This window comes from Streptomyces sp. NPDC057099, from assembly GCF_042671245.1.
GTDB classification, from domain to species: domain Bacteria; phylum Actinomycetota; class Actinomycetes; order Streptomycetales; family Streptomycetaceae; genus Streptomyces; species Streptomyces purpurascens.
Window position 1 is genome coordinate 1 of the sequence record NZ_JBHUTX010000021.1, and the last position, 57,671, is coordinate 57,671.

Annotated in this window: 49 protein-coding genes and 1 tRNA gene (1 of these 50 running past the window's edge); 30 read left to right on the forward strand and 20 right to left on the reverse strand. The window is 70.6% G+C overall.

Annotated elements, in window-relative coordinates:
- A partial coding sequence (locus ACFT4A_RS24350; RefSeq protein ID WP_382833364.1) for a GntP family permease occupies positions 1 to 1,355 on the reverse strand: 1,355 nt, incomplete at its 3' end.
- A gap of 49 nt (positions 1,356 to 1,404) precedes the next feature.
- Complete coding sequence (locus ACFT4A_RS24355; RefSeq protein ID WP_382833366.1) at positions 1,405 to 1,923, reverse strand: gluconokinase; 519 nt, start codon at positions 1,921 to 1,923, stop codon at positions 1,405 to 1,407.
- Positions 1,924 to 2,060: 137 nt separating this feature from the next.
- On the opposite strand from ACFT4A_RS24355, the gene ACFT4A_RS24360 reads away from it, so the two are divergent.
- Complete coding sequence (locus ACFT4A_RS24360) at positions 2,061 to 2,762, forward strand: FadR/GntR family transcriptional regulator (RefSeq protein ID WP_382833368.1); 702 nt, start codon at positions 2,061 to 2,063, stop codon at positions 2,760 to 2,762.
- A gap of 3 nt (positions 2,763 to 2,765) precedes the next feature.
- Here ACFT4A_RS24360 and ACFT4A_RS24365 read toward each other — a convergent pair whose 3' ends face one another.
- The 4 genes from ACFT4A_RS24365 to ACFT4A_RS24380 all read right to left on the reverse strand — a co-directional run bounded on the left by ACFT4A_RS24365 (position 2,766) and on the right by ACFT4A_RS24380 (position 8,825).
- A complete protein-coding gene (locus tag ACFT4A_RS24365) occupies positions 2,766 to 3,185 on the reverse strand; it encodes a YchJ family protein (RefSeq protein WP_382833370.1) in 420 nt (139 codons plus the stop codon).
- Between the two features lie 4 nt (positions 3,186 to 3,189).
- Positions 3,190 to 4,533, reverse strand: coding sequence for a M1 family metallopeptidase (locus ACFT4A_RS24370; RefSeq protein WP_382833372.1), 1,344 nt, complete (start codon positions 4,531 to 4,533; stop codon positions 3,190 to 3,192).
- Positions 4,534 to 4,601: 68 nt separating this feature from the next.
- The gene (locus ACFT4A_RS24375) at positions 4,602 to 8,468 is read right to left on the reverse strand and encodes a Pls/PosA family non-ribosomal peptide synthetase (RefSeq protein ID WP_382833374.1); all 3,867 of its coding nucleotides are present in this window, start codon (positions 8,466 to 8,468) and stop codon (positions 4,602 to 4,604) included.
- Positions 8,469 to 8,740: 272 nt separating this feature from the next.
- Positions 8,741 to 8,825, reverse strand: a tRNA-Leu gene (locus ACFT4A_RS24380).
- Between the two features lie 196 nt (positions 8,826 to 9,021).
- On the opposite strand from ACFT4A_RS24380, the gene ACFT4A_RS24385 reads away from it, so the two are divergent.
- The 3 genes from ACFT4A_RS24385 to ACFT4A_RS24395 all read left to right on the forward strand — a co-directional run bounded on the left by ACFT4A_RS24385 (position 9,022) and on the right by ACFT4A_RS24395 (position 11,695).
- Complete coding sequence (locus ACFT4A_RS24385; protein WP_215122471.1) at positions 9,022 to 10,347, forward strand: M20/M25/M40 family metallo-hydrolase; 1,326 nt, start codon at positions 9,022 to 9,024, stop codon at positions 10,345 to 10,347.
- A gap of 149 nt (positions 10,348 to 10,496) precedes the next feature.
- Positions 10,497 to 10,730, forward strand: coding sequence for a chaplin ChpH (gene chpH, locus ACFT4A_RS24390; RefSeq protein WP_215122472.1), 234 nt, complete (start codon positions 10,497 to 10,499; stop codon positions 10,728 to 10,730).
- A gap of 131 nt (positions 10,731 to 10,861) precedes the next feature.
- Positions 10,862 to 11,695, forward strand: a complete 834-nt coding sequence (locus ACFT4A_RS24395; RefSeq protein ID WP_382833376.1) for a chaplin — start codon at positions 10,862 to 10,864, stop codon at positions 11,693 to 11,695.
- A 79-nt stretch (positions 11,696 to 11,774) separates the two neighbouring features.
- On the opposite strand, the gene ACFT4A_RS24400 is transcribed toward ACFT4A_RS24395, so the two are convergent.
- Positions 11,775 to 11,963, reverse strand: coding sequence for a DUF5703 family protein (locus ACFT4A_RS24400; protein WP_010045410.1), 189 nt, complete (start codon positions 11,961 to 11,963; stop codon positions 11,775 to 11,777).
- A gap of 47 nt (positions 11,964 to 12,010) precedes the next feature.
- Between ACFT4A_RS24400 and ACFT4A_RS24405 the strand changes: the two genes are divergently transcribed.
- Positions 12,011 to 12,733 carry a hypothetical protein gene (locus ACFT4A_RS24405; RefSeq protein ID WP_382833378.1) on the forward strand — a complete coding sequence of 241 codons (723 nt, stop codon included), beginning with the start codon at positions 12,011 to 12,013 and terminating at the stop codon, positions 12,731 to 12,733.
- A 51-nt stretch (positions 12,734 to 12,784) separates the two neighbouring features.
- Here ACFT4A_RS24405 and ACFT4A_RS24410 read toward each other — a convergent pair whose 3' ends face one another.
- Together ACFT4A_RS24410 and ACFT4A_RS24415 are read right to left on the reverse strand one after the other, a co-directional pair.
- Entirely contained in the window at positions 12,785 to 14,944 is a 2,160-nt protein-coding gene (locus ACFT4A_RS24410) for a helix-hairpin-helix domain-containing protein (RefSeq protein ID WP_382833380.1), read from the reverse strand.
- Positions 14,941 to 15,927, reverse strand: coding sequence for an aldo/keto reductase (locus tag ACFT4A_RS24415; protein ID WP_382833382.1), 987 nt, complete (start codon positions 15,925 to 15,927; stop codon positions 14,941 to 14,943). The genes ACFT4A_RS24410 and ACFT4A_RS24415 overlap by 4 nt, the downstream gene beginning before the upstream one ends.
- A 112-nt stretch (positions 15,928 to 16,039) precedes the next feature.
- Here ACFT4A_RS24415 and ACFT4A_RS24420 point away from each other — a divergent pair, with 112 nt between their 5' ends.
- The gene (locus ACFT4A_RS24420) at positions 16,040 to 17,095 is read left to right on the forward strand and encodes an LLM class F420-dependent oxidoreductase (protein WP_382833383.1); all 1,056 of its coding nucleotides are present in this window, start codon (positions 16,040 to 16,042) and stop codon (positions 17,093 to 17,095) included.
- A gap of 211 nt (positions 17,096 to 17,306) precedes the next feature.
- Complete coding sequence (locus ACFT4A_RS24425; protein ID WP_382833385.1) at positions 17,307 to 18,095, forward strand: ferritin-like domain-containing protein; 789 nt, start codon at positions 17,307 to 17,309, stop codon at positions 18,093 to 18,095.
- An 11-nt stretch (positions 18,096 to 18,106) separates the two neighbouring features.
- On the opposite strand, the gene ACFT4A_RS24430 is transcribed toward ACFT4A_RS24425, so the two are convergent.
- Complete coding sequence (locus ACFT4A_RS24430; RefSeq protein ID WP_382833387.1) at positions 18,107 to 19,102, reverse strand: magnesium and cobalt transport protein CorA; 996 nt, start codon at positions 19,100 to 19,102, stop codon at positions 18,107 to 18,109.
- A gap of 61 nt (positions 19,103 to 19,163) precedes the next feature.
- Between ACFT4A_RS24430 and ACFT4A_RS24435 the strand changes: the two genes are divergently transcribed.
- From ACFT4A_RS24435 to mshC, 4 genes are all read left to right on the forward strand, one after another.
- Positions 19,164 to 19,850: a histidine phosphatase family protein gene (locus ACFT4A_RS24435; RefSeq protein WP_382833388.1), complete on the forward strand. Its 687-nt coding sequence runs from the start codon at positions 19,164 to 19,166 to the stop codon at positions 19,848 to 19,850.
- 78 nt (positions 19,851 to 19,928) lie between these two features.
- Positions 19,929 to 20,519, forward strand: coding sequence for a DUF3090 domain-containing protein (locus ACFT4A_RS24440; RefSeq protein WP_189726597.1), 591 nt, complete (start codon positions 19,929 to 19,931; stop codon positions 20,517 to 20,519).
- Entirely contained in the window at positions 20,483 to 21,313 is an 831-nt protein-coding gene (locus ACFT4A_RS24445) for an SCO1664 family protein (protein WP_382833390.1), read from the forward strand. The genes ACFT4A_RS24440 and ACFT4A_RS24445 overlap by 37 nt, the downstream gene beginning before the upstream one ends.
- 94 nt (positions 21,314 to 21,407) lie before the next feature.
- Complete coding sequence (gene mshC, locus ACFT4A_RS24450; protein WP_382833392.1) at positions 21,408 to 22,637, forward strand: cysteine--1-D-myo-inosityl 2-amino-2-deoxy-alpha-D-glucopyranoside ligase; 1,230 nt, start codon at positions 21,408 to 21,410, stop codon at positions 22,635 to 22,637.
- A 65-nt stretch (positions 22,638 to 22,702) separates the two neighbouring features.
- Here the strand turns inward: mshC and ACFT4A_RS24455 are convergent, their stop codons facing one another.
- From ACFT4A_RS24455 to ACFT4A_RS24480, 6 genes are all read right to left on the reverse strand, one after another.
- Positions 22,703 to 23,725 (reverse strand): PAC2 family protein, encoded by a 1,023-nt coding sequence (locus tag ACFT4A_RS24455; protein ID WP_382833394.1) that lies wholly within the window; start codon positions 23,723 to 23,725, stop codon positions 22,703 to 22,705.
- Positions 23,726 to 23,882: 157 nt separating this feature from the next.
- Positions 23,883 to 24,554, reverse strand: coding sequence for a FadR/GntR family transcriptional regulator (locus ACFT4A_RS24460; protein WP_189726593.1), 672 nt, complete (start codon positions 24,552 to 24,554; stop codon positions 23,883 to 23,885).
- Between the two features lie 121 nt (positions 24,555 to 24,675).
- Positions 24,676 to 26,292, reverse strand: coding sequence for an FAD-dependent oxidoreductase (locus tag ACFT4A_RS24465; RefSeq protein WP_382833396.1), 1,617 nt, complete (start codon positions 26,290 to 26,292; stop codon positions 24,676 to 24,678).
- A gap of 8 nt (positions 26,293 to 26,300) precedes the next feature.
- A complete protein-coding gene (gene glpK, locus ACFT4A_RS24470) occupies positions 26,301 to 27,839 on the reverse strand; it encodes a glycerol kinase GlpK (protein WP_382833398.1) in 1,539 nt (512 codons plus the stop codon).
- Between the two features lie 107 nt (positions 27,840 to 27,946).
- Entirely contained in the window at positions 27,947 to 28,741 is a 795-nt protein-coding gene (locus ACFT4A_RS24475) for an MIP/aquaporin family protein (protein WP_382833400.1), read from the reverse strand.
- Between the two features lie 265 nt (positions 28,742 to 29,006).
- Positions 29,007 to 29,780, reverse strand: a complete 774-nt coding sequence (locus ACFT4A_RS24480; protein ID WP_382833402.1) for an IclR family transcriptional regulator — start codon at positions 29,778 to 29,780, stop codon at positions 29,007 to 29,009.
- Between the two features lie 316 nt (positions 29,781 to 30,096).
- On the opposite strand from ACFT4A_RS24480, the gene metH reads away from it, so the two are divergent.
- From metH to ACFT4A_RS24500, 4 genes are all read left to right on the forward strand, one after another.
- On the forward strand, positions 30,097 to 33,612 hold the full coding sequence (gene metH, locus ACFT4A_RS24485) for a methionine synthase (RefSeq protein WP_382833404.1): 3,516 nt from the start codon (positions 30,097 to 30,099) through the stop codon (positions 33,610 to 33,612).
- A 152-nt stretch (positions 33,613 to 33,764) separates the two neighbouring features.
- On the forward strand, positions 33,765 to 34,466 hold the full coding sequence (locus ACFT4A_RS24490) for an HAD family hydrolase (protein WP_382833406.1): 702 nt from the start codon (positions 33,765 to 33,767) through the stop codon (positions 34,464 to 34,466).
- 409 nt (positions 34,467 to 34,875) lie between these two features.
- On the forward strand, positions 34,876 to 36,480 hold the full coding sequence (locus ACFT4A_RS24495) for an ABC transporter substrate-binding protein (RefSeq protein ID WP_382833407.1): 1,605 nt from the start codon (positions 34,876 to 34,878) through the stop codon (positions 36,478 to 36,480).
- A gap of 108 nt (positions 36,481 to 36,588) precedes the next feature.
- A complete protein-coding gene (locus ACFT4A_RS24500) occupies positions 36,589 to 38,172 on the forward strand; it encodes an ABC transporter substrate-binding protein (protein ID WP_382833409.1) in 1,584 nt (527 codons plus the stop codon).
- Between the two features lie 68 nt (positions 38,173 to 38,240).
- On the opposite strand, the gene ACFT4A_RS24505 is transcribed toward ACFT4A_RS24500, so the two are convergent.
- The gene (locus tag ACFT4A_RS24505; protein ID WP_018570356.1) at positions 38,241 to 38,912 is read right to left on the reverse strand and encodes a response regulator transcription factor; all 672 of its coding nucleotides are present in this window, start codon (positions 38,910 to 38,912) and stop codon (positions 38,241 to 38,243) included.
- 14 nt (positions 38,913 to 38,926) lie between these two features.
- Positions 38,927 to 39,925 (reverse strand): PD-(D/E)XK nuclease family protein, encoded by a 999-nt coding sequence (locus ACFT4A_RS24510; RefSeq protein WP_382833411.1) that lies wholly within the window; start codon positions 39,923 to 39,925, stop codon positions 38,927 to 38,929.
- A 198-nt stretch (positions 39,926 to 40,123) separates the two neighbouring features.
- On the opposite strand from ACFT4A_RS24510, the gene ACFT4A_RS24515 reads away from it, so the two are divergent.
- The 3 genes from ACFT4A_RS24515 to ACFT4A_RS24525 all read left to right on the forward strand — a co-directional run bounded on the left by ACFT4A_RS24515 (position 40,124) and on the right by ACFT4A_RS24525 (position 43,620).
- The gene (locus tag ACFT4A_RS24515) at positions 40,124 to 41,743 is read left to right on the forward strand and encodes a site-2 protease family protein (RefSeq protein WP_382833413.1); all 1,620 of its coding nucleotides are present in this window, start codon (positions 40,124 to 40,126) and stop codon (positions 41,741 to 41,743) included.
- Between the two features lie 40 nt (positions 41,744 to 41,783).
- Positions 41,784 to 42,686: a tRNA (adenine-N1)-methyltransferase gene (locus tag ACFT4A_RS24520; RefSeq protein ID WP_033311897.1), complete on the forward strand. Its 903-nt coding sequence runs from the start codon at positions 41,784 to 41,786 to the stop codon at positions 42,684 to 42,686.
- Positions 42,687 to 43,041: 355 nt separating this feature from the next.
- Positions 43,042 to 43,620: a hypothetical protein gene (locus ACFT4A_RS24525; protein ID WP_382833415.1), complete on the forward strand. Its 579-nt coding sequence runs from the start codon at positions 43,042 to 43,044 to the stop codon at positions 43,618 to 43,620.
- A gap of 59 nt (positions 43,621 to 43,679) precedes the next feature.
- Here ACFT4A_RS24525 and ACFT4A_RS24530 read toward each other — a convergent pair whose 3' ends face one another.
- Positions 43,680 to 43,985 (reverse strand): ferredoxin, encoded by a 306-nt coding sequence (locus tag ACFT4A_RS24530; RefSeq protein WP_215122495.1) that lies wholly within the window; start codon positions 43,983 to 43,985, stop codon positions 43,680 to 43,682.
- Positions 43,986 to 44,231: 246 nt separating this feature from the next.
- On the opposite strand from ACFT4A_RS24530, the gene arc reads away from it, so the two are divergent.
- The 6 genes from arc to prcA all read left to right on the forward strand — a co-directional run bounded on the left by arc (position 44,232) and on the right by prcA (position 50,100).
- Positions 44,232 to 45,998: a proteasome ATPase gene (gene arc / locus ACFT4A_RS24535; RefSeq protein ID WP_215122496.1), complete on the forward strand. Its 1,767-nt coding sequence runs from the start codon at positions 44,232 to 44,234 to the stop codon at positions 45,996 to 45,998.
- Between the two features lie 234 nt (positions 45,999 to 46,232).
- Positions 46,233 to 47,744, forward strand: coding sequence for a depupylase/deamidase Dop (gene dop, locus ACFT4A_RS24540; RefSeq protein ID WP_382833417.1), 1,512 nt, complete (start codon positions 46,233 to 46,235; stop codon positions 47,742 to 47,744).
- Positions 47,745 to 47,922: 178 nt separating this feature from the next.
- Positions 47,923 to 48,141, forward strand: coding sequence for a ubiquitin-like protein Pup (locus ACFT4A_RS24545; RefSeq protein WP_019757212.1), 219 nt, complete (start codon positions 47,923 to 47,925; stop codon positions 48,139 to 48,141).
- Between the two features lie 133 nt (positions 48,142 to 48,274).
- Positions 48,275 to 48,490 carry an endonuclease domain-containing protein gene (locus ACFT4A_RS24550; protein WP_370869170.1) on the forward strand — a complete coding sequence of 72 codons (216 nt, stop codon included), beginning with the start codon at positions 48,275 to 48,277 and terminating at the stop codon, positions 48,488 to 48,490.
- Entirely contained in the window at positions 48,442 to 49,287 is an 846-nt protein-coding gene (gene prcB / locus ACFT4A_RS24555) for a proteasome subunit beta (RefSeq protein ID WP_382833420.1), read from the forward strand. Before ACFT4A_RS24550 ends, prcB begins: the two co-directional genes overlap by 49 nt.
- 60 nt (positions 49,288 to 49,347) lie before the next feature.
- On the forward strand, positions 49,348 to 50,100 hold the full coding sequence (gene prcA, locus ACFT4A_RS24560; protein ID WP_382833421.1) for a proteasome subunit alpha: 753 nt from the start codon (positions 49,348 to 49,350) through the stop codon (positions 50,098 to 50,100).
- A gap of 111 nt (positions 50,101 to 50,211) precedes the next feature.
- Here the strand turns inward: prcA and ACFT4A_RS24565 are convergent, their stop codons facing one another.
- Positions 50,212 to 51,228, reverse strand: a complete 1,017-nt coding sequence (locus ACFT4A_RS24565; protein ID WP_382833423.1) for a LacI family DNA-binding transcriptional regulator — start codon at positions 51,226 to 51,228, stop codon at positions 50,212 to 50,214.
- A gap of 89 nt (positions 51,229 to 51,317) precedes the next feature.
- Here ACFT4A_RS24565 and ACFT4A_RS24570 point away from each other — a divergent pair, with 89 nt between their 5' ends.
- From ACFT4A_RS24570 to ACFT4A_RS24595, 6 genes are all read left to right on the forward strand, one after another.
- Positions 51,318 to 52,577, forward strand: a complete 1,260-nt coding sequence (locus ACFT4A_RS24570) for an MFS transporter (protein ID WP_382833425.1) — start codon at positions 51,318 to 51,320, stop codon at positions 52,575 to 52,577.
- Between the two features lie 9 nt (positions 52,578 to 52,586).
- Positions 52,587 to 53,948, forward strand: a complete 1,362-nt coding sequence (gene pafA, locus ACFT4A_RS24575) for a Pup--protein ligase (protein ID WP_184597419.1) — start codon at positions 52,587 to 52,589, stop codon at positions 53,946 to 53,948.
- A 130-nt stretch (positions 53,949 to 54,078) separates the two neighbouring features.
- Positions 54,079 to 55,086, forward strand: coding sequence for an FKBP-type peptidyl-prolyl cis-trans isomerase (locus ACFT4A_RS24580; protein WP_382833427.1), 1,008 nt, complete (start codon positions 54,079 to 54,081; stop codon positions 55,084 to 55,086).
- A 61-nt stretch (positions 55,087 to 55,147) separates the two neighbouring features.
- Positions 55,148 to 55,519 carry an FKBP-type peptidyl-prolyl cis-trans isomerase gene (locus tag ACFT4A_RS24585; protein WP_189726573.1) on the forward strand — a complete coding sequence of 124 codons (372 nt, stop codon included), beginning with the start codon at positions 55,148 to 55,150 and terminating at the stop codon, positions 55,517 to 55,519.
- A 126-nt stretch (positions 55,520 to 55,645) separates the two neighbouring features.
- Positions 55,646 to 56,623, forward strand: a complete 978-nt coding sequence (locus ACFT4A_RS24590) for a helix-turn-helix transcriptional regulator (protein WP_382833429.1) — start codon at positions 55,646 to 55,648, stop codon at positions 56,621 to 56,623.
- A gap of 18 nt (positions 56,624 to 56,641) precedes the next feature.
- On the forward strand, positions 56,642 to 57,671 hold the 5' portion of the coding sequence (locus ACFT4A_RS24595) for a helix-turn-helix transcriptional regulator (RefSeq protein WP_382833430.1). 59 nt of this gene lie beyond the right edge of the window; only the first 1,030 of its 1,089 coding nucleotides appear in the window; the start codon lies at positions 56,642 to 56,644; its stop codon lies beyond the right edge, outside the window.

Genomic DNA, 57,671 nt, shown 5'->3' on the forward strand with positions numbered 1-57,671 from the left:
ACCGAGATGATCGTCTCCATGACGGACCAGGTCTTGATGTTCTGGCCGACGGTCAGCCCGAAGTACTCCTTCACCATCCAGAACCCGGCGTCGTTCACATGGCTGAAGAAGAGCGAGCCGGCGCCGATGGCCAGGACGAGGAGGGCGGTGTGCGTCGTCGACATGTCGGCCGCGAGCGGGGCGACCAGACCGGCCGCCGAGACCGTCGCCACCGTCGCCGAACCGGTCGCCAGCCGGATCGCCACCGCGATCAGCCAGGCCAGCAGCAGGGCCGGGATCGACCAGTCCTCGGAGATCTCCAGGACCATCTGGCCCACGCCGGTGTCGATCAGCGTCTGCTTGAAGCCGCCGCCCGCGCCGACGATCAGCAGGATGCCCGCGATCGGCATGAGGCTCTTCTCGACGAGCGGCGAGACGCGCTCCTTGGAGAACCCGGCGGGCCGCAGCAGCGTGAAGATGCCGACCAGCACCGAGGCGAGCAGCGCGATCATCGGGGCGCCGATGACGTCGAAGACGCGCTGGACCGGGTTCTCCGGGTCGTCCACGACGATGTCGACCAGCGCCTTGGCGAGCATCAGGATCACCGGCAGCAGCACGGTGAACAGCGTGGCGCCGAAGCCGGGACGCTTCTCCAGGTCCTCGGAGGCGCGCTGCGGGATCATGTTGTCGGGGGCGGGCACGTCCACCCAGCGGGCCGCGTACTTCGAGAACACCGGGCCGGCGATGATCACCGTGGGGATGGCGACCAGGACACCGAGCGCCAGCGTCACGCCGAGGTCGGCCCCGACCGCGTCGATGGCGACCAGCGGACCGGGGTGCGGCGGCACCAGGCCGTGCATCACGGACAGGCCCGCGAGCGCCGGGATGCCGATGCGCATCAGCGAGTAGTTGCCGCGCTTGGCGACCATCAGCACCACCGGGATCAGCAGCACGATGCCGACCTCGAAGAAGAGCGGCAGTCCGATCACGGAGGCGATCAGCACCATCGCCCAGGGCATCGACCGCCCGCCGGCCTTCTCGAGGATGGTGTCGACGATCTGGTCGGCGCCCCCGGAGTCGGCGAGCATCTTGCCGAGGATCGCGCCGAGGGCGATCAGCACGCCGACGCCGGCGACCGTGGTGCCGAGGCCGGCGCTGAAGCTGGTGAGGACCTTGTCCAGCGGCGCCCCGGCGATCGCGCCGAGCGCCAGTGACCCGATGGTCAGCGCCAGGAACGCGTGCAACTTGAACTTGGTGATGAGCAGGACGATGACGGCGATGCCCGCCAGAACGGCGATGCCCAGCTGAGCGTGGCCGGCCGAGGTGATCGGCTCGGGTGCGTCCGCTGCCAGCATCTCGACGCTGAGTCTGGTCACGGGTGAGGTGTCCTTGGGGTGAGGGGAGTCGTAGGAAGGGAGCCAGGGGCTACAGGACGGGCTCGGGGAGATCCTCGAGGGCGCTCGTCGCCCGTTCGGTGATCTCCTCCGGGCTGCCCAGGACGTCCACGCGGACCCCCGCCTCGTCGCTCTCCAGCGGCTGGAGCGTGGCGAACTGGGAGTCGAGCAGCGCCGTGGGCATGAAGTGCCCCTGCCGGTGCGACATCCGGTCCTCGATCAGCGCGCGGTCGCCCGCGAGGTGCACGAAGACCACGCCGGGTGCGGCGGCCCGCAGCCGGTCGCGGTACGACCGCTTCAGTGCCGAGCAGCTGACCACCCCGCCGTGTCCGGCCCGCCCGTGCCCCCACGCGCCGATGGCGTCCAGCCAGGGCCAGCGGTCCTCGTCGGTGAGTGGTGTACCGGCCGACATCTTGGCGATGTTGGCCTGCGGGTGGAAGTCGTCGCCCTCGGCGTACGGAACGCCGAGCCGGGCTGCGAGCAGGGGACCGATGGTGGTCTTTCCGGTGCCCGCGACGCCCATGACCACGACGACGTGGGGGGTGTTCATCGCTGCCTCACTGTCTGCTGTCTTCGTCGACACGTGATGTCGACGCAACTGAAACCCATTAGGTACGACTAATTCAAGAGGCCGTGACAAATAAGTCTGACTTTTTGTCTCCGTGATCTACCCCGTACGCTGAGTGCATGAGCACACCGGGTCGAGGGCTGCACGGCCATGTACTGGACACCCTCGGCCCCGAGATCACGGCGGGCGAGTACCCGCCGGGGAGCGTGCTGCGCACGGACGAACTGGCCCAGCGTTTCGATGTGTCGCGCTCCGTGATGCGCGAGGCGGTCCGCGTCCTGGAGTCCATGCACCTGGTCGAGTCCCGCCGCCGCGTCGGCGTGACGGTCCTCCCCAAGTCGGAGTGGAACGTCTACGACCCCGAGGTCATCCGCTGGCGCCTGGCCGGCGCCGACCGCGCCGGGCAGCTGCGGTCCCTCACGGTGCTGCGCTCGGCGATCGAACCGGTCGCCGCGGGCCTCGCCGCCCGGCACGCCACCGCCGAGCAGTGCGCCGAACTCACCGAGTGCGCCCTCGGCATGGTCGCCAACTCACGCGGTCACAAGCTGGAGGAGTACCTCGTCCACGACGTCGCCTTCCACCGTGCCGTCCTGGCCGCCTCCGGCAACGAGATGTTCGCCCGCCTCGGCGATGTCGTCGCCGAGGTCCTGGCCGGCCGCACCCACCACGACGTCATGTTCGAGGACCCCGACCCGGCCGCCGTCACCCTGCACGTCCAGGTCGCCGAGGCGGTCCGCGCGGGCGACGCGGTCCGCGCGGAGGAACTGACCCGCGAGATCACGGTCGGCGCCCTCCAGGAACTCGACATCCTGGCGCCCTGACGCTCAGTCGAGGATCTCTCCGTCGACGTACACCCAGGCCCCGTCCACCCGCTCGAACCGGCTCCGCTCGTGCAGCGATCCGCCCCGGTACGAGGCCCGGAACGTCACGGTCCCGGTGGTGTGGAACGCGGACCCGTCACTCGTGTCCAGGATCTCCAGCCCGGTCCACCGCATCCCGGGATCGAGGTCCAGCCGCCCGGGCCGCGTCCGCGGATGCCACGTCCGCAGCAGATACCCGGCGTCCCCCTTCACGAAGGCGCTGTACCGCGACCGCATCAACGCCTCGGCGGTCGGGGCCGCGGCGGGTCCCACGGGGGTCCCCCCGGTCGAGGTCGTTCGAGACTGGGGCAGGTAGCGCCCACAGCAGTCGTCGTAGGTCCCGGGGCGGCCACAGGGGCAGGAACGCGTCGTCATGCCGGTCATTGTCCTAGACGATCCCACCCGTGCGGGGCGAGGGCAGCGGCGGCAGCGTCGTCCCGTACAGCCACCTGTCGAACAGCGCGTCCAGCGGCTCGTCCGTGAACCGCCCCACGTGCGCGGTGAAGTTGGCCGTCGTCACGGCCCCGCCCCGGTGCAGGTTCGCCCACCCGCGCAGCATGCGGAAGAACGCGTCGTCGCCCAGGGCGCACCGCACCGCGTGCAGGACGAGCCCGCCCCGCTGGTAGAGACGGTCGTCGAACATCGACTTCCGACCCGGATCGGCCAGCCGGAGGTCCTGGGGCAGCGAGAACAGCAACCGGTGTGCGCCGGCGGCCAGTTGCTGGGCGCCGCGCCCTCCCGAGCGCTCCGACCACAGCCACTCGGCGTACTTCGCGAACCCCTCGTTCAGCCAGATCTGCCGCCAGTCGGCGATGGACACGCTGTTGCCGAACCACTGGTGCGCCAGCTCGTGCGCGATCAGCCGCTCCGAACCCCGCTCCCCGTCCACGTGGTTGGACCCGAACAGCGACAACCCCTGTGCCTCGACGGGGACGTCGAGCTCCTCCTCGGTCACCACGACCGCGTACTCGTCGAACGGGTACGGCCCGAACAGCTCCTGGAACAGCTCCATCATCGCGGGCTGCCGAGCGAAGTCCCGCGCGAACCGGGGGAGCAGGTGCGCCGGAATGTGCCCGTGCTGCGGAACCCCGCCCGGGCCCGGGTCACCCAGCAGCACCGTCTGGTACTTCCCGATCGACAGCCCCACCAGATAGCTGGACGTCGGCGCCGCCTGCTCGTACACCCAGGTGGTCGTGGAGGCCTTCGTCGTGCGGGTGAGCAGCCGTCCACCGGCCACCACCGCGTAGGCCGACGGCGTCGTGACCGAGATCTGGTACGAGGCCTTGTCGGCGGGCCGGTCGTTGCACGGGTACCACGAGGGCGCCCCGACCGGCTGGCTCGCCACCAGCGCCCCGTCCTCCAGCTCCTCCCAGCCGAGGCCGCCCCAGGGGCTGTTCACCGGCCGGGGGTTGCCCGACCAGTGCACCTCGACGGTGAAGGCGGCACCGGCGCGCACCGGCTTCGCGGGGCGGACCCGCAGCTTGCCGCCCCGGTGCGTGTAGTGCGGCGTACGGCCGTCGACCTTCACCCGGCCCACCCGGAAGTCCGCGAGGTTCAGCTGGAACTCGGTGAGCTGGCCGCGGCCCGCGATGGCGTTGATCCGCGCCGTTCCCGCCAGCCGGTTCGGCGCGGGGCGGTAGTCCAGCGTGAGCTCGTACCGGTGCACCCGGTACCGGAGGTCACCGTTGCCCGGGAAGTACGGGTCCTGACCCACTGACTGCTGAACCGCCACTGTTGCGTCTGCTCCCTGCGCTGCGCTCGTACGACGTCCGTCGGCCCCCGGCCCCCGGGGGGTTCCGCCTAGCGACGCCATGCCTCGATCGGGTTGCCCAGCCAGCGCGTGTCGTCGGGCACGGACTCCGCGGCCATCACCAGGGACGCCGGACCCAGCGTGGCGCGGGCCCCGACGGCGCTGCCGGGCAGGATGATTCCGCCCGGGCCCAGAGTGGCGCCCTCACGGAGGACCACAGTATCCGTCCGCAAGATCCGGTCGTGGAAGAGGTGTGTCTGGAGCACACAGCCCCGGTTCACGGACACCGCGTCCTCGAGCGTCACCAGATCCGTCTCCGGCAGCCAGTAGCTCTCCACCCACACACCCCTGCCGATGTGCGCACCGAGTCCGCGCAGCCACGCCGACAGCAGCGGCGTACCCGGCACGGCGCCGGCCAGCCACGGCACGGCCAGCACCTCGACGAAGGTGTCCGCCAGCTCGTTGCGCCACACGAAGGAGCTCCACAAGGGGTGCTCGGCCCGCCGGTGCCGCCCCACGAGCAGCCACTTCGCCGCGATCGAGACGAGCCCCGCCGCACAGCCCGCCCCGAGCAGCACCAGACCGGACAGCAGGGGAGCCCACACCCCGAGCACGCACAGCGCCGCCCCCGTCGCCACCATCAGCGCCGCCGAGCAGAACACCGGCACGATCCGGCAGAGCTCCACCAGCCCGCGCGCCCACAGCAGCCGCGCGGGCGGCTCGTACGTCCGGCTCTGGTCGCCGTCGGACGCGGCCCGCGGCAGCTTCACCGGCGGCAGCCCCAGATACGAGCTGCCCTTCTTGGCCTTCTTCGGCGTCGCCGACAGCACCCCCACCAGGCCACCGTCCGGCACGCTGCGCCCCGGCCCGGTCATCCCCGAGTTGCCGAGGAACGCGCGCCGGCCGATCTCCGCCCGCCCGATCCGCAGCCAGCCGCCGCCGAGCTCGTACGGCGCGGTCAGGGTGTCGTCCGCCAGGAACGCGCCCTCGCCGACCGTGGTCAGACTGGGCAGGGCCAGCACGGTGGACACCTCGGCCCGCCGCCCGATCCGCATCCCGAGCAGCCGCAGCCACACCGGCGTGACCAGCCCCGCGTACAGCGGGAACAGCATGTCCCGCGACCGGTCCATCAGCTGGGTCACGGTCCAGGCCTGCCAGCCCACCCGGCTGTGCGTGGCGTGCGTGCCCTCCCGCAGCCCCACACTCAGCAGCCGTACGGCGACCACGATCAGCAGCGCGTACGCCAGCCCGAACGCGAGCGTCGCCGGCACCAACGCGAGCACGACACCCCGAAGCGTCGCGCCGAGCCCGGCGTCCGGACCGACGAACAGCCCCGCCACCAGCAGCGCGGCAGCCGCCGAGACCACCGGCAACGCGGTCAGCGCGACACCCGTCACGCCGTACATCACCCGCCAGAACGCGCCCCGCCCGGGCCGGTCCTTGGGCCAGTTGCGCTTGGCCCGGCCCAGCTTGCCCGCGGGCGCGCCCGCCCACCGCTGTCCGGTGGGAATCTGCCCGGAGACCGCCGAACCCGGCGCCACCTCGGCCCGCTTGCCCACCCGCGCCCCCGGGAAGAGCAGGCTGCGTGTGCCGACGACGGCGTGCGCGCCCACCTTCACCGTCCCGACCTCCAGCCGGTCACCGTCCAGCCAGTACCCGGACAGGTCCACCTCGGACTCGACGGCCGCGCCCCGGCCCAGCTTGAGCATGCCGGTGACCGGCGGCAGCGAGTGCAGATCCACGTCCTGCCCGACCTTGGCGCCCAGCGCTCGCGCGTACCGTTCCAGCCAGGATCCGGTCAGCGAGGTCGCCCCGCTGAACTCGGCCAGCCGCTCCGCCGTCCACAGCCGCAGATGAACGCTCCCGCCGCGCGGGTACCGGCCCGGCCGCACCCCCCGCAGCAGCAGCCGGGCCCCGCCCGCGGCGAGCGCCAGACGCCCGGGCGGGCTGAAGAGCAGCACGGCACCGGCCGCGACCAGCCACCAGGGCGCGGTCGGCAGCCAGGAGTAGGCGGGCAGCACGTTCCCGAGCGCGGCGAGCACCACGCTCCAGCGCAGCCCGAGCAGCGTGAACAGCGGAACCAGCAGCAGAAGCTGGACGAGCTGGGCACGCCTCGGCACCGGTGCCACCACCCGCTCGGCGTTGTCGTCCTGTGCCGACTCCTCCAGATGCCGGGCCAGCTTCCGCAGGACGGGCCGCTGGTAGATGTCGAAGACGGCGGCGCTCGGGTAGCGCGTACGGAGCCTCGTCGTCAGCTGGGCGGCGGCCAGACTGCCCCCGCCTATCGCGAAGAAGTCGTCGGAGGCCGACGTCACCGGAATGCCGAGGACGTCCGTCCACTGCTCGGCGAGCCAGGCCTCGGTGCCGTACAACGGCTCGGCCGGGCCGCCCGTCTCCAGCCCCTCCAGCGGCCAGGGCAGCGCGTTCCGGTCGACCTTGCCCGACGTACGCGTCGGCAGCTCCTCGACCTGCGCGAGCAACGGCACCAGGGCGGCGGGCAGCTCGGCGCGCAGCCGCTCGACGGCGGCCGCGTGGTCCCAGCCGTCCTGGATGACGACGTAGCCCACGAGGAGCTGATTGCCGCTGCGGGCCGTGCGCACCGCGGCGGCGGCGCCGGCGACCCCCGGCAGCGCCTGAAGCGCCGCGTCCACCTCACCGAGCTCGATACGGCGGCCACCGAGCTTGATCTGCTCATCGGCCCGCCCGAGGAAGACCAGCCCCTCCGGCTCCGCCCGCACCAGGTCACCGCTGCGGTACGCCCGCTCCCAGCCCAGTGACTGAAGCGGCGCGTACTTCTCCGCGTCCTTCTCGGCGTCGAGATACCGGGCGAGTCCGACCCCGCCGATCACCAGCTGACCACTGGCGCCCATCGGCACGAGCTCCCCGGCCTCGTCCACGACGGCCAGCTCCCAGCCGTCCAGCGGCAGCCCGATCCGGATCGGCTCCTCGCCGCTCAGCAGCGACGCGCACGCCACGACGGTCGCCTCGGTCGGCCCGTAGGTGTTCCACACCTCGCGCCCCTCGGTCACCAGGCGCTGCGTCAGCTCGGGCGGGCACGCCTCGCCGCCGAAGATCAGCAGGCGTACGTCGTTGAGCGTCTCCGGCTCCCACAGCGCCGCCAGCGTCGGCACGGTGGACACGACGGTGATCTCCTGCTCGACCAGCCAGGGCCCGAGGTCGGCACCGCTCCTGACCTGCGAACGCGGCACCGGCACCAGACAGGCCCCGTGCCGCCAGGCCAGCCACATCTCCTCACAGGACGCGTCGAAGGCGACGGACAGCCCCGCCATGACCCGGTCACCGGGCCCGATCGGCTCGTCGGCCAGGAACAGCGCGGCCTCCGCGTCCACGAAGGCGGCGGCGCTGCGGTGGCCGACGGCCACGCCCTTGGGCTTCCCGGTGGAGCCGGAGGTGAAGATGATCCACGCGTCGTGCCCGGCACCGGGCCGGGCGGCGCCGTGCCCGGCGACATCGCCGACGGTCAGCTCGTGACCGGCCCCGACGACGGCCCGCACTCCGGCCTCGCCGAAGACCAGCGCGGCCCGCTCGTCGGGGTCCTCGGCATCCACGGGCACATAGGCGGCACCTGCGGCCAGTACGGCGAGGATCGCCACGTACAGATCATTGGTGCCCGACGGGACCCGGACTCCGACGCGGTCCCCGAGCCCGACCTCGGCGGCGGCCAGTCTCCGCCGCAGGTTCTCCACCTCGACGGCCAGCGCGCGGTAGGTGAGCAGCCGGTGGCCGTCGTCGAGCGCGGGCTCGTCGGGATACGACCGCACGGACGCCTCGAAGATGTCGACCAGGGTGCGGGGCGAGGCCGCTGGGCCGGCGGAGAAGCGGGCCAGGTCGCGGAGTCCTGTGCTCAGCTCCCGGTCCAGCAGAGTGAGGTCGGGGCTTTCGTGCAGGGCGGCCATCGGATCCTCGCGTCTCGATCCCGGACCTTCCGGGGCGCCGACGGGCCCGCAGGTCTGCCTGGGGATGTTCCGTTCCGGCGCGAACAAGCCCAATACTCTACTGGCCGGGTGACTTCGTCCTGTCATGTCCGCCACTCGGAGGCAAACGCGAGGCACCGCGTCGGTGCGACGCCACCCCCTCCGACCTGGGCTTCTCCCGGAAGGGCGAGATGTCGCCCACACTTCCCGGGAAACGACGAACGGCCCCTCGAAGAGAGGGGCCGTTCGCTCTGTGTCCGAGGGGGGACTTGAACCCCCACGCCCGATAAAGGGCACTAGCACCTCAAGCTAGCGCGTCTGCCATTCCGCCACCCGGACAAGGTGTCTGTCGCGTGGGTTCTCCCCGCGGCGACGACGTAAACATTACCAGGCTTTCGAGGGTGGCCGATCACCCCCCGCCCGAGCCCCGGTGAGGTGTGAACGGCGCGTGACGGGCCGCAAGCGGTCTTGGGGAGCGGGCCGCGGAGAGAGAGGATGAGGAGGACCCACCAGCAGTGACAGCGGGAGGAAGCACGTGAGCGAGACGGACACGGCCAGGAGCGTCACCGGCGAGGACGAGGTCGTGGACCTCTGCCGCGAGCTGATCCAGATCGACACCAGCAACTACGGCGACCACTCGGGTCCGGGCGAGCGCAAGGCGGCCGAGTACGTCGCCGAGAAGCTCGCGGAGGTCGGGCTCGAACCGCAGATCTTCGAGTCGCACCCGGGCCGCGCCTCCACGGTGGCCCGGATCGAGGGCGAGGACCCGTCCCGGCCCGCGCTCCTCATCCACGGCCACACCGACGTCGTACCGGCCAACGCGGCCGACTGGACCCACCACCCCTTCTCCGGCGAGGTCGCCGACGGCTGCGTGTGGGGCCGCGGGGCCGTCGACATGAAGGACATGGACGCCATGACCCTCGCGGTCGTCCGCGACCGGCTGCGCAGCGGACGCAAGCCCCCGCGCGACATCGTCCTCGCGTTCCTCGCGGACGAGGAGGCGGGCGGCACGTACGGCGCCAAGCACCTGGTCCGCAACCACCCCGATCTGTTCGAGGGTGTCACCGAGGCGATCAGCGAGGTGGGCGGATTCTCGTTCACCGTGAGCGAGCAGCGGCGGCTGTACCTGATCCAGACGGCCGAGAAGGGCATGCACTGGATGAAGCTCACCGTGGCCGGCACGGCCGGGCACGGGTCGATGATCCACCGGGACAACGCGATCACCGAGCTGTCGGAGGCCGTCGCGCGGCTGGGGCGGCACAAGTTCCCGGTGCGGGTCACCAAGACCACCCGCGCCTTCCTCGACGAGCTCGGTGACGCGTTCGGCACCGAGCTCGACCCGGAGGACATGGAGTCGACCCTCGCCAAGCTCGGCGGCATCGCCAAGCTCATCGGCGCGACCCTGAGCAACACGGCCAACCCCACGCAGCTCGGTGCCGGCTACAAGGTCAACGTCATCCCCGGCGAGGCGACCGCCCACGTCGACGGACGGTTCCTGCCCGGGCACGAGGAGGAGTTCCTCGCCGACCTCGACCGGATCCTCGGCCCGAAGGTGCGGCGCGAGGACGTCCACGCCGACAAGGCCGTCGAGACCACCTTCGACGGGGCGCTCGTCGAGGCCATGCAGTCCTCGCTGCTGGCCGAGGACCCGACCGCCAAGGCCGTCCCCTACATGCTCTCCGGCGGCACCGACGCGAAGTCCTTCGACGACCTGGGCATCCGGGGCTTCGGCTTCGTACCGCTGAAGCTGCCCCCGGAGCTGGACTTCGCGGGCATGTTCCACGGCGTCGACGAGCGGGTGCCGGTGGACGGCCTGAAGTTCGGCGTGCGGGTTCTCGACCGGTTCATCGACGCGTCCTGAATCGGACCTGCGATACGAAAGTATTCGCTCGCCCGTACGGAACAGACTGGGAAGAGTGAATGCGACCATAAGCTCGTAGCCTCATTACTCCCTCCTCGTTACAGGTAATGCGATCGCAAGATGGGTCGCTTTGCCAACTAGGAGGAATAATGATCAAGAAGGTCGTCGCTGCTGCGGCTGCCACCGGTGGGCTGGTTCTCGCGGGCGCGGGCCTGGCCGTCGCCGACTCGGGTGCCCAGGGTGCTGCCGTGCACTCCCCGGGTGTCCTGTCCGGCAACGTTGTTCAGGTGCCCGTTCACGTCCCGGTGAACGTCTGCGGCAACACGGTCTCCGTGATCGGTCTGCTGAACCCCGCCTTCGGCAACACCTGCGTCAACAAGTGACGCTTCCCCCTCTCTGAGGGGAGCTCAAAAGCCATCGGTCCCGGAGCGCGTGCCATGCGCTCCGGGACCGAACGCTTCTTTCGAGTAATTCGATAAGAATTCGAGACAGGGTCGAAGGTAGGTATTCAGCAATGCGACAGGTCACCCGCAAGGGTCTGATGACCGTGGCGGCCGCGACCGGCGTGATCGCCGCCGCGGGCGGCTCCGCTTACGCCGACTCGGGCGCGCACGGCTCCAGTTCGGGCTCGCCCGGCGTGCTCTCCGGGAACACGGTGCAGGCGCCGGTGCACGTGCCGGTCAACGTCTGCGGGAACACGGTCAACGTCATCGGTGTCCTCAACCCGTCGGTGGGCAACTCGTGTGCCAACAAGGGCGGCGGCTCGCCGTCGGGCGGCCACGGCGGCTCGCACGCGGGCGGCCACGCCAGTGACTCGCCTGGCGTCGGCTCGGGGAACCACGTCCAGGTGCCGATCCACGTGCCGGTGAACGCCTGCGGCAACAGTGTCGACGTCATCGGCGTCGGCAACTCCACCACGGGCAACGACTGCGCGAACGGCTCCGGCGGGCGTCACAGCAACCCGCCCGGCGGCGGATACGAGACGCCGCCCGGCAACCCGGGCGAGCCCGGGAACCCTGGTGAGCCGGGGAACCCCGGTGAACCTGGTGAGCCCGGTAACCCTGGTGAGCCCGGCAACCCCGGTAACCCTGGCAACCCGGGGGAGCCCGGGAACCCCGGTGAGCCCGGCAACCCCGGAAACCCGGGCAACCCTGGGAACCCCGAGAACCCGGGCAACCCCGAGAACCCCGGCAACAAGCCGGGCGGTCAGTTCGTCACCCAGCCCGAGGGAGACGCCCAGCTCGCGGAGACCGGCAGCGAACTGCCGCTCGGCCTCGCCCTGCCGGCCGGCGCGGGCGCGCTGCTGGCGGGCGTGGTCCTCTACCGCAAGGCGCGGGCCTCGGCCTGACCCCCACGGCAAACGGAGCGGGCCCCGCCGATGCGGGGCCCGCTCCCGTGTACGCCTTCTCCCGGTGCGCCGTCTCAGCTCACCACGTGGCCCGCACCTGGCGGATGATCCGCCGGCGCAACCGCACCTTGCGGCTGCCGTCCCGCAGCAGGCTCAGACGGTGCAACTCCCAGTGTCCGTACTCGGCGTGGTCCGTCAGCAGACGTGCCGTTTCCTTGCGGGAGACCCCGCGCGGTACGTACACGTCGACAAATTCGTATTCCGGCATCGCATCTATTGTGCGGGCTGGGGCCTGGTACGGATAGCGTCTGCACTATGTCTGATGCTGCGCAGCCCACCGCTGCCGAGGTACGCGCCGCCGCCGAGGCGGTCAAGACCGCGCTCGACCGCCACCTGGCCGCGGTCGAGGGCAGGTCGGGAGAGGACGACCCGGCCGTCTACGAGGCGTTCAACCAGCTGGCCGCGGCCGCAGAGGTGTACGACGAACTGCTCTACGACCGATACGACGAGGTCACCCCCTTCGAGATCCCCGGTGCGGAGGACGCGCTGCCCCCGTACGCGGGCCCCGAGGAACCGAACGCGCTGAGCGTACTGATCCGCCGCGACTACGCGGTGGCGGAGCCGCAGCGTCTCCTGGCGCAGGCGCAGCGGATCGAAGCCGCGGAGGGCGAGGACGGCCCGGCCGCCTCCGGGACGACCCATGGCGCGCTCGGCCTGCTGTTCGGCGAGTTCGAGCCCGACGAGATCGCCTCCCGGCACAAGGAGTTCGGGCTCGAGGAGGGCGACTCCACGCTCTGGGTGATGGCGGCGGACGAACCGGCCGACCCCGGCGAGTGGCTGGAGGCCCCGTTCGAGCAGGTCGATCCGCAGCAGGTGGTCTGCCGCTTCGACGTCAGCGCCGTCTTCGACGATGTCGAGGACGACGATGTCGATGATGTCGACGATGACGAAGAGGACGACGACCGGGACGACCTCGACACCAACCTGGACGAGGACGAGGACGAGGACCTGGAGCGCCTGGACGCGGACCGCCGCTGAGCGCATCCGACGGCGGTGGTCACGGGGACGGCCCCGTGACCACCGCCGTTGTCAGCTCTCGTCGACCTGCGGAGCGAGCAGCACCGGAAGCCGGGTCGTCCGGGGCTTCGCCGTCACCTCGGCCACGGCCCTGGGCAGCGCCTGTTCCACGCCGTGCACCACGGACAGATGGCGCTCGGCCCGCCCGAACGCCGTGTACACCCAGGGCCGGCTGAGCGCCTGCGCGGCATCACCGGGCAGCACCACGACCACCGCGGGCCACCGGCTTCCCACGGCCTGGTGCGCGGTCAGCGCCCAGCCGTGCCGTACGGACTGCTCCACCCGCTCCTTCGGTACGACGACGGCCTCGCCCTCGCACGACAGGTGGAGCCCCTCGGCGTCCGCCTTCACCACCCGGCCCTGCAGCGCACGGCCCGGCACGGGGGAGTAGGCGATCCGGTCACCGGGGTCGAAGCCGCCGAAGCGGCCCGGGCCCGGATTGAGCCGCTCCTTCAACGCCGTGTTGAGCGCACGGGTGCCGACGGCGCCGCCGTGCCCCGGTGCGATCACCTGGGTCTCCTCGGCCGGTACGCCGATCGCGCGCGGCACCGAGTCGGCGACGAGCTGCACCGCCCGGTGCACCGCCTCGCCCGCGTCCCACACCGGCACGATCACGATCTCCTTGCCGGGAGCCTCGACCTGGTTCAGCTCGCCGATGCCGATCCCCGAGACCAGCTCGCCCAGCGGCCCGGGATCCGGCCGCCGCGAGGCGACCTGCGGGCAGATCCGAGCCGCGAGCAGATCCGCGAACACCCGCCCCGGCCCCACGGACCACAGCACCGCAGGGTCCCCGGCCAGCACCAGCCGCGCCCCGTCGGGCAGCGACTCCGTCAGCAGCGCCGCCGTCTCGACGTCCAGCTGCGGGGCGTCGAGCACGATGAGCAGATCGAGATCCAGGGCACCGTCGGCATCCCGGCCGGGACCTTCGAGGCCGGCGAGCAGCCCGGAGACGGTGGTGACGCGGGAGCCGTCCTGGTCCGCCGCGTCGTCCGGACCCGAGCCCAGCAGGGCGGCGAAGCGGGTGCGGCCGATCGGGCCGTGCGTGGCGGCCCAGGCGCGCAGCCCGAGGGAGTGCGCGGCGGTCAGCAGCGCGGCCGGTTCGGCCGCAGAGGCCTCCCCGCCGGTGTGCAGGACCAGGCCGTGACCGGCGACCGCGCGCAGCAGCTCGCCCGTCGATCCCTGGGCCGCGGCGGCGACCCGCTCCCACTCCTCGGCCGAACCGTCCTGCTTGGGCGCCGAGTTGACCAGCCGGGCCAGACCGTCGGCCAGGCTCTCCTCCGCGAGCGCGTACCGCTCGAGCCCGACCAGGACCCGGACCGGGCGCTCCTCGTCCTCCTCGGAGTCGTCCTCCGACTGGTCCTGCTTCGTCCGGGCCGGCGCACCGGGCTCCTCCAGGGCGTCCTGGAAGACCAGCGCGTCGCCCTCCGCGAGCGTGTCCTGCACCGCGCTTTCGGGCTCCGGCACGCCCCGCTGGGCCAGGGCCGCGAGCAGCGCCGGCATCTCCAGGGCGGTGTGCCCGGCCAGCGCGGCCTGCTCCAGGAGCCAGACGGTGACGGCCCGGCCCCGTCGCTCGTCGTCAGGGCCGCACTCGGCGCCGAGCAGCGCCCGCGCGAACCCGTCGGCCTGCTCGGGCCGCACACCGGCGACCCGCAGCAACTGCCAGGGGTCCGCCCGCAGCCGCTCGTCCGCGCCCTCGCCGAGTGCCTCGGTCACCTGCGGCGCGAGTGTCTCCGGGGCACCGCCCTCGCCGAGCACCCGCCGCACGGCCTGCACCGCCTCCGGCGCGGGAGCCGGGGACGCGGTGACGGTTTCGGCCGGCACCGGCCGCGGCCGCCGTTCCGGCTCCGGGGCGGGGCGCCGGGGGGCTGGCGCGGGCTCTTCGAACACCGTGGCCGCCGGCTTCTCGCCGCCCTCCACGGCTCGTACGGCGGCGAGCAGATCGGCGGCCTTGCCGCTCAGCTTGGTGCCGCTCTCGATCGGCGCCTTCTTCTCGGCCTTCCGCTGCTCGATGCGCTCCCGCTCGGCCTGCTGGGCCCGCAGCTCGGCCTCCGCCTCGGACACCTGACCGGCATCGGCCGCGTCCCCCTTGGCCTCCTCGGTCTCCTCGGTCTCCGCACCACCGGTCGGCGTCCCCGGCTCGTCGTCCTCCGTGGTCTCCGGCTCCGTGCTCACAGCGTGCTCCAGTCGTGATCGGGATAGCGGTGCACAGGCGCCGACACATCGTCGAGCGCCCGGCAGATCTCGTCAGGAAGACTAAGGGCCTCCACTGACAACGCGGCCGTGAGCTGCTGCGCGTTGCGCGCGCCGACGACGGGGGCGGCCACCCCCGGCCGGTCGCGGACCCACGCCAGGGCCACCTGGAGCGGGGTCACCGCGAGGCCGTCGGCGGCGGTCGTCACGGCGTCCACGATGCGGCTCGCCGTGTCGTCGAGGTACGGCGCGACGAACGGGGCGAGGTGCTCCGAGGCGCCGCGCGAGTCCAGCGGAGTCGTGTCGCCCCGGTACTTGCCCGTCAGCACCCCGCGTCCCAGCGGGGAGGACGGCAGCAGCCCGATGCCCAGGTCCAGGGCGGCCGGCAGCACTTCGCGCTCGATGCCGCGCTGGAGCAGCGAGTACTCCAGTTGCGTACCCGCCAGCCGGGTCCGGGTGCCGGGGGAGGCGAGCTGCCAGGTGCCGGCCTTGGCCAGCTGCCAGCCGCAGAAGTTGGAGACGGCGGCGTAGCGGGCACGTCCGCTGGCGACCGCGAGGTCCAGGGCCTGGAGGGTCTCCTCCAGCGGGGTGTCCGGGTCGAAGGCGTGCACGTGCCACAGGTCGACGTAGTCGGTTCCGAGCCGGGAGAGCGAGGCGTCCAGCGCGGAGAGCAGATGGCCGCGGGAGCCGTCGAAGCGGCGGTCGGGGTCCGGCACGCTGCCGGCCTTGGTCGAGATGACCAGGTCCCGGCGGGGCACCAGGCCGTCTATGAGCCTGCCGAGCAGATACTCGGCCTCTCCGTCGCCGTACACGTCCGCGGTGTCGACGAGGGTCCCGCCCGCTTCCCAGAACGTCTTCATCAGGTCCGCGGCGTCGTGCTCGGCGGTGTCCCGCCCCCAGGTCAGGGTGCCGAGCCCGATCCGCGACACACGAAGGCCGGTGCGGCCGAGATGCCTCTGCTCCATGAACGCCGAGATTACTGGCCAGAACCTACGGTGTGGGGGGCTGTGGACGACGGATTTCCGCGCGCTATGGTCTGCGGACAAGGCACGTTACTGATCGGTAAGGGGAATCGGGATGCAGCTCGGTATCAACCTCGGCTACTGGGGTGCCGGCATGGACGCCGACAATCTGGCCGTCGCCCAGGAGGCCGACCGGCTCGGATACGCCGTCTGCTGGGCCGCCGAGGCCTATGGATCCGACGCCGCCACCGTACTGACCTGGGTCGCCGCCCAGACCGAACGGATCGACGTCGGCTCGGCCATCTTCCAGATCCCGGCCCGCCAGCCCGCGATGACCGCCATGACGGCCGCCACCCTCGACTCGCTCTCCGGCGGCCGCTTCCGGCTCGGCCTCGGCGTCTCCGGCCCGCAGGTCTCCGAGGGCTGGTACGGCGTCAAGTTCGACAAGCCGCTGGCACGCACGCGTGAGTACGTCGAGATCATCCGCAAGGCCATGACGCGCGAGCGCCTGTCGTACGAGGGGCAGCACTGGACCCTGCCGCTGCCCGGCGGCCCGGGCAAGCCCCTCAAGCTGACCGTGCACCCGCAGCGCGAGCACATCCCGCTCTACATCGCCGCGATCGGCCCGAAGAACCTCGAGCAGACCGGTGAGATCGCCGACGGCGCCCTGCTGATCTTCCCCTCCGCAGACCACCTCGAGGACACGGCGATCCAGTACCTGCGGGCCGGCCGTGAGAAGGCGGGCAAGACCCTCGACGGCTTCGACATCTGCCCGACCCTGCCCCTGGCCCTCGGCGAGGACAAGGACGTGACCACGCTCGCCGACACCTTCCGCCCCTACACCGCGCTGTACGTCGGCGGCATGGGCAGCCGCAAGCAGAACTTCTACAACCAGCTCGCCCAGCGCATGGGCTACGAGAAGGAAGCCGCCGAGATCCAGGACAAGTACCTGTCCGGCGACAAGCAGGGCGCCGCGGCCGCCGTACCGCACGACCTGATCGACAAGACGACCCTGCTCGGTTCCGTGGAGCGCATCGCGGACCGGATGAAGGCTTACGCGGAGGCCGGTGTCACGACCCTCACGCTGGCCCCGGCTGGCTTCACGCTCGACGAGCGGATCGCATCGCTCCGCGCCGGCACGGAGGCCCTGGAGCGCGCCGGGCTCGCCTAGGGATTTCTGCGGCCGTGGTGGGGGCTCGGGGGTCTTCCCCGCCACGGCCGTCACGCAGAACAACGCGAGGAGCGGCCGAGGGTTACGTCCTCCATTTGGCGGAGTTGTCCGTCGTACCTGTTGCAGCACCGCGCGCCCCGCACTTGACTCGTTCTTTGCGGAAACTGCGGAATCCTGCAGCACGCGCACGCGCGCGGGAGAGGTGCCCACGATGCTTTCGGCCAAGAGTCTGTTCCAGGAGATCCTCGCCAACGACGAGTCCTTCGCCCTGTTCTGCTCCATCGCCGCGAGCGGCGAGTCCCAGGGCGGCTGGGAGAACGCCCGGATCGCCGCGCTCGTCCCGGAGAGCGAGCGGGAACTCGCCCCCAAGATCACCCGCCACGGTGCCGACGAGGACAAGCACGGGCGGATCTTCAACGCCCTGATGAAGAAGCGCGGCCTCGACCCCGTCCCGGTCCCGCCGGAGACCGACTACACGACGCTCCTGGAGAAGAACGGCATCGGCCTCGCGCACGAGCAACTCAAGCGCGACGAGCGGCTCGCGGTCCAGGACATCGTCACGTACCTCTCGCACAGCAGGGTCACCGAACAGCGTGCCTCCGAGCAGATGGACCTGCTCCGCAAGCACTTCGCGGACGACCCGGACATCGGCCGCGCGGTCAAGCAGATCTCGGGCGACGAGGACAACCACCTCGCCTACTGCCACGAGGAACTGCTGCGCTTCGCCTACGCGGGGCACGGCCGGGCCATCCAGCGGACCCTGCGCGAGTGCGCGCTCGCCGAGATCCGGGTCTACCGGGACGTCAGCCTCGCGGTCATGGCGAACATGGGCCGCATCCTGGGCTGGTCGAAGGCCAAGTCGGCGGTGCTCGCTGCGGGCATCCACGCGATGTACGCGTACGAACGGCTGGGCGGCTGGCGCCGGATGGTGTCCCTGGAGATGCCCGAGCGCCGCGACGCCCTCGGCGGGCCCGCGTCCGCCGCACCCGAGTTCGCCTGAGGCAGCCCGCTCTACAGCCAGCCCCGGCGCTTGAACAGGCGGAAGACCAGCACCTCCAGAACGACCATCAGCAGGACGAGGGCCGGGTAGGACCACTCCCAGCGCAGCTCGGGCATGTGCTCGAAGTTCATGCCGTAGATCCCCGCGACCATCGTGGGGATCGCGGCCATGGCCGCCCACGCGGAGATCTTCCGCATGTCGTCGTTCTGCCGGACGCTCATCTGCGCCAGATGCGCCGAGAGGATGTCCGACACCAGCCGGTCCAGGTTCTCCACGGACTCGTTCACGCGCGTGAGGTGGTCGCTGACGTCCCGGAAGAAGGGCCGGGCCCGGTCGTCCACGAACGGCACCGTCACACCGGACTGCGCCGTGCCCGCCAGCCGGCTCATCGGCAGGGCCAGCGGCCCGGTCGCCCGGCGGAACTCCAGGATCTGGCGCTTGAAATCGTAGATCCGGGAGGCGGTGTTCCGTGAGCCGCCGACTTCCGGCGAGAACACCTCCGCCTCCAGCCCCTCCAGGTCGGCCTGCAACTCGATCGCGACGTCCAGATAGTGGTCGACGGCGGCGTCGGCGATTGCGTACAGCACCGACGTGGGGCCGTTGCCCAGCAGCTCCGGCTCCTGCTCCAGCCGGTGCCGTACGGCCTTGAGCGGGGCGCCCTCGCCGTGCCGGACGGTGACCGCGAACGAGTCGCCCAGGAAGATCATGATCTCGCCGGAGGAGACGGTGTCGCTCCGCGGCTCGTACACCACCGGCTTCAGGACCACGAAGAGCGAGTCGTCGTACACCTCCAGCTTGGGCCGCTGATGGGCCTTGAGGGCGTCCTCGACGGCCAGCGGGTGCAGGCCGAACTCCCGGGTGACATGGTCGAATTCGCGCTCCGTCGGCTCGTGCAGCCCGATCCACACGAAACCGCCCGCCGTGCGGGCCTCACCCAGGGCGTCGGAGAAGTCCTCGGGCCCCTCCGTCCGGTGTCCGTCGCGGTAGATGGCACAGTCGACGATCACGAAGCGAGTCTCCTGTCACTCGAACGACACCGTACGCGCGCGTGCGCCTACGCTGGATCGCATGCCCACGTTGATCCTCGTCAGGCACGGACGTTCCACCGCGAACACCGAGGGACTGCTCGCCGGCTGGACGCCCGGTGTCGCCCTCGACGAGCGCGGCGCCGCGCAGGCCGCCGCGCTGCCCGGACGCCTCGCCGAACTGCCCCTCGCCGAGATCGTCGCCAGCCCGCTCCAGCGCTGCCAGGAGACGATCGGGCCCCTTCTCGAGGCCCGGCCGGAACTGACCCCGCACACCGACGAGCGCATCGGCGAGTGCCACTACGGCGACTGGTCCGGGCGCAAGCTCGCCGAGCTCAAGGACGAGCCCCTGATGGAGGTGGTGCAGGCGCACCCGTCCGCGGCTGCCTTCCCCGGCGGCGAGTCGATGCGGGCCATGCAGACGCGCGCCGCCGAGGCCGTGCGCGAGTGGAACGCGCGCGTGGAGCGCGACCACGGCGCCGACGCCGTCTACCTCATGTGCTCGCACGGCGACATCATCAAGTCGCTCGTCGCCGAGGCACTCGGACTTCATCTGGACCTCTTCCAGCGGATTTCCGTCGAACCGTGTTCCATCACCGCGATCCGCTACACACGGCTGCGACCGTTTCTCGTCCGCCTCGGCGACACCGGCGACTTCACGTCCCTGGTGCCGCGCGAGGAACCGCCGGGCGACGACGCCCAAGTCGGGGGTGGTGCGGGCGCACCGTGATCGTCGGCCGCAGTAGGGTGAAGCGGTCGCAGCAGTGCCGTTGTCACACGGCCCCCACGATCCCAATGGAGACAGGACGTGTCCCGTCAGGTGTTCCTCTACGACCATCCGGAGCGTTTCGTGGCCGGTACGGTCGGGCTGCCCGGGCGCCGTTCGTTCTTCCTCCAGGCTTCAGCCGGCACCCGGGTGACCAGCGTGGCCCTGGAGAAGACCCAGGTCGCCGCGCTCGCCGAGCGCATGGACGAACTGCTCGACGAGGTCGTACGCCGTAGCGGAGGAAGCGCCTCCGTCCCTGCCGTCGCACCGACGGAGATCAACGACAGCGCCCCGCTGGACACCCCCGTCGAGGAGGAGTTCCGGGTCGGCACCATGGCGCTCGCCTGGGACGGTGACGAGCAGCTCATGATCGTCGAGGCGCAGGCGCTCGTCGAGCTCGACGCCGACTCCGAGGAGGACCTCGCCGAGGCCGAGGAGCGGCTCCTCCAGGACGAGGAGAACGGGCCGCCGATGCTGCGAGTCCGGCTCACCGGCGCGCAGGCGAGGGCCTTCGCCAAGCGCGCCCTCGACGTCGTCAACGCCGGGCGGCCGCCGTGCCCGCTGTGCAGCCTCCCGCTCGACCCGGAAGGACACGTATGTCCGCGCCAGAACGGATACCGCCGCGGAGCGTGACACCTCCTGACGACCCCGCCGAGCTGCTCGCCCGGGGCGAACTCACCGTACGCGGACGCATCCGTGACGCCTCCAACGCCGCCCTGTACTGCACGGTGTCGTACGACGGCCAAGAGGCGGCCTGCATCTACAAGCCGGTCGCCGGGGAGAGGCCCCTGTGGGACTTCCCCGACGGGACGCTCGCCCAGCGCGAGGTCGCCGCGTACGAGGTCTCCGAGGCGACCGGCTGGGGCCTCGTACCGCCCACCGTGCTGCGCGACGGCCCCTACGGCGAGGGCATGTGCCAGCTGTGGATCGAGGCGGCCCCGGACGCGGAGCTGCTCGCGCTGGTCGACGGCGAGGAACCCGAACCGGGCTGGAAGGCGATCGGGTTCGCCGAGGTCGGCGAGGGACGTACCGCGCTGCTCGTGCACGCCGACGACGAGCGGCTGCGGCGGCTCTCGGTACTGGACGCCGTGATCAACAACGCCGACCGCAAGGGCGGGCACCTGCTGCCCACCGGCGAAGGGCGGTTGTACGGGATCGACCACGGGGTGACCTTCAACGCCGAGAACAAGCTGCGGACCCTGCTGTGGGGCTGGGCGGGGGAGCCCTTCACTCAGGAGGCCGCCGACGTCCTGGAGGGCCTCAGAAAGGATCTGGCCGAAGGCGGGTCCCTCACCGCTCGGCTCGAACCGCTGATCACCGGCGCCGAGATCGACGCCGTACGCGCGCGTGTCGGTGCGCTGCTCGCCTCGGGGACGCATCCGGAACCGAGCGGGGAGTGGCCGGCGATTCCCTGGCCACCCGTGTAGCAGCACAGACGCGCAGCTCGCGCAAGAACGCCTTCTCGGCCGTCCGGACCGCTCCCATTCGTATATGGAACTTCAGTCCGGTTACGCTCATGACATGCATGCCTGGCCCGCTTCCGAGGTCCCCGCCCTGCCTGGTCAGGGCCGCGACCTGAGGATCCACGACACCGCGACCGGCGGTTCGGTCACCCTCGACCCCGGTCCCGTCGCCCGTATCTACGTCTGCGGCATCACCCCGTACGACGCCACCCACATAGGGCACGCGGCGACGTACAACGCGTTCGACCTCGTGCAGCGCGTGTGGCTCGACACCAAGCGGCAGGTTCACTACGTCCAGAACGTCACCGACGTCGACGACCCGCTCCTGGAGCGGGCGCAGCGCGACGGCATCGACTGGGCCGCGCTCGCCGAGAAGGAGACGGTCCTCTTCCGCGAGGACATGACGGCCCTGCGGATGCTGCCGCCGCGGCAGTACATAGGCGCCGTCGAGGCGATACCGGGCATCATCCCGCTCGTCGAGCGACTGCGGGACGCGGGCGCTGCCTACGAACTCGAGGGGGACGTCTACTTCTCCGTCGAGTCCGACCCGCACTTCGGCAAGGTCTCGAACCTCGATGCCGAGGCGATGCGGCTGCTGTCCGCCGAGCGCGGCGGCGACCCGGACCGGCCGGGCAAGAAGAACCCCCTCGACCCGATGCTCTGGATGGCGGCCCGCGAGGGCGAGCCCAGCTGGGACGGCGGATCGCTCGGGCGCGGACGGCCCGGCTGGCACATCGAGTGCGTGGCCATCGCCCTCGACCACCTCGGCATGGGCTTCGACATCCAGGGCGGCGGCTCCGACCTCGCCTTCCCGCACCACGAGATGGGCGCCTCGCACGCCCAGGCCCTCACCGGCGAGTTCCCCATGGCCAAGGCGTATGTGCACGCCGGCATGGTCGCCCTCGACGGCGAGAAGATGTCCAAGTCCAAGGGCAACCTGGTCTTCGTCTCCAAGCTCCGGCACGACGGCGTCGACCCGGCCGCCATCCGGCTCGCGCTGCTCGCCCACCACTACCGTGCCGACTGGGAGTGGACCGACCAGGTCCTCCAGGACGCCGTCGCCCGGCTCGGCCGCTGGCGCGCCGCCGTGTCCCGGCCCGACGGCCCGCCCGCGGAGGCGCTGGTGGAGGAGATCCGCGAGGCCCTCGCGAACGACCTGGACGCCCCGGCCGCGCTCGCCGCGGTCGACCGCTGGGCCGCCCTCCAGGAGGAGAGCGGCGGCACGGACATCGGCGCGCCCGGGGTGGTCTCCCGGGCGGTGGACGCGCTGCTGGGTGTGGCGCTGTAACCGAGAGAACGAGCGAAGGGGCGCTCCCCGGCCGGGAAGCGCCCCTTCTGCTGTGCCTGTGTGCCTCAGTCCTCCGACGACTCCTCGTCGTCCGTCCCCGGCTTGGGCTGGGCCGACGACTCCCCGTCGTCCGTGCCCGCCTTGGGCGGCTTCGGCGGTCGCGTACGGCCGCTGGGGCTGTCCCGCAGATACGACGTGCTGTCGCTGCCGTCCGCCGTCGCGTGCCCGCCGGAGGCGGTCGGTCCGCCGCCGTCCCGGCGTCTCAGATAGCGCTCGAACTCGCGCGCGATGGCCTCGCCCGAGGCCTCCGGCAGCTCGGCGGTGTCCCGGGCCTCCTCCAGCGACTGGACGTACTCGGCGACCTCGCTGTCCTCGGCGGCCAGCTGGTCCACGCCCACCTGCCAGGCGCGCGCGTCCTCGGGCAGCTCGCCCAGCGGGATGCGCACGTCGATCAGGTCCTCCAGACGGTTCAGGAGAGCCAGCGTGGCCTTCGGGTTCGGCGGCTGCGAGACGTAGTGCGGCACCGCCGCCCACAGCGAGACGGCCGGCACGCCCGCGTGGGTGCACGCCTCCTGGAGGACGCCCACGATGCCCGTCGGGCCCTCGTACTTGGTCTCCTCCAGGTCCATCCGGCGGGCCAGGTCCGCGTCGGACGTCGTCCCGCTGATCGGAACCGGACGGGTGTGCGGGGTGTCCCCGAGCAGGGCGCCCAGGACGACCACCAGTTCCACGCCCAGTTCGTGCGCGAAGCCCAGCAGTTCGTTGCAGAACGAGCGCCACCGCATGGACGGTTCGATGCCCCGGACGAGGACGAGATCGCGGGGCTTGTCCCCGCCGACCCGGACCACCGACAGCCGTGTCGTCGGCCAGGTGATCTTGCGGACGCCCGCTTCCATGAACACCGTGGGGCGGTTCACCTGGAAGTCGTAGTAGTCCTCGGCGTCCAGCGCCGCGAACACCTCGCCCTTCCATTCCCTGTCGAGATGAGCGACCGCGGTGGAGGCGGCGTCGCCGGCATCGTTCCAGCCCTCGAACGCGGCCACCATGACCGGGTCGACCAGCTCGGGAACCCCCTCGAGCTCGATCACCCAGTGCCTCCTTCCGACGTACCCTCGCGAACGCCCCAACCTTACGGCGTGCCAAGGGGGCGCCCGCAGCCCCCTCGCAGGGGGAGTGACCCCATCACTGCCCCGTGATCCGCCCCTGAACACCCCGGATTCATCCGAGCTGTCCGTGAGGCACCGGTCACAGCGTGGAGCGCAGCCACTGCTCCACGCTCGCGATGTGGACGGTCGCCCACGAGCGCGCCGCCTCGGCGTCCCGGTCGCGCAGGGCCGCGAGGATCGCCCGGTGCTCGCGCAGGGTGCGGCCGACGGCGTCCTCCTGGGTGAGGCCGCGCCAGATTCGCGCCCGGGTGGTGGGGCCCGACAGCCCGTCGAGCAGCGAGCAGAGCACGGAGTTGCCCGAGCTGTGCACGATGCCCCGGTGGAACTCCAGGTCGCAGGCGACGAGGTCCTCCACGGACGGTGCGTCGCCGAGCTTGTCCAGCTGGGCCGTGAGCGCGTCCAGCTGCTGCTCGCTGATCCGCAGCGCCGCCATGGCCGTCGCGGCCGGCTCCAGGATGCGGCGTACGGCCAGGAACTCCAGGACCGTGTCGTCGCGGTGGAAGTCGACGACGAAGCTCATCGCCTCCAGCAGGAGTTGCGGGTCGAGGCTCGTCACATAGGTGCCGTCGCCCTGCCGGACGTCCAGGATGCGGATGAGGGACAGCGCGCGGACGGCCTCCCGCAGGGAGTTGCGGGACAGGCCGAGGTCGGCGGCGAGTTCGCTCTCCTTGGGCAGCCGGTCGCCCGGGCGCAGCGCGCCGGAGACGATCATTCCCTTGATCTTCTCGATCGCCTCGTCGGTGACTGCCATGGTCGGCCTCCTGTCGCTTAAGACCTCCGACGTATCACGTCATTATGCGGGGACGGACACGCGGAGGGGGCGGCTCCGTCGGCGTGGAGCCGCCCCCTCGGGTACGGGTCGAGAATTCGGCCTACTTCTTGTCGAGCAGATCCTGGACCTTGGTGCGGACGTCGTCCGTGGCCAGTCCGCGGATCGTGAGCGTCGTCCGGCGGCGCAGCACGTCGTCCTGCGTCTCGGCCCACTCGTGGTCCCGGGCCCAGACGACCTGCGCCCAGATCTCCGGGGCGTCCGGGTGGACGCGCTCGGCCAGCTCAGGGCTGTCGTTGGCCAGGCGGGCGATGTCGAACGCCAGCGAGCCGTAGTGCGTGGCCAGGTGCTTGGCGGTGTCGGCTCCCATGCGCGGGCCGGGCGCCGGGCGGTCGGTGAGCAGCCGGTGGGCGACCGCGCGCGGGTTGGCGATGCCGGGCAGCGGCAGCTTCTTCGGCAGCGAGCTGATCGGCTCGAAGTCGTCGCCCAGCGGGTGGCCCGGCAGCGACTCCAGCTTCTGCATGATCGTCCGGCCGATGTGCCGGAACGTGGTCCACTTGCCGCCCGCGACGGACAGCATGCCGCCCCGGCCCTCGGTGACGACCGTCTCCCGCTTGGCCTTGGAGGTGTCGCCGGGGCCGCCCGGCAGCACCCGCAGGCCCGCGAAGGAGTAGGTGATGAGGTCGCGGCTCAGCTGCTGGTCGCGGACGGAGAACGCGGCCTCGTCGAGGATCTGGGATATGTCCTGCTCGGTGACCGAGACGTCCGCCGGGTCGCCCTCGAACTCCTCGTCCGTGGTGCCGAGCAGCAGCATGTCCTCCCAGGGGAGGGCGAAGGTGATGCGGTACTTGTCGATCGGGGTGGCGAGCGCGGCCTTCCAGGGAGAGGTGCGCTTCAGGACCAGGTGCGCGCCCTTCGACAGCCGGATGGACGGCGCGGCGTTCGCGTCCTCCATCTTGCGCAGGTGGTCGACCCACGGGCCGGTCGCGTTGAGCACCAGCCGGGCGCTGACGCCGAACTCGTCGCCGGACAGGCGGTCCTTCAGCTCGGCGCCCGTGACACGGCCCTGGGTGAAGCGCAGGCCCGTCACCTCGGCGTGGTTGAGGACGACCGCGCCCGCCTCCACGGCGCCGCGGACCGTCATCAGCGCCATGCGCGCGTCGTTCATCTGGTCGTCGCCGTACACGGCCACGGCCTTGAGGTTCTCGGTGCGCAGCTCCGGCACGTCCTGCGCGGCCTTGGCCGGGGAGAGCAGATGTCCGACGCCGTCACCGAAGGCGGAGAGCGCGGAGTAGGCGAAGACGCCCGCCCCGAGCTTCGCCGCGCCGTGCGGCCCGCCCTTGTACACGGGCAGGTAGAACGTGAGCGGGTTCGCCAGGTGGGGGGCCACCTGGCGGGAGACCGCACGGCGCTCGAAGTGGTTCTCCGCCACCAGCTTCACCGCGCCGGTCTGCAGGTAGCGCAGACCGCCGTGGAGCAGCTTGGAGGAGGCGGAGGACGTGGCACCGGCGAAGTCGCCGGCGTCGACCAGAGCCACCCTGAGGCCGGACTGCGCGGCGTGCCAGGCGGTGGAGATGCCCAGGATGCCGCCGCCGATCACGAGAAGGTCGTACGACGCCTTGGCGAGCTGCTCCCTGGTCTCGGCTCGGCTCGGGTTCGAGCCGGAGGCCGGGTGCGTCCCCAGGGCAGGTACGGACTGCAGGGTGGACTGAGTGGTCATGCTGTTTCTTACTCCTCGTCCTCGAGCCAGCCCATGGTCCGCTCGACGGCCTTGAGCCAGCTCTTGTACTCACGGTCGCGGATTTCCGCGTCCATGCGGGGGGTCCACTCGGCGGCCCGGCGCCAGTTGGCGCGCAGGTCGTCGGTGCTGTTCCAGAAGCCGACGGCGAGGCCGGCGGCGTAGGCGGCGCCGAGGCAGGTGGTCTCGGCGACCATCGGGCGCACCACGGGGGCGTCCGCGAAGTCCGAGAGCGTCTGCATCAGCAGGTTGTTGGAGGTCATGCCGCCGTCGACCTTGATCGCCGCGAGCTCGACGCCGGAGTCCTTCGTCATGGCGTCGGTGATCTCACGGGTCTGCCAGGCCGTGGCCTCCAGGACGGCGCGCGCGAGGTGCGCCTTGGTGACGTACCGGGTGAGGCCGGCGATCACACCGCGGGCGTCGGAGCGCCAGTACGGGGCGAACAGACCGGAGAAGGCCGGCACGAAGTAGGCGCCGCCGTTGTCCTCGACCGAGAGCGCGAGCGTCTCGATCTCGGCGGCGGTGGAGATCAGGCCCATCTGGTCGCGCATCCACTGCACCAGCGAACCCGTGACGGCGATCGAGCCCTCCAGGGCGTAGACCGCCTTCTCGTCGCCGATCCGGTAGCCGACCGTGGTCAGCAGCCCGTTGTACGAGTTGACCGGCTTCTCGCCGGTGTTCATCAGCAGGAAGGTGCCGGTGCCGTACGTCGACTTGGCCTCGCCCTCGGCGAAACAGGTCTGGCCGAACAGGGCCGCCTGCTGGTCGCCGAGCGCGGAGGCGACCGGGATGCCGCCGAGCAGGTCGCCCAGCTTGCCGCCGGTGATCGCGCCGTAGACCTCGGCGGAGGAGCGGATCTCGGGCAGCATGGCCATCGGGACGCCGATGGACTCGGCGATCTTCTCGTCCCACTGCATGGTGTGCAGGTTCATCAGCATGGTGCGGGACGCGTTGGTCACGTCGGTGACGTGCTTGCCGCCGTTGACACCGCCGGTCAGGTTCCAGATGACCCAGCTGTCCATGGTGCCGAAGAGGATGTCGCCCGCCTCGGCGCGCTCGCGCAGGCCCTCGACGTTGTCGAGCAGCCAGCGGGCCTTGGGGCCGGCGAAGTACGAGGCCAGCGGAAGGCCGGTCTCGCGGCGGAAGCGGTCCTGGCCGACGTTGCGGCCGAGCTCCTTGCAGAGGGCGTCGGTGCGGGTGTCCTGCCAGACGATGGCGTTGTGGACGGGCTCACCGGTGTTCTTGTCCCAGAGCAGAGTGGTCTCGCGCTGGTTGGTGATGCCGATGGCCTTGATGTCGTCGCGGGTGATGCCGGCCTTCGCGATGGCCCCGGCGACGACCTCCTGGACGTTCGTCCAGATCTCGGTGGCGTTGTGCTCGACCCAGCCCGGCTTCGGGAAGATCTGCTCGTGCTCCTTCTGGTCGACGGAGACGATCCGGCCGTCACGGTCGAACACGATGCAGCGGGAGGAGGTCGTGCCCTGGTCGATGGCGGCGATGAAGGGGCCGGCGGTGTGCGCGTCGGTCACTGTGTGCTCCTGGAAGTTCCGTGTTTATGGGGCTTTACGTACGGCGCGTGCTGAGAGTTTCGCGTGGCGCGGGAAAGACTGCCGCTCCTGCGCGGGAAAGACCGCTCCTAAGCGAACGCGACGTTGTAGATGCCTGCGGCGATGGCCCCGCCGATGAGCGGACCGGCCACCGGGATCCAGGCGTAGCCCCAGTCGGAGCCGCCCTTGTTGGGCAGCGGCAGCAGGGAGTGCACGATACGCGGACCGAGGTCACGGGCCGGGTTGATCGCATACCCCGTCGGGCCGCCGAGGGACAGACCGATCGAGACCACCACGAGCGCGGTGATCAGGGCACCCAGGGTGCCCAGGCCGTTGCCCTCGTCGTTCAGTCCCTGCGTGAGCACGGCGAGCACCAGTACGACCGTGCCGATGATCTCCGTGGCCAGGTTCTGCCAGGCGACCCGGACCTCGGGCCCGGTGGAGAAGACGCCCAGCACGGGGCCCGCGCCCTGCTCCTGGGCCTCGACGGCCTTGGCGGCGGTGTCCTGCGCGCCGGGACCGCCGACGATCTCGCGGTCGGTGAGGTGGGCGTGGAACTGACCGTAGTAGGCGATCCAGACCAGGCCCGCGCCGATCATGGCGCCGAGTACCTGTCCGGCCCAGTAGACCGGGACGTTCTTCCAGTCGCCGTCCTTGATGGCGATGGCCAGCGTCACGGCCGGGTTCAGATGGGCGCCGGAGAGCGGCGCCGTGGTGTAGACCGCCGTGAGCACCGCGAAGCCCCACCCGAAGGTGATGGCGAGCCAGCCGGCGTTGCGGGCCTTGGAAGCCTTCAGTGTGACGGCGGCGCAGACTCCGCCGCCGAGGAGGATGAGTATGGCGGTACCGATGGTCTCGCCGATGAAGATGTCGGAGCTGGACACCCGCGACTCCTTTGTCCTTCGTCCAGGGGGAAGTTCGATACCGGCCTGGCGTTGTCCCACTCTAGCGCGTATTGCCGGTAGCTGTTCGACAATGTCGACCGATGGACGGGAGTCTTGCTTCGGGGTTACGAGCACGTCAAGAGCTCTGTTGTCGAAAACACGATCGTTACTGATCGCTGCCCGTCCCATGGGTGTCCGACGCCTGTGGTCGCGGACATGCCGAGGACCGGAACGCCGTACGACGCCCCGGTCCCGCTGTGAGCTCTCAGAACCGCCCGGCGCCCAGATCCCGCGACACCGCGCGGGCACAGTCCCGGACGGCCGCGATCAGCTCCGGCCGCACCACGCCCTCCTCGTCGGACCGGCACAGCCGCTCCACGGCGCCGGTGATGCCGACCGCGCCGACGGGCATGCGCCGTCTGTCGTGGATGGGCGCGGCGAGGGAGGCGACGCCCTCCCAGGTCTCCTCGACGTCCGCCGCGTAGCCACGCGCGCGCGTGAGGTCGAGGATGTGCTCGAAGTCCTCCGGCTCGCACACGGTCCGGTCGGTGAACGCCTTGCGGTCGTTCTCCAGGGCCTCGCTGTGCGCCACCGGGTCGTAGGCGGACAGCACCTTGCCCAGGGCCGTGGAGTGCAGCGGCTGCATGGCCCCGATCTCCAGGACCTGCCGGCTGTCGTCGGGCCGGAAGACGTGGTGCACGATCAGCACGCCCTGCTGGTGCAGGACGCCCAGATAGACGCTCTCGCCGCTGGAACGGGCCAGGTCGTCGGCCCACACCAGGGCGCGCGCCCGCAACTCGTGCACATCGAGGTAGGTGGTGCCCAGGCGCAGCAGCTCCGCGCCCAGCTGATAGCGCCCGGAGGCGTCGTCCTGCTCCACGAAACCCTCCTGCTGGAGGGTGCGCAGGATGCCGTGGGCGGTGCCTTTTGCCAGGCCCAGCGACGAGGCGATGTCCGACAGGCCGAGCCGTCGCTCGCCGCCCCCGAGCAGCCGCAGCATCGCGGCCGCCCGTTCGAGCGACTGGATGTTCCGTGCCATCGCCGTACTGCCTCCGTCCCCTTCGACCGCCGACAAGCGGCGCCGCAGCCCTTGTTCGGCAATGTCGAACACTACCGGTCGTTGCCAACCTCTCGCTAATGGCCGGACGCCATTTGTTGCGTCACAGACGGTTCAGGTCCGGGTTCATCGGACGCCCGACGGCCGCCCCGCCGTCATCGGCGTCCGCGTCGTGGACGCGCTGCCCATCCAAGCCGACTCCCGGTTACGCTGGCGCGGTGCGCCCTTCCCCGGATGCCCTCCGGATGTCCGGGAAGCCGCAAAGCCGACAGCCGTCGCATCCGAGGGAGCCCTTTACATGGCCTCGTTGCCGCTGACCCCTTCCGCAGACAGCCGGACCCGTGTGGCCGCGCTCAGAGAGGCCCTGGCCACCCGTGTGGTGGTGGCCGACGGAGCCATGGGCACCATGCTCCAGGCGCAGGACCCCACGCTCGAGGACTTCGAGAATCTCGAGGGCTGCAACGAGATCCTGAACCTGACCCGGCCCGACATCGTCCGGTCCGTCCACGACGCGTACTTCGCGGTGGGCGTGGACTGCGTCGAGACCAACACCTTCGGCGCCAACCACACGGCCGCGGCCGAGTACGAGATCTCCGACCGCGTCCACGAGCTGTCCGAGTCCGGCGCCCGCATCGCCCGCGAGGTGGCCGACGAGTACACCGCGAAGGACGGCCGGCCGCGCTGGGTGCTCGGCTCCGTCGGCCCCGGCACCAAGCTGCCCACCCTCGGCCACGTCGCGTACGCCACCATCCGCGACGGCTACCAGGCCAACGCCGAGGGCATGCTTGCCGGCGGCGCGGACGCGCTGCTCGTGGAGACCACGCAGGACCTGCTCCAGACGAAGGCGTCCATCCTGGGCGCCCGCCGGGCCATGGAGGCCACCGGCTTCGACGTGCCCCTGCTGTGCTCGATGGCCTTCGAGACCACCGGCACCATGCTGCTCGGCTCCGAGATCGGCGCGGCGCTGACCGCGCTGGAGCCCCTCGGCATCGACATGATCGGCCTGAACTGCTCCACCGGCCCCGCCGAGATGAGCGAGCACCTGCGCTATCTGACGCGCCACTCGCGCATCCCGCTGCTCTGCATGCCGAACGCCGGCCTGCCGATCCTGACCAAGGACGGCGCCCACTTCCCGCTCGACGCCGAGGGCCTGGCCGACGCCCAGCAGAACTTCGTCCAGGACTACGGCCTGTCCCTGGTCGGCGGCTGCTGCGGCACCACCCCCGAGCACCTGCGCCAGCTGGTGGAGCGCGTCCGGGATGTCGCCCCGGGCGAGCGCAGCCCGCAGCCCGAGCCGGGCGCGGCCTCGCTCTACCAGAGCGTGCCGTTCCGGCAGGACACCTCCTACCTGGCCATCGGCGAGCGCACCAACGCCAACGGCTCGAAGAAGTTCCGTGAGGCCATGCTGGAGGGCCGCTGGGACGACTGCGTGGAGATCGCCCGGGAGCAGATCCGCGAAGGCGCGCACATGCTCGACCTGTGCGTCGACTACGTCGGCCGGGATGGCGCCGCCGACATGGAGGAACTGGCCGGCCGCTTCGCCACCGCCTCCACCCTGCCGATCGTGCTGGACTCCACCGAGATCGACGTCATCCAGGCCGGCCTGGAGAAGCTCGGCGGCCGCGCGGTGATCAACTCGGTGAACTACGAGGACGGCGACGGCCCCGAGTCCCGCTTCGCCAGGGTCACCCAGCTCGCCAAGGAGCACGGCGCCGCCCTCATCGCGCTGACCATCGACGAGGAGGGCCAGGCCCGCACCGCCGAGAACAAGGTCGAGATCGCCGAACGGCTCATCGACGATCTGACCGGGAACTGGGGCATCCACGAGGAGGACATCCTCGTCGACTGCCTGACCTTCACCATCTGCACCGGCCAGGAGGAGTCCCGTAAGGACGGCATCGCCACCATCGAGGGCATCCGCGAGCTGAAGCGGCGCCACCCGAAGGTGCAGACCACCCTCGGCCTGTCCAACATCTCCTTCGGCCTCAACCCGGCCGCCCGGATCCTGCTCAACTCCGTCTTCCTCGACGAGTGCGTCAAGGCGGGCCTGGACTCGGCGATCGTGCACGCGTCGAAGATCCTCCCGATCGCCCGCTTCAACGAGGAAGAGGTCCAGACGGCCCTCGACCTGATCTACGACCGCCGCGCCGAGGGCTACGACCCGCTCCAGAAGCTCATGCAGCTGTTCGAGGGTGCCACCGCCAAGTCCCTCAAGGCCGGCAAGGCCGAGGAACTGGCCGCCCTGCCGCTGGACGAGCGGCTGAAGCGGCGCATCATCGACGGGGAGCGCAACGGCCTGGAGGCCGACCTGGACGACGCCCTCCAGGAGCGCTCCGCCCTCGACATCGTCAACGCGACCCTGCTGGACGGTATGAAGGTCGTCGGTGAGCTGTTCGGCTCCGGCCAGATGCAGTTGCCGTTCGTCCTGCAGTCCGCCGAGGTGATGAAGACCGCCGTCGCCCACCTCGAACCGCACATGGAGAAGACCGACGAGGCCGGCAAGGGCACCATCGTCCTGGCCACCGTCCGCGGCGACGTGCACGACATCGGCAAGAACCTCGTCGACATCATCCTGTCCAACAACGGCTACAACGTCGTCAACCTCGGCATCAAGCAGCCGGTCTCCGCGATCCTGGACGCCGCCGAGGAGCACCGGGCCGATGTCATCGGCATGTCCGGACTCCTGGTCAAGTCCACCGTGATCATGAAGGAGAACCTGGAGGAGCTGAACCAGCGCGGACTGGCGGCGAACTTCCCGGTCATCCTCGGCGGCGCCGCCCTCACCCGGGCCTACGTCGAGCAGGATCTGCACGAGATCTACCAGGGCGAGGTCCGCTACGCCCGCGACGCCTTCGAGGGCCTGCGCCTGATGGACGCCCTGATCGGCGTCAAGCGGGGCGTGCCGGGAGCGAAGCTGCCCGAGCTGAAGCAGCGCCGCGTCCGGGCCACCGCCCAGGCCGTGGTCGAGGAACGTCCCGAGGAGGGGCACGTCCGCTCCGACGTCGCCACCGACAACCCCGTCCCCGAGCCGCCCTTCCAGGGCACGCGCGTGATCAAGGGCATCCAGCTCAAGGAGTACGCGAGCTGGCTCGACGAGGGCGCCCTGTTCAAGGGCCAGTGGGGCCTGAAGCAGGTCCGCAGCGGCGAGGGCCCGTCGTACGAGGAACTCGTCGAGAGCGAGGGCCGGCCCCGGCTGCGCGGGCTGCTGGACAAGCTCCAGACGGAGAACCTGCTGGAGGCGGCCGTCGTCTACGGCTACTTCCCGTGCGTCTCCAAGGACGACGACCTGATCCTCCTGGACGAGCAGGGCAACGAGCGCACCCGCTTCACCTTCCCGCGCCAGCGCCGGGGCCGTCGCCTGTGCCTGGCCGACTACTTCCGCCCGGAGGAGTCCGGCGAGACGGACGTCGTGGGCCTCCAGATCGTCACCGTCGGCTCGCGTATCGGCGAGGAGACCGCCCGGATGTTCGAGGCCAACGCCTACCGCGACTACCTCGAACTGCACGGGCTGTCCGTGCAGCTGGCCGAGGCGCTCGCCGAGTACTGGCACGCGCGCGTGCGGTCCGAACTCGGCTACGCCGCCGAGGACCCGGACGAGATGCAGGGCATGTTCGAGCTGAAGTACCGGGGCGCCCGCTTCTCCCTCGGCTACGGCGCCTGCCCCAACCTGGAGGACCGCGCCAAGATCGCCGACCTGCTCCAGCCGGAGCGCATCGGCGTCCACCTGTCCGAGGAGTTCCAGCTGCACCCCGAGCAGTCCACGGACGCCATCGTGATCCACCACCCGGAGGCGAAGTACTTCAACGCCCGCTGAGTCGTCCCGCTGGGCCGTCCCACTGAGCCGCCCCACCGGGCACTCGAGCCAAAAGAGGCGCTTCTTCCGCGCACGACGTAGACTGGTCGGTCCACCGCAGGCCGGTTCCCCCCGTGGGAACCGGCCTGAACGTCCCTCAAGGAGGTACGTGGATGACCAGTACGGTCCCCGCGCTCGGAACCCGCACGGCCGAGGGCTCCGCCCTGCAGGCGGTGCTCCTCGACATGGACGGCACTCTGGTGGACACGGAGGGCTTCTGGTGGGACGTCGAGGCGGAGGTCTTCGCCTCCCTCGGCCACACGCTCGACGAGTCCTGGCGCCATGTCGTGGTCGGCGGCCCCATGACCCGCAGCGCGGGCTTCCTGATCGAGGCGACCGGCGCGGACATCACCCTCGACGAGCTCACCGTGCTGCTCAACGACGGCTTCGAGGACCGCATCGACCGCGCCCTGCCGCTGATGCCCGGCGCCGGCCGGCTGCTGGCCGAGCTGTACGAGTGCGAGATCCCGACGGCCCTGGTCTCCGCCTCGCACCGGCGCATCATCGACCGCGTGCTGACCTCGCTGGGCGCGCACCACTTCCGTCTGACGGTGGCCGGTGACGAGGTGCCGCGCACCAAGCCCCACCCCGACCCGTACCTGGCGGCCGCCGCCGGACTCGGCGCGGAGCCGGCCCGGTGCGCCGTCATCGAGGACACCGCGACCGGGGTCGCCGCCGCCGAGGCCGCGGGCTGCCGGGTCGTGGCGGTGCCCTCCCTGGCTCCCATCGCCCCGGCCCTCCGCCGTACGGTCGTCACCTCCCTCGAAGAGGTCGACCTGACATTTCTGCACGGGCTGATGACGGAAATGCGCTAGCTGTTCACCCAGCGTGCAGTGGAGTTAAGACGGTAATTCCGCAGGTGAATTCGACCCGCTCCGGGTGATCTCCGGACGGTCGAATTACCGTACTCCGGAACCCGTTTGCGGTGTGACGTTCCCCACGCAGCCAGGGGTCGACAGCGGATCTGACGTGTGCCGTGGGGGGCTGCTGACGTGCCCTTGTGTCCCGATTGGTGGAACGCTGTACCAAAGCTTCCGCCATCGGGTTTTCGGTGTGTCCACGCCCGGTTCCGCAGCGTGATGAGGGCTCAACTCCGGTCGCTGCGAACCTTCCTGCCGGCCCGGACTAATCTCGTTGCGAGAACATCGCCCCACCTCCCGTGATCCGCTGCGCCACCCCTGCATGCCGGGTACACGGAGTCGACAGCTCTGGAGAAACTCGAGCATGAACCGCAAGACTTTGGTGCTGCCGGCCGTGATCGGCCTGCTCGCGCCGGTGCTCGCCGCCTGCGGCGGGTCCGACAGCGGGAGCGACGACGGCGGCGCGATCGTCGTCGGCACCACGGACCGGTTCACCGCCTCGAAGGACGCCCCCGCCCCCCTCGACCCGGCGTACGCCTACGACGTCGGCACCTGGAACATCCTGCGCCAGACCGTGCAGACCCTGATGATCCAGCCGCGCGGCGAGGGTGACCCGGTGCCGGAGGCGGCCGAGCGGTGCGGCTTCACCGACACCGGCAACGAGCGCTACGCCTGCACCCTGCGCGACGGCCTGAAGTTCGCGAACGGCGACCCCGTCACCGCGTCCGACGTGAAGTACTCCATCGACCGCGCCCGCTCCCTCAAGGCCGACAGCGGCGTGTTCGCGCTGCTGTCCACCATCGACACCGTCGAGACGCAGGGCGACCGCGACGTCATCTTCCATCTGAAGAACGCCGACGCCACCTTCCCGTACAAGCTGTCGACCCCGGTCGCCGGCATCGTCGACCCCGACGACTACCCGAAGAACAAGCTGCGCGACGGCTTCGACCTCGAAGGCTCCGGCCCGTACACCCTCAAGGCCGACGTCGAGAACGACGAGCTGGTCAGGGCCGAGTTCACCCGGAACCCCGACTACAAGGGGAACCTGAAGGTGAACAACGACAAGATCGACATGGTCTCCTTCAAGGACACCGACGCCATGGGCGAGGCGCTCGACAAGGGCGACATCGACCTGATGACCCGCACCATGTCGCCGGACCAGATCCGCAAGCTCTCGGGCGACGCGGACACCGGCGTCGACCTCGTCGAGATGCCCGGCCTGGAGATCCGCTACCTGGGCTTCAACACCGACGCCCCGACTGTCGAGTCCAAGGCCGTGCGCCAGGCGATGGCCCAGGTCGTCAACCGCAGCGAGCTGGTCTCCAAGGTCTACGGCTCCCAGGCCGAGCCGCTCTACTCGCTGGTCCCGGCCAGCGTCACGGGCCACTCCAACTCGTTCTTCAACAAGTACGGCGACGCGAACGTCACCAAGGCCCGCTCCCTGCTGAACCAGGCGAACGTCACCACCCCGGTGAAGCTGACGCTGCACTACACGACGGACCACTACGGCCCGGCCACCAAGAAGGAGTTCGAGGTCCTGCGCGACCAGCTGAACTCCAGTGGCCTGTTCGACGTAACCATCAAGGGAACGCCGTGGGACACGTTCCGCCCGGCCGAGAAGAAGGGTGTGTACGACGTCTACGGGATGGGCTGGTTCCCCGACTTCCCCGACGCCGACAACTTCCTCGCGCCGTTCCTCGACAGGGACAACACCCTTGGCTCGCCGTACGACAACAGCCAGATCCGCAACACCCTGATCCCGGAGTCCCGCCGCGAGGCGGACCGGTTGTCCGCCTCCACAAGCCTGACGGACATTCAGGACATCGTCGCCTCCGACGTGCCGGTGCTGCCGCTGTGGCAGGGCAAGCAGTACGTCGCCGCGCGCGACGACATCACGGGTACCGCCTACGCGCTCAACTCCGCGTCGACGCTCCAGTTGTGGGAGCTCGGCCGGGGCGTGAGCGGCTGAGGTACCCGCTGGAACCCCGGGGCCTGTGACCGCGGCCCCCGGGGAGCCGTGCCCCGGAGCCAGGGACATGCTCCGGGTGTTCTCGAGAACCGACGACAAGGCACACACGTGAACATACGCAACCAGTGGCCGGTCCTGCCGATCGTGGCGGGGCTCGCCTCCGGCCTGCTGACCGGCTGCGGCACGGAGAGCGGGGACTCCGCGGGGGAGGGCTCCAACGTGGTGGTGGGGATGTCCGACGACGTCCTGGCCACCGACCCGGCCTCCGGCTACGACCCCGGCTCCTGGCTGTTGTTCAACAACGTCTTCCAGTCGCTGCTCAGCTTCCCCAAGGGCGCCACGGAACCGCAGCCCGAGGCCGCCGAGAGCTGCTCCTTCACCGACACGCAGAGCTCGGTCTACAGGTGCACGCTGAAGGACGGCCTCAAGTTCAGCAACGGTGACGCCCTCACCTCGGAGGACGTCAAGTTCTCCTTCGAGCGGATGCTGAAGATCAACGACCCCGACGGGCCCGCGATCATGTTCCCCACGCTGGACGAGGTCGAGACTCCGGACGGGCAGACGGTCGTCTTCCATCTCAACACGTCCGACGCCACCTTCCCCAGCAAGATCGCCTCCGGCGCCGGCTCCATCGTCAACCACGACGAGTACGACGCGGGCAAGCTGCGCGAGGACGGCAAGGCCGTCGGCTCCGGCCCCTACAAGCTCGACTCGATCGACGACGGTCAGGCCGTCTTCTCCGTCAACGAGAACTACAAGGGCACCGCCAAGGTGAGCAACACCGGCGTGACCCTGAAGTTCTTCGACGGCGACCAGACCGCCCTGAAGCAGGCCATCCAGAAGGGGGACGTCGACATCGCCTACCGCGGCCTCACCGCGGGCGACGTCGCCGACATGGAGAAGGCCGACGACGGCACCGGCACCGAGGTCGTCGAGGGCAGCAGCGCCGAGGTCCAGCACCTGGTGTTCAACATGAACGACCCGGTCGCCGGAAAGCTCGGCGTACGCAAGGCCATCGCCCACCTGCTCGACCGCGAAGCCCTCATCAAGGACGTCTACCAGGGCACCGCGACCCCGCTGTACTCGATCATCCCGGCCGGTGTCGCCGGCCACAACACGGCCTTCTTCGACACCTACGGCGCCCGCCCCTCCCGGTCCAAGGCGGCCGAGGCCCTGCGTGCCGACGGCGTCAACGGCAAGGTCAAGCTGACCCTCTGGTCGACCCCGTCCCGCTACGGCCCCGCCACCGACCAGGAGCTGACGGCCATCGCCGGCCAGCTCAACGCCAGCGGCCTGTTCGACGCGGACGTCAAGTCGGTCTCCTTCGCCCAGTACGAGAAGGACATCGCGGCCGGCAAGTACGGCGTCTACGTGAAGGGCTGGGTGCCCGACTACCCGGACGCCGACAACTTCACGGCCCCCTTCTTCGGCAAGGGCAACGTGCTGGGCAACAACTACGAGAACGACACCATCACCGGCACGCTCATCCCGAGCACCGCGGCCCTGACCAACCGTGCCTCCACCGACAAGGAGTTCGGGGAGCTGCAGGACATCGTCGCCGATGAACTCCCCGTCCTGCCGGTGTGGCAGGCCAAGCAGTACGCGGTCGCGCGTGAAGGCGTCTACGGACTGGAGTACTGCCTCGACGCGTCCACCGTGTTCCGCTTCTGGGAGCTGAGCAAGGACGCGTGACGCACCCACGCGAAGGGCGCCCCCTGTCTCGGCAGGGGGCGCCCTCTTTTTCGTCCGCAGTGGGCGGCCTACTGCGCGCCGGGGCGCACCAGCCCGCTCTCGTACGCGTACACCGCCGCCTGCACACGGTCGCGCAGGCCCAGCTTGGTCAGCACGTGCCCGACGTGCGTCTTGACGGTGGTCTCGCTGACGAACAGGTCGGCGGCGATCTCTGCGTTGGACAGTCCGCGCGCCACCAGCTTCAGCACCTCGACCTCGCGGTCGGTGAGCGTGTGCAGCGTGTCCGGCACCGGCTCGTCACCGGAGGGCAGATGCGTGGCGTACTTGTCGAGCAGCCGGCGCGTGATGCTCGGCGCGAGCATCGCCTCGCCCGCGGCCACGACCCGGATCGCCTGCACCAGCTCGTTGGCCGGGGCGTCCTTCAGCAGGAAGCCGCTGGCACCGGCGCGCAGCGCCTCCACCACGTACTCGTCGAGGTCGAAAGTGGTCAGCACCAGCACCTTCGCCGGGCCGTCCCGCTCGGGGCCCGTGATCTGCCGGGTCGCCTCCACACCGTCCATCCGCGGCATGCGGATGTCCATCAGGACCACGTCGGGCTGCAGGGCCCGCACCTGGTCGAGCGCCTGGAGGCCGTCTCCGGCCTCGCCGACGACCGCGATGTCCTGCTCGGCCTCCAGAATCATCCGGAAGCCCGTGCGGAGCAGCGGCTGGTCATCGACCAGTAGGACGCGGATGGCCACGTAAGTCTCCTTCGCTAGTCCGGCCCCATTCTGCCCTGCGCGGGCCCGCCGGACTCCGTCGCCCTCACCGGCAACGGATACGGCGGGGGAGTACCCCCGAACTCCGGGCAGTGGGCCTGGTGGTCGCACCAGCCGCACAGCTTCGTGGGGCGCGGCCGCCAGTCACCCGTCTCCGTCGCCTGCCGGATCGCCTCCCACAGCGCCAGCAGCTTGCGCTCGACCCGCTCCAGATCGGCGAGGACCGGGTCGTACGTCAGGACCTGACCGCTGCCCAGATACACCAGCTGGAGCCGCCGCGGCACCACGTTCTTCAGCCGCCAGACCACGAGGGCGTAGAACTTCATCTGGAACAGGGCGCCCTCGGAGTACTCGGGCCTCGGGGCCTTCCCCGTCTTGTAGTCGACGATCCGGACCTCGCCCGTGGGGGCCACGTCGACCCGGTCGATGATCCCGCGCAGCCGCAGCCCCGAGTCCAGCTCGGTCTCGACGAACAGCTCCCGCTCGGCCGGCTCCAGCCTGCTGGGGTCCTCCAGGGAGAACCAGCGCTCCACGAGCCGCTCCGCCTCGCCCAGCCAGCGCGCCAGCCGCTCGCCCTGCGGATCGTCGGCGAACAGCTCCACGACCTCCGGCCGCGACTCCCGCAGCCGGTCCCACTGGCCCGGGATCAGCGACTTCGCCCGGGGCGCCGTGCGCTCGGCCGCCGGGGCGTCGAAGAGCCGCTCCAGGACCGCGTGCACCAGCGTGCCCCTGGTCGCCGCCTCGCTGGGCTTCTCCGGCAGCCGGTCGATGACCCGGAAGCGGTAGAGCAGCGGGCACTGCATGAAGTCGCTCGCACGCGAGGGGGACAGCGCCGAGGGCGGTATGGCGGTGGGCGCGGTCACGGTCGCCGTCTCCACTGCCGTCTCTGCTGCCGTCTCGATGACCGCCTCCACGGACCCTGCCGGGACCGGCGGATCCACCGCCGCGGCAGGGCTGCTGTCGGGCTGTGCCGCGCCCTCGGTGCTCGTCTCCATGCCCCAGACCATACGGCCCGCCACTGACAGTGATCCCGCCGCGGTCGCGCCGTGTACGACGCCGGGAGCCGGGAACGGACGGGACGGACGGGAAACACAGGGGTGCCGGGGCGGAACGCGCCTCGACGGACGCATACCATCGACTCGAGACCCTCCCGGCCGGCAGGTGCGGGAGACGCTTCGAACGAGGGGACACCGGTGGACGAGAGCGGCGGGCACGGGCAGCCGCGGTCCGGCAACGACGAGTCGGCCGAGCGCCACGCAGGGGCTCCGGCCCGGGCCGCCGACCCGACTCCCGCCGACGAACAGGCCACGGACGGACGGCGTTTCCCCTCCGAGCGCCACGACGAGGCCCCGGAGGCAGGACCCGCGGCGACACCGCAGGCCGGGCCGGACGGGCCCGAGGGCGACTCCGCTGCGGGCCAGGACTCCGGCGCGGCCGAAGGAGACCGTCCGTCGCTGCGGAAGCCCGGCCCGACGGGAGACTCCGCGACCGGCCATAGCCCCGGTGAGCCCCCGGCCCCGGACCCCGTCGCCCCGGACCACCGACAGCAGCCCGCCGCCCCTGACCCGAACGGCCGCACCGAGCCCGCTCCGTCCGGCCCCGGCGACCGCCCCTTCGCCCACTCCGCCGACGGCAAGGGACCCGCCCCCCAGCGGCCTCCGGAGCCCCGGGGCGGCCTGCTCATGGGACGGCCCTTCGGGGTGCCCGTGTACGTCGCGCCCAGCTGGTTCCTCGTCGCCGCGCTGATCACCTGGGTGTTCGGCGGGCAGCTGGAGCGCGTCCTGCCCGAGCTCGGCGCCGCCCGGTACCTGGTCTCCCTGTTCTTCGCGGTCGCCTTCTACGCCTCCGTGCTCGTCCACGAACTGGCCCACACCGTCGCCGCCCTCCGCTTCAAGCTCCCGGTCCGCCGCATCCAGCTCCAGTTCTTCGGCGGCGTCTCCGAGATCGAGAAGGAGGCCGAGACCCCCGGCCGCGAGTTCGTGCTCGCCTTCGTCGGGCCCCTGCTCTCCCTCCTGCTCGCGGGCGTCTTCTACCTCGCCATGCAGACCGTGGACCCCGGCACCGTCCCGGGCGTCCTGCTGGCCGGCCTGATGATCTCCAACCTCATCGTGGCCGCGTTCAACCTCCTGCCCGGCCTGCCCCTCGACGGCGGCCGCATGCTCCGCGCCGTCGTCTGGAAGATCACCGGCAAGCCGATGGCCGGCACCGTCGCCGCCGCCTGGATCGGCCGCGCCCTCGCCGTCTCGGTCCTCATCGGCCTGCCGCTGCTGACCCATTCCGGCGCCCTCGGCTCCGACGCCGTCGACAACGTCGGCATGGACACCGTCCTGGACGCCCTGCTCGCCGCCATCCTCGCCGCGATCATCTGGACCGGCGCCGGCAACAGCCTGCGCATGGCCCGGCTGCGCGAGCACCTCCCCGAACTGCGCGCCCGTGCGCTCACCCGCCGCGCGGTCCCCGTCGAGACCCACACCCCGCTCTCGGAGGCCCTGCGCCGCGCCAACACCGCCGGCGCCCGCGCCCTGGTCGTCGTCGACGCCGACGGCAAACCCCTCTCGCTGGTCCGCGAGGCCGCGATCGTCGGCGTCCCCGAACACCGCCGCCCCTGGGTCGCGGTCAGCGGCCTCGCCCAGGACCTCACCGACGGCATGCGCGTCTCGGCGGAACTGTCGGGGGAGGAACTGCTCGACGCCCTCAGGGCGACGCCCGCCACCGAGTACCTCGTCGTCGAGGAGACCGGTGAGATCTACGGCGTCCTGTCGGCGGCCGATGTGGAGCGGGCCTTCGTCAAGGCCATGGCGAGGCCCAGCTGAAGTGGTCGGAGCCCCCTCCGGGGACCGGTAGGCTGTTCACATGTCCGAACCGACCGGTGCCGCCCGCAGGCGCGGGCCCTTCAAGGTCGGGGACCAGGTACAGCTGACCGACCCCAAGGGCCGCCACTACACGTTCACGCTCGAGGCCGGGAAGAACTTCCACACCCACAAGGGTTCCTTCCCCCACGACGAACTGATCGGCGCTCCCGAGGGCAGCGTTGTCCGCACCACCGGGAACGTCGCCTACCTCGCGCTGCGCCCCCTGCTCCCCGACTACGTCCTGTCCATGCCCCGCGGGGCAGCCGTCGTCTACCCGAAGGACGCGGGGCAGATCCTCGCCTTCGCCGACATCTTCCCCGGCGCTCGCGTCGTCGAGGCCGGCGTGGGTTCCGGCTCGCTCAGCAGCTTCCTGCTGCGCGCCATCGGCGACCAGGGCATGCTGCACAGCTACGAGCGCCGTGCGGACTTCGCCGAGATCGCCCAGGCGAACGTCGAGCGCTACTTCGGCGGCCCGCACCCCGCCTGGCAGCTCACCGTGGGTGACCTCCAGGACAACCTGTCCGACGCCGACGTGGACCGCGTCATCCTCGACATGCTCGCCCCCTGGGAGTGCCTGGAGGCCGTCTCCAAGGCGCTCGTCCCCGGCGGCATCCTGTGCTGCTACGTGGCGACCACCACCCAGCTCGCCCGGACCGTCGAGTCCATCCGCGAGATCGGCTGCTTCAACGAGCCGAGCGCCTGGGAGTCGATGATCCGCAACTGGCACATCGAGGGCCTGGCCGTCCGCCCGGACCACCGGATGATCGGCCACACCGGCTTCCTGCTCACCGCCCGCCGCCTCGCCGACGGCGTCGAGCCGCCCATGCGCCGCCGCCGCCCCGCCAAGGGCGCCTACGGCGAGGACTACGCAGGACCCAACGCCGACGGCGGCTCCGGCCGCTGAGGCGACCCGCTGCCGCACACAACGCACAGGCGCCGTGGCGGAGTTCCCTGATCCACTCCGGGAACTCCGCCACGGCGCCTTTCCGTTGTCCCTGGCGGCGCCGCGGGTGAACCATGGCGTTCATCGGTTGACCTGACAGATCACCGTCGCGGCCGGCCCCGCCGCCGCGATGCGCGGCGGCAGCGGCCCGTGGCGCGGCGGGCGGGCTGACACAGCGGCAGGAACCGTAACTCTTCTGACTTCCCCGGCACAGGACGTGCACACCCCGCCGTTCCCACGTGGTGTGACGTGTGGCACCATCTTGGCCATCCCCCCTTGGCCAACCCACCGGCACAGCCCTCAGGAGACCCTCCTAGTGCAGCCTTCCGCCGTCCCGGAGCTCGCCCACACCCACACCCGCCCCATCCACTGGCTCGCCACCGCCACGGCCGTCGCCGGCGTCGTGGCCCTCTCCTCGTTCCTGCAGCCGGGTGCGGCGACGGCGGCCCAGGCGGCCGCCCCCGAGACCAGAAGCGCTCCGGCGGCTGTCGCCCCGCCCGACCCGGCGGCGGTGACGTTCCCGATCGAGTGCGGCCCGGTGAAGGCCGTGGTGAAGAAGCGTGCTTCCGGAGACCTCGACGGCGACGGCTCCCCCGAGACGGTGGCCGTGGTCCACTGCGACTCCCCGATGGGCACCCCGCCGGACGGCGTCTACGTCCTCACCCGGGACGGCGACGGCGGCAAGCCGCGCGTGGTGGCGACCCTGCTCGACCCCAAGGACGGCAACACCGTCAGTGACTTCGCCGTACGTCAGGGAGCCGTCACGGCCACGCTCTTCGGCTACTCGTCGCCCGACGTGCCGCGTTGCTGCCCCGACGTCAAGAGCGACGTGAAATGGCGTTGGCAGAACGGCGCGTTCGTCCGCTCGACACCGTCCGGCGCCCACAGCGTGTGAGGCGCCAGCGCCCCCGCGTATGAGATATCAGACAGGAGTGACGGAGTGTACGGAAGGAGTCACTCCGCGTCCGGACCGTAGACCTCGGCCCTGTCCGAAACTCGACGTACGTGGATGCACTCGCCCGGACACTCCTTCGCGGAGTCGACCACGTCCGTGAGAAGCGGCAGCGGCACGGGCGTTGTGGCGCCCTTGTCCTGGAGCAGCTCGTCGTCGGCGCTCTTCACATAGGCCAGACCGTCGATGTCCAGCTCGAACACCTCGGGCGCGTACTGGGCGCAGATGCCGTCGCCGGTACACAGGTCCTGGTCGATCCAGACCTCCAGCGCCTCGCCGTCGACCCCGGCCTCCTGCTGCACGCTCATGTCTCCTGCCGTTTCATGCGTCGAGCCGTATCGGGAATCCGGCCAGCTCTGACGGGTGTTGAACGCTTCGAGCCTACCTCCGGCTGGGTTCCATTCATGTTCGGTGGGTATTCCCCTGGCGTGAGGGAGAGCGCAAGGGTGAAGATCGGACACACCCCGACCGTCTTTGTGATCTAGGGGTTTCAATCGACACCCGCCCAGGTAGGGTCTGGAAGCGTCCAGCTCCCCTTGGAGGAGGTGAGGACCGTGGCAGCCCACGACGACGACATGAACCGCGGCATCCGCCCGGGACGCGGGTCCGACGACCCGGCCGGGCAGATCGCCTACCTTGAGCAGGAGATCGCCGTCCTGCGACGCAAGCTCGCCGACTCTCCGCGACACACGAGGATTCTCGAAGAGCGGATCGTCGAGCTGCAGACCAATCTGGCCGGCGTGTCCGCGCAGAACGAGCGGCTCGCCAACACGCTCCGTGAGGCCCGTGACCAGATTGTGGCCCTCAAAGAGGAGGTCGACCGGCTCGCGCAGCCGCCGGCCGGCTTCGGGGTCTTTCTGCAGGCGAACGAGGACGGCACCGCCGACATCTTCACCGGCGGCCGCAAGCTCAGGGTGAACGTCAGCCCCAGCGTCGAGCTCGACGAGCTCCGGCGCGGCCAGGAATTGATGCTCAACGAAGCGCTCAACGTGGTCGAGGCCATGGAGTACGAGAGCGTCGGAGACATCGTCACCCTCAAGGAGATCCTCGAGGACGGCGAGCGGGCCCTCGTGCTCGGGCACACCGACGAGGAGCGGGTGGTGCGGCTCGCCGAGCCGCTGCTGGACGTCACCATCCGCCCCGGCGACGCCCTCCTGCTCGAACCCCGCTCCGGCTACGTCTACGAGGTCGTGCCGAAGAGCGAGGTCGAGGAACTCGTCCTCGAAGAGGTCCCCGACATCGGCTACGAGCAGATCGGTGGTCTCGGCGGCCAGATCGAGGCCATCCGCGACGCGGTCGAGCTCCCGTATCTCTACCCGGACCTGTTCAAGGAGCACGAACTGCGGCCGCCGAAGGGCGTCCTGCTGTACGGGCCCCCCGGCTGCGGAAAGACCTTGATCGCCAAGGCCGTGGCCAACTCGCTGGCCAAGAAGGTCGCCGAGGTGACCGGCCAGGCCGCAGGCAAGAGCTTCTTCCTCAACATCAAGGGCCCCGAGCTCCTGAACAAGTACGTCGGTGAGACGGAGCGGCAGATCCGCCTCGTCTTCCAGCGGGCCCGTGAGAAGGCCAGCGAGGGCACCCCCGTCATCGTCTTCTTCGACGAGATGGAGTCGCTCTTCCGCACCCGTGGCTCCGGTGTCAGCTCGGACGTGGAGAACACCATCGTCCCGCAGCTGCTCGCCGAGATCGACGGCGTGGAGGGCCTGCAGAACGTGGTCGTGATCGGCGCCTCCAACCGTGAGGACATGATCGACCCCGCCATCCTGCGGCCCGGCCGGCTGGACGTGAAGATCAAGATCGAGCGCCCGGACGCCGAGGCGGCCAAGGACATCTTCGGCAAGTACCTCACCGAGCGCCTCCCGCTGCACGGCGACGACGTCGCCGAGCACAGTGGCTCCAAGGCCTCCACGGTCCAGAGCATGATCCAGACGGCCGTCGAACAGATGTACGCCGAGTCCGAGGAGAACCGCTTCCTGGAGGTCACCTACGCCAATGGTGACAAGGAAGTCCTCTACTTCAAGGACTTCAATTCCGGCGCCATGATCGAGAACATCGTGGGCCGTGCCAAGAAGTCGGCGATCAAGGACTTCCTCGAGAAGAACCAGAAGGGTCTCCGCGTCTCCCACCTCCTCCAGGCCTGCGTGGACGAGTTCAAGGAGAACGAGGACCTGCCGAACACCACCAACCCGGACGACTGGGCCCGGATCTCCGGAAAGAAGGGCGAGCGGATCGTGTACATCCGTACGCTCATCACCGGAAAGCAGGGCGCGGACACCGGACGCTCCATCGACACGGTGGCGAACACCGGTCAGTACCTGTAAAAGGCAGGGCGGCTGCGGGTGCCCTCGGCGGGTACCCGCAGCCGACTGTTTTTCAGGCCACGGCTGGAGCAACGCAATGACGCAAATGATCTCCCCACCAGCGCAAAGGCGTTCTAGGCTCTTCCGTACCGCCGAGTCGCGCAGTGCGGGGACGGGCACCGCACACGCAACCGAGCGCCAGCGGTATCTGAGTGGCGCCCACGACCGAGGGTGCCGCCGGGCAAGGAGGGCCGCATGACCGTACGGCGAGTAATGGGCATCGAGACGGAGTACGGGATCTCCGTCCCCGGCCACCCCAACGCCAATGCCATGCTCACCTCGTCCCAGATCGTGAACGCCTACGCGGCTGCGATGCACCGGGCCCGCCGGGCTCGCTGGGACTTCGAGGAGGAGAACCCGCTGCGGGACGCGCGAGGCTTCGACCTCGCCCGCGAGGCCGCCGACTCCAGCCAGCTCACCGACGAGGACATCGGCCTGGCCAACGTGATCCTCACCAACGGTGCGCGGCTCTACGTCGACCACGCGCACCCCGAGTACAGCGCCCCCGAGGTGACCAACCCCCGGGACGCCGTCCTCTGGGACAAGGCCGGCGAGCGGATCATGGCCGAGGCCGCGGAGCGGGCCGCACAGCTGCCCGGTGCCCAGCCGATCCACCTGTACAAGAACAACACCGACAACAAGGGCGCGTCCTACGGCACGCACGAGAACTACCTGATGAAGCGGGAGACCCCCTTCTCGGACATCGTGCGCCATCTGACGCCGTTCTTCGTCTCCCGTCAGGTCTTCACCGGGGCGGGCCGCGTCGGCATCGGCCAGGACGGGCACGAGCACGGCTTCCAGCTCAGTCAGCGGGCCGACTACTTCGAGGTGGAGGTCGGCCTCGAGACGACGCTCAAGCGCCCCATCATCAACACCCGCGACGAGCCGCACGCGGACGCCGAGAAGTACCGCCGCCTGCATGTGATCATCGGCGACGCGAACCTGTCGGAGATCTCGACGTATCTGAAGCTGGGTACGACGGCTCTCGTGCTGTCGATGATCGAGGACGGCTTCATCGCGGTGGACCTCGCCGTCGACCAGCCCGTGCGCACGCTGCACCAGGTCTCGCACGACCCGTCGCTCAAGCGCCTGGTCACACTCCGTAGCGGCCGGACGCTCACCGCGGTCCAACTGCAGATGGAGTACTACGAGCTCGCCCGCAAGTACGTGGAGGAGCGGTTCGGGGCCGACGCCGACGACCAGACCAAGGACGTCCTGTCGCGGTGGGAGGACACCCTCACCCGTCTGGAGCACGACCCGATGAGCCTGGCCGGCGAGCTGGACTGGGTCGCCAAGCGGGAGCTCATGGAGGGCTACCGGCGCCGTGACAGCCTCGACTGGGACGCGGCGCGCCTGCACCTGGTCGACCTCCAGTACGCCGACGTGCGGCCCGAGAAGGGCCTCTACAACCGTCTGGTGGCCCGTGGGCGCATGAAGCGGCTGCTGACCGAGGCGGACGTCGAGCGGGCCCGTACGGCGCCGCCTGAGGACACCCGCGCGTATTTCCGCGGCCGCTGCCTGGAGCAGTACGCGGACGACGTGGCGGCGGCCTCCTGGGACTCGGTGATCTTCGACCTGCCGGGCCGCGACTCCCTGCAGCGGGTTCCAACCCTGGAACCGCTTCGCGGAACGCGTAATCACGTCAAGGAGCTCCTGGACCGCTGCCGCACCGCGGAAGACCTGGTCAGGGTCCTGTCCGGCGGATGATCGCGTTCCGTGGGTACCCGGGAGGAGGCGGCCGGACAGGGTGGAAAATCCCGGGTCCGGGAATCATCGAGATGGTCCCCGTACGTTGGAGCAACTGCGGGGCCATTGTCAGACCCGGCGAGTAGGGTCTGATCTTGACCGAGCAACTGTGTCGGGCGAACCGAGCGGGGTGAGGGATATGGCGACCAAGGACACCGGCGGCGGACAGCAGAAGGCCACCCGGTCCACCGAGGAGGTCGAGGAGCAGGCGGCGGAGACGCAGGCTTCCGAGGACCTCAAGGAGCGTCAGGAGAAGCTGAGCGACGACGTGGACTCGGTCCTGGACGAGATCGACGACGTCCTCGAGGAGAACGCCGAGGACTTCGTGCGCTCCTTCGTTCAAAAGGGTGGCCAGTAAGGCGCCTTTGCCTTCATTCCGAAGGTGAGCGGGTCTGGGTGACGGACGGGCGGGGCGCGGAGCGCTGTGCGCGGGGCAGTGAGCGAGCGATGCCTTCGTGTGCGGCGCTCCGGGCGTCGCCGGAGTCCGGCAAGTGCGGCGTCGATCCGGTGGAGTTGGTCCCGCCGGACATGTGGATCACCGCCGAAGGACGGGTAGGGTCCGAGGCATACCGTGCCCCCGGTCGCAACCGGACCGGGGTTGTTCCAAGGATCGGCCCGACGTCACAAGGCGGGCTGTCGCATACGTGGAGGGAATCGCGTGGAAGCCAACACTCGTAGCACCGGGCGTCTACCAGCTGCCTTCCTGACGCCAGGGTCCTCCTCCTTCATGGACTTCCTGTCCGAGCACCAGCCGGAGATCCTGCCCGGCAACCGGCAACTGCCTCCCACCCAGGGCGTGATCGAGGCGCCGCACGGGACCACCATCGTCGCCGTGACGTTCCCCGGAGGCGTCGTCCTGGCCGGTGACCGCCGGGCGACCATGGGCAACGTCATCGCGCAGCGGGACATCGAGAAGGTCTTCCCGGCCGACGAGTACTCCGCGGTGGGCATCGCCGGTACGGCGGGTCTGGCCGTGGAGATGGTGAAGCTGTTCCAGCTGGAGCTGGAGCACTTCGAGAAGGTCGAGGGCGCGCAGCTGTCCCTGGAGGGCAAGGCGAACCGGCTCTCGACGATGATCCGCTCCAACCTCGGCATGGCCATGCAGGGCCTGGCCGTGGTGCCGCTGTTCGCGGGGTACGACGTGGGCCGCGACAGCGGCCGGATCTTCTCGTACGACGTGACGGGCGGCCGCTCCGAGGAGACGCACTTCGCGGCCACCGGCTCGGGCTCGATCTTCGCGCGTGGCGCCATGAAGAAGCTCTTCCGTGACGACCTGAGCGAGGAAGAGGCCACGACCCTGGTGGTCCAGGCCCTGTACGACGCGGCCGACGACGACTCGGCGACAGGCGGTCCCGACGTCGCCCGCCGGATCTACCCGATCGTCACCGTGATCACCGAGGACGGCTTCCGCCGGCTCACCGAGGAGGAATCCTCCGAGATCGCCCGCTCGATCCTGGCGCGGCGCCTCGAGCAGCCGGACGGCCCGCGGGCCGCGCTGCTCTAGGCAGCGGCCGTTTCTTGTCAAGGTGATCCAGTGACTTCCACAGAAAGGGACGGATAACCGGTGTCGACGCCGTTCTATGTTTCACCTCAGCAGCAGATGGCCGACCGGGCGGAGTACGCCCGCAAGGGCATCGCCCGTGGCCGCAGCCTGGTCGTGCTGCAGTTCGCCGACGGCATCGTGTTCGTCGGCGAGAACCCGTCCCGTGCGCTGCACAAGTTCAGCGAGATCTACGACCGGATCGGTTTCGCGGCCGCCGGCAAGTACAACGAGTACGAGAACCTGCGGATCGGTGGCGTGCGGTACGCCGACCTGCGCGGGTACACCTACGACCGCGATGACGTGACGGCCCGTGGCCTGGCCAACGTCTACGCGCAGACCCTGGGCACGATCTTCTCCTCCGCGGCCGAGAAGCCGTACGAGGTGGAGCTTGTGGTCGCCGAGGTGGGGGAGACCCGGGAGGGCGACCAGCTCTACCGTCTCCCGCACGACGGCTCGATCGTGGACGAGCACGGCTCGGTCGCGGTGGGAGGCAACGCGGAGCAGATCAGCAGCTACCTGGACCAGCGCCACCGGGACGGTATGACGCTGGCCGAGGCCCTGAAGCTCGCGGTGCAGGCCCTGTCGCGCGACACCAACGGCAGCGAGCGGGAGATCCCCGCGGAGCGGCTTGAGGTGGCGGTGCTGGACCGTACCCGGCCGCAGAAGCGCAAGTTCAAGCGGATCGGGGGGCGCCAGCTGTCCCGGCTCCTGGGCGCGGAGGGAGACGGGGGCGCCGACGAGACGTCCTCCGAGGACTCCGAGGACACCGAGTAGGTCTGCTCGATCGTTTACGTCGCGCGCCTCGGTCGCTGTTGTGGCCGGGGCGCGCGTCGCGCTTGTCCGCCCGTGATGGGTCGGGGCCGCGCCGGGGGGTGTCCGTCCTCGCTACGGGAGCCCTGGCGGGGCCGTGGAGCCCCGTACCACCAGGTGTACCGGGATGTCCCCGCCCTCGGGTGCGCGGCCCTCCATGACGGCCAGCAGGGCCCGCATGCCCCGTTCTCCGAAGAGCTCCGCGTCCAGGCGGACCGTGGTCAGTTCCGGGTCGATGGCCGTGGCCAGGGCCAGATCGTCCAGGCCGGTGACCGAGATGTCGTCCGGGACGCGTAGGCCGAGGCGGCGCACCGCCTTGTACGCACCGGCGGCCAGCTTGTCGTCGTCGCAGACCAGGGCGGTGGGGCGCGGCCCGGGGAGCGTGAGAGCGGCTTCCGTGGCTGTCACAGCGCCCTCGATGGAGATCGGCGCGCGGGTCGTGCGGACCGACGTACCGGGCACATCGCTCAGCCGGCTCGCCAGTTCCCGGGCCCGTACCTCGAAGGTCCAGGAAGGCACGTCCGCGGCCAGATGGAGGAAGTGGCGGTGGCCCAGGGACAGCAGGTGTTCCGCGACCTGGCGGACACCGTCGGCGATGTCCAGGTTGACGGTCGCCGCACCCAGGCTCCCCTCCGGATCGCTGTCCAGCATCACCAGGGGCAGCTGGTCCCCGCGGATCGCGGTGAGCGCGTCGGCGGCCATGGAGGAGGCGATCACGCCGTCCAGGGCGGCCTGGGCGGAGGCGAAGGGGTCGCGGGCGGGGCCGACGCCCTCGGGGGAGGGGTAGAGGACCACGCCGAATCCGTGCTCGGCGGCGACGCGGGCGGCGCCCGTGTAGACGCCCGCGAAGAACTCCGTGGTGAGGGCCGGGACCACCAGGAGGACCGTGCGGGTGCGGCCCAGACGCAGGTTGCGGGCGGCGAGATTCGGGCGGTAGCCCAGATCGCGGGCGGCCTCGCGGACCCGTTCGGCGGTCGCCTCCGAGACACGGCCGCGCCACTTGTCGCCCAGGACCAGGGAGACCGCCGCCTGGGAGACGCCGGCGGCCCGGGCGACGTCCCGGCTCGTGGGGCGTGTGCTGCCTCGTGCCACCGTCGGGCCGCTCCTTCGTCTGGACTCGTGAACAGCGGACATGGTACGTATGAAACCTCGACGTTATACGTAAAACCTAGGGCGGGGACATGGCTACGGGATACCTGGAGATCCTTCGGGCGCGACACGCCGCCCGGCTGCTCGTCGGCACGCTCGTGGGCCGGCTGCCCAATGCCACCGGCGCCATCGCGATCCTGCTGTTCGTGCGGGCGGAGGGCGGTTCGTACAGCCTGGCGGGGGCGCTCGCGGGGGTGTACGGCGTCGCCAACGCCGTGGGGCAGCCGGTGCTGGGCAGGCTCGTGGACCTGCGCGGGCAGCCGCGCGTGCAGCTGCCGGCGGCTGTGCTGTCGGGGCTCGCCATGGCCGTGTTCGCCTTCGCCGGGATCGGGTCGCTGCCGGTCGCGTATGCCGCCGTCGCGGCCGCGGGGCTCTTCACGCCGCCCCTGGAGGGCGGGCTGCGGGCCCTGTGGTCCTCGGTCCTCCGGAAGGAGGGCCAGGTGCACACGGCCTACGCCATGGACGCCGTGGCGCAGGAGGTGATGTTCACCGTCGGGCCGCTGCTCGTGACGCTGTGCGTGTCGCTGTGGTCGGCCCAGGTCGCGCTGCTGGTGCTGAACGTGGTGGGGGTGCTGGGTGCGCTCTCCGTGGTCGTCTCCCCGCCCTCGCGTGCCTGGCGGTCGGCGCCGCGGGAGGCGCACTGGCTGGGCGCGCTGCGCTCGGCGGGGCTGCTGGCGCTGCTCGCGGCGTTCCTGTTCATCGGGATGGCGCTCGGATCCATCACCGTCGCCTCGGTGCCCTACGCCGACGCGCACGGCGGTGACGCCGTGTACGGCTGGATGATGGCCGCCCTGGGATTCGGGGCGCTGGTCGGCGGCAGCGTCTACGGGGCCCGGCAGTGGGCCGGTGAGCCCGCGCGGCGACTGCAGGTGCTGGTAGCCCTTCTGGTGGTGTGTTACCTGCCGCTGCTTCTCATGCCGGACGCGGTGCCCATGGTGGCGCTGACCGCGCTCGCCGGTGTCTTCCTCGCGCCCGCCATCGCCTGCGCGTTCGTCCTGGTCGACCGTCATGCCCCGCGCGGCACGGTCACCGAGGCGTTCTCCTGGCTGGTGACGACGTTCACCGTGGGCCACTCGGTCGGAGCGGGCGTCGCGGGGCCCGTCGTGGAGACGGGCGGGGCCCTGTGGGGCTTCGCCGTGCCGGGTGCCGCGGGTGGCGTGTCCCTGCTGGTTTTGGCCGCCACAGGACGGGTACTCGCAGCTCCCGGCGGGGGAGCGGTTGTTGTGTCCGGTTCGGAAAATGATCCAAACCGTGCCCCCGAACCCCGTTTCAGTTCAGGGGATCGGGCGTAATGTTCCCTCATGGACCGCCGCATTTTCGGGCTGGAGAACGAGTACGGCGTCACGTGCACGTTCAGGGGACAGCGCCGCCTGTCTCCTGACGAGGTGGCGCGGTACCTCTTCCGCCGTGTCGTGTCATGGGGCCGCAGCAGCAATGTCTTTCTGCGAAACGGCGCCCGCCTCTATCTCGACGTGGGCTCACATCCGGAATACGCCACACCGGAATGTGACAACGTGACCGAACTGGTCACCCACGACAAAGCGGGCGAGCGCATTCTCGAAGGACTCCTGGTGGACGCCGAACGACGCCTGCACGAGGAGGGAATCGCGGGCGACGTCTACCTCTTCAAGAACAACACCGATTCGGCGGGCAACTCCTACGGCTGCCACGAGAACTATCTGGTCGCCCGGCACGGGGAGTTCTCCCGGCTCGCGGACATTCTCATTCCGTTTCTCGTGACGAGGCAGCTGCTGTGCGGTGCCGGCAAGGTGCTGCAGACGCCGCGCGGTGCCGTCTACTGCGTCAGCCAGCGTGCCGAGCACATCTGGGAGGGCGTCTCCTCGGCGACGACCCGCTCCCGGCCGATCATCAACACGCGCGACGAGCCGCACGCGGACGCCGAGCGCTACCGCCGCCTGCACGTCATCGTGGGCGACTCCAACATGTCCGAGACGACCATGCTGCTCAAGGTCGGCGCCACCGACCTGGTGCTGCGCATGATCGAGGCGGGCACCGTGATGCGCGACCTGACCCTGGAGAACCCGATCCGGGCGATCCGCGAGGTCAGCCACGACATCACCGGCCGGCGCAAGGTGCGCCTGGCCAGCGGCCGCGAGGCCTCCGCCCTGGAGGTACAGCGCGAGTACTACGAGAAGGCCGTGGACTTCTGCGAGCGCCGCGGCATCCGCACCGGCACCGTCGAGCAGGTCCTGGAGCTGTGGGGCCGCACGCTGGACGCGATCGAGGCCGAGGACCTCGACCGCATCGGCACCGAGATCGACTGGGTCATGAAGTACAAGCTCATCGAGCGGTACCGCAGCAAGAACAACATGACCATGTCGCACCCGCGGGTCGCGCAGATAGACCTCGCCTACCACGACATCCACCGCCGTCGTGGCCTGTACTACCTCCTCGAGAAGAAGGGTCAGGCAGCACGGATCTGCAACGACTTGAAGATCTTCGAGGGCAAGTCGGTTCCGCCGCAGACCACTCGGGCCCGGCTGCGCGGCGACTTCATCCGGCGAGCCCAGGAACAGCGCCGTGACTTCACGGTCGACTGGGTTCACCTCAAGCTCAACGACCAGGCCCAGCGGACCGTCTTGTGCAAGGACCCGTTCCGTTCGGTGGACGACCGGGTGGAGAAGCTGATCGCCGGAATGTGAGGAATTGCGCCGGCGGGTATTCAGCCGGAACGCCACACGGGCGCCGTACGTTACAAGTACGGCGCCCTGCTCACGCCGTAGAGTTGCGCGCACGCCATCAACGAGATCGATCGATTACGAGGCCCCCACAGTGCGCCGACGCTCACTTCTCATCTCTGTACCCGCAGGACTGGCCACACTCGCCGCGTGCGGCGACGACAAGTCGGATTCGAGCAAGGCCAGCGACAGCCCTTCGCCCTCGCCCTCGGCATCGGCCCCGTCCTCGGCGCCGCCGCCGAAGATCGTGGACGGTCCGCTGCCGGCGGTCACCGCGGGCACGAAGTTCGACGAGAAGCCGACGATCGCCAAGGGCAGCGGAGAGCCGTCGAAGCAGCTCGCGGTGAAGACGCTGATCACGGGCAGCGGCAAGACCGTCGCGGAGAACGACTTCGTCGTCGCGAACTACCTGGGCCAGGTCTGGAGCACCGCCAAGGTCTTCGACAACTCCTACGACCGCAAGACCCGCCTGGCCATCCAGCTCGCCCAGGGCCAGATCATCGACGGCTGGCGGTACGCGCTGGCCGGCAAGAAGGCCGGCAGCCGCGTCGAGATGGCCGTCCCGCCGACCTGGGGCTACGGCTCGCAGGGCAACCCGCAGGCGGGCATCAAGGGCACCGACACGCTGGTCTTCGTCGTCGACGTGCTGGACACGTTCAACTCCAAGAGCTCCGCCGACGGCGAGAAGGTCGCCCAGGACGACGCGGACCTGCCCAAGGTCGGCACCAACACCGACGGCAAGGCGCCTTCCATCGAGGTGCCCAAGGCGACCGCTCCGAAGAAGCTCGTCGCGGAGTACGTCCTGGAGGGTGACGGCGAGAAGGTCGCCGCCGACGACAGCGTCCTCGTGCAGTACAAGGGCGTGCTGTGGGACGGCGGCAAGGAGTTCGACTCGTCGTACGCCAACAAGCAGCTGGTGTCGTTCTCGCTCCAGCAGGTCGTCAAGGGCTGGGCGCAGGGCCTGACCGGCAAGAAGGTGGGCAGCCGGGTCCTCATCGTCATCCCGCCCGCGCTGGGCTACGGAGACAACCCGCCGCAGGGCAGCGGCATCAAGAAGGACTCCACGCTGGTCTTTTCGGTGGACATCCTCGCGAAGCTGTGAGGCGCGTGGGATGTAAGACTGTGCGTGTTCGCCTTTTCGCAGACAAGCAGGAGCTACAGACGTGAGCATCGACAAGCCCGAGGTCGACTTCCCGGGCGGCGAGCCCCCGGCGGACCTCGAGATCAAGGACATCTGGGAAGGCGACGGCCCGGTCGCGCAGGCCGGCCAGACCGTCACCGTGCACTACGTCGGTGTCGCCTTCAGCACGGGCGAGGAGTTCGACGCCAGCTGGAACCGTGGCACCCCGTTCCGCTTCCCGCTGGGCGGCGGCCGGGTCATCCAGGGCTGGGACCAGGGCGTCCAGGGCATGAAGGTCGGCGGCCGCCGCCAGCTGACCGTCCCCGCCCACCTCGCCTACGGCAACCAGAGCCCGACCCCTCTGATCAAGCCCGGCGAGACGCTGATCTTCGTGGTCGACCTGCTCGGGGTCTGAGCAAGGTCCGACAGACTCGATCACCTGGGGCCCATGCCTGTTCGGCATGGGCCCTCGGCTTTGCCGGGCCACCGCGGGGCGGTACGGTCATCGGTCGTAAGCACCATAGGGAGGCGAAGGGCGTCGATGGCCATTGCCAAGGCCGAGCGGCTGATGAACCTGGCGCTGTGTCTGCTCGGTACGCAGCGGCCGCTCAGCAAGCGTGAGCTGCGCGACTCCATCGAGGCCTACGTCGAGGCCTTCGGACCGGGGAACGGCGCCACCGGCTCCGACGACTCCTTCAACCGCATGTTCGAGCGGGACAAGGACGACCTGCGCGAACTCGGACTCGTCATCGAGACCGTCGAGAGCCTCGAAGGCGAGATCGGCTACCTGGCCCGGCGCGACAGCAACCGCCTCCCGCCCATCACCCTGGACGCCGAGGAGGCCGCGGCTCTCGGGGTCGCCGCCAAGGTGTGGCAGCAGGCCCGGCTCGCCGGCGCGGCCAGCGGTGCCCTGCAGAAACTGCGCGCGGCGGGCCTGCCCGAGGACGTCGACCCCTACGGGCCGCACGGCGCGCTGGAGCCGCGGATCCCGGTGCACGAGGCAGCGTTCGAACCGCTGATGCTCGCCTGCCGGGACCGCCGCCCCGTGGTCTTCGACTACCGCAAGGCCACCGCCGCCCAGCCCGAGCAGCGGCACGTGGAGCCGTGGGCGCTGGAATGCTGGCGCGGCCACTGGTACCTCGCGGGCTGGGACCGCGACCGGGGCGCCGAGCGGGTCTTCCGGCTCTCCCGCATCACCGGCAAGGTCCGCTCGCGCGGCGGCCGGTACACCGCTGACGTGCCGGACGTCGTCACCGTCCGGGAGACCGTGGCGAGCTGGGCAGGGGAGATCGCCGACCGCTCCGCCCGGATCCGGCTGCGCTCGGGCGCGGGGTACCCCCTTCGGGCGAAGGCCACCGCCGTACGGGAACTCGGCGACGGCTGGGACGAGTTGGATATTCCGTACGGCCACGGGCTGGACGCCTGGCTGGTGGAGTTCGGGCCGGACGTGGTCGTCCTGGAGCCGGACGAGCTGCGGGCCGACGTGGTGGACCGGCTGCGGGCCGTGGCCAAGGGCTGAGGGGGAGCGGACGAAACAGTGGCAGGCAAACCGGTCAGGCCCGTGAACGCCATCGACCAGACCCGGCGGATGCTCTCGCTGGTGACGTATCTGAAGGAGCGTCCCGGCGCCCGCGTCGAGGACGTCGCGCGCGCCTTCGGCATCACCGAGGACGAGCTGGTCTCCGACCTCGACGTGCTGCCCATGTGCGGCACCAGCTTCCGCGGCGGCGACCTGCTCGACATCGACACCGACGGCGAGCGCATCTGGTGGCACAACTCGGCCGCCCTGGCGGACGAGGCCGCCGAGCCGCTCCGGCTCGCCGCCGACGAGGCCACCGCCCTGCTCGTCGCCGCCCGGGCCGTGGCCACGCTGCCCGGACTGCGCGAGAGCGACCGCCAGGCACTGCTGCGGGCGACGGCCAAGGTGGAGACCGCGGCCGGCGAGATGGCGGGTGCCAGCTCGCGCCTGTCCGTGACCTTCGAGTCCGAGGGCGGAGTCTTCGCGGACGTCGACCGGGCCATCGCCGAGCGCCGCCGCCTGTGGATCCGCTACTACTCGCCCGCGCGCGACGAGGTCACCGAGCGGGAGATCGACCCCATCCGCCTGGTCAGCGTCGGGCACACCTACGTCGAGGCCTGGTGCCGGCGCTCCGAGGCGCGCCGCACGTTCCGGCTCGACCGGGTCGCCGAGATCAGGATCCTGGACGAGCCGTCGGCGCCGCCGGAGATCGAGCTGCGGGACCTGTCGGAGGCCCTGGTGCAGCCCGCGGCCGAGGACCCGGAGGTCGAGGTCGAGGTCGGGCCCGGCGGCCGCTGGGTCGCCGAGTACTACCCGCACGACAGCGCGGACGAGCTGCCCGACGGCGGCCTGCGGATCACCCTGCGCACGCCCGACCCGGCGTCGCTCCGCCGCCTGGCGCTGCGGCTCGGGCGGGACGGCCGGATCGTCTCGCCGCCGGAACTCGCCGACAGCGCCCGGCAGGCGGCCCGCGAGGCGCTGACGGCGTACGACGGGATCGAGGCGTCCGGGACGGCCGGCGCGGTGGAGACGGCCGAGGCCGGCGGGC

What these genes read in the sequence shown, in the direction of transcription:
- ACFT4A_RS24355 (WP_382833366.1), bottom strand. Translation starts at nt 1,923, where the DNA reads ATGAACACCCCCCACGTCGTCGTGGTCATGGGCGTCGCGGGCACCGGA.
- ACFT4A_RS24360 (WP_382833368.1), top strand. Translation starts at nt 2,061, where the DNA reads ATGAGCACACCGGGTCGAGGGCTGCACGGCCATGTACTGGACACCCTC.
- ACFT4A_RS24365 (WP_382833370.1), bottom strand. Translation starts at nt 3,185, where the DNA reads ATGACCGGCATGACGACGCGTTCCTGCCCCTGTGGCCGCCCCGGGACC.
- ACFT4A_RS24375 (WP_382833374.1), bottom strand. Translation starts at nt 8,468, where the DNA reads ATGGCCGCCCTGCACGAAAGCCCCGACCTCACTCTGCTGGACCGGGAG.
- chpH (WP_215122472.1), top strand. Translation starts at nt 10,497, where the DNA reads ATGATCAAGAAGGTCGTCGCTGCTGCGGCTGCCACCGGTGGGCTGGTT.
- ACFT4A_RS24395 (WP_382833376.1), top strand. Translation starts at nt 10,862, where the DNA reads ATGCGACAGGTCACCCGCAAGGGTCTGATGACCGTGGCGGCCGCGACC.
- ACFT4A_RS24400 (WP_010045410.1), bottom strand. Translation starts at nt 11,963, where the DNA reads ATGCCGGAATACGAATTTGTCGACGTGTACGTACCGCGCGGGGTCTCC.
- ACFT4A_RS24405 (WP_382833378.1), top strand. Translation starts at nt 12,011, where the DNA reads ATGTCTGATGCTGCGCAGCCCACCGCTGCCGAGGTACGCGCCGCCGCC.
- ACFT4A_RS24415 (WP_382833382.1), bottom strand. Translation starts at nt 15,927, where the DNA reads ATGGAGCAGAGGCATCTCGGCCGCACCGGCCTTCGTGTGTCGCGGATC.
- ACFT4A_RS24420 (WP_382833383.1), top strand. Translation starts at nt 16,040, where the DNA reads ATGCAGCTCGGTATCAACCTCGGCTACTGGGGTGCCGGCATGGACGCC.
- ACFT4A_RS24425 (WP_382833385.1), top strand. Translation starts at nt 17,307, where the DNA reads ATGCTTTCGGCCAAGAGTCTGTTCCAGGAGATCCTCGCCAACGACGAG.
- ACFT4A_RS24435 (WP_382833388.1), top strand. Translation starts at nt 19,164, where the DNA reads ATGCCCACGTTGATCCTCGTCAGGCACGGACGTTCCACCGCGAACACC.
- ACFT4A_RS24445 (WP_382833390.1), top strand. Translation starts at nt 20,483, where the DNA reads ATGTCCGCGCCAGAACGGATACCGCCGCGGAGCGTGACACCTCCTGAC.
- mshC (WP_382833392.1), top strand. Translation starts at nt 21,408, where the DNA reads ATGCATGCCTGGCCCGCTTCCGAGGTCCCCGCCCTGCCTGGTCAGGGC.
- ACFT4A_RS24460 (WP_189726593.1), bottom strand. Translation starts at nt 24,554, where the DNA reads ATGGCAGTCACCGACGAGGCGATCGAGAAGATCAAGGGAATGATCGTC.
- ACFT4A_RS24465 (WP_382833396.1), bottom strand. Translation starts at nt 26,292, where the DNA reads ATGACCACTCAGTCCACCCTGCAGTCCGTACCTGCCCTGGGGACGCAC.
- ACFT4A_RS24480 (WP_382833402.1), bottom strand. Translation starts at nt 29,780, where the DNA reads ATGGCACGGAACATCCAGTCGCTCGAACGGGCGGCCGCGATGCTGCGG.
- metH (WP_382833404.1), top strand. Translation starts at nt 30,097, where the DNA reads ATGGCCTCGTTGCCGCTGACCCCTTCCGCAGACAGCCGGACCCGTGTG.
- ACFT4A_RS24490 (WP_382833406.1), top strand. Translation starts at nt 33,765, where the DNA reads ATGACCAGTACGGTCCCCGCGCTCGGAACCCGCACGGCCGAGGGCTCC.
- ACFT4A_RS24495 (WP_382833407.1), top strand. Translation starts at nt 34,876, where the DNA reads ATGAACCGCAAGACTTTGGTGCTGCCGGCCGTGATCGGCCTGCTCGCG.
- ACFT4A_RS24510 (WP_382833411.1), bottom strand. Translation starts at nt 39,925, where the DNA reads ATGGAGACGAGCACCGAGGGCGCGGCACAGCCCGACAGCAGCCCTGCC.
- ACFT4A_RS24520 (WP_033311897.1), top strand. Translation starts at nt 41,784, where the DNA reads ATGTCCGAACCGACCGGTGCCGCCCGCAGGCGCGGGCCCTTCAAGGTC.
- ACFT4A_RS24530 (WP_215122495.1), bottom strand. Translation starts at nt 43,985, where the DNA reads ATGAGCGTGCAGCAGGAGGCCGGGGTCGACGGCGAGGCGCTGGAGGTC.
- dop (WP_382833417.1), top strand. Translation starts at nt 46,233, where the DNA reads ATGACCGTACGGCGAGTAATGGGCATCGAGACGGAGTACGGGATCTCC.
- ACFT4A_RS24545 (WP_019757212.1), top strand. Translation starts at nt 47,923, where the DNA reads ATGGCGACCAAGGACACCGGCGGCGGACAGCAGAAGGCCACCCGGTCC.
- ACFT4A_RS24570 (WP_382833425.1), top strand. Translation starts at nt 51,318, where the DNA reads ATGGCTACGGGATACCTGGAGATCCTTCGGGCGCGACACGCCGCCCGG.
- pafA (WP_184597419.1), top strand. Translation starts at nt 52,587, where the DNA reads ATGGACCGCCGCATTTTCGGGCTGGAGAACGAGTACGGCGTCACGTGC.
- ACFT4A_RS24590 (WP_382833429.1), top strand. Translation starts at nt 55,646, where the DNA reads ATGGCCATTGCCAAGGCCGAGCGGCTGATGAACCTGGCGCTGTGTCTG.